The organism is Kutzneria viridogrisea DSM 43870 (assembly GCF_000525635.1).
GTDB lineage: Bacteria > Actinomycetota > Actinomycetes > Mycobacteriales > Pseudonocardiaceae > Kutzneria > Kutzneria viridogrisea.
Genome location: NZ_CP007155.1, coordinates 9,557,344 through 9,613,015, shown reverse-complemented (window position 1 = coordinate 9,613,015; position 55,672 = coordinate 9,557,344). Strand labels below are relative to the sequence as shown.

The 55,672-nt window shown below is 71.2% G+C and carries 60 protein-coding genes (2 of these 60 running past the window's edge); 36 read left to right on the top strand and 24 right to left on the bottom strand.

Going from position 1 to position 55,672, the window contains the following annotated elements; genetic code table 11:
- From KALB_RS42290 to KALB_RS42280, 3 genes are all read right to left on the bottom strand, one after another.
- Positions 1-69, bottom strand: partial view of a hypothetical protein gene (locus KALB_RS42290; RefSeq protein ID WP_025361738.1) — the start only. Its footprint begins 183 nt before the window's first position; 69 of the gene's 252 nt are visible here — the first part of the coding sequence; it begins with the start codon at positions 67-69; the stop codon falls past the left edge of the window.
- Complete coding sequence (locus tag KALB_RS42285; RefSeq protein WP_025361737.1) at positions 69-707, bottom strand: HNH endonuclease family protein; 639 nt, start codon at positions 705-707, stop codon at positions 69-71. Before KALB_RS42285 ends, KALB_RS42290 begins: the two co-directional genes overlap by 1 nt.
- A gap of 123 nt (positions 708-830) precedes the next feature.
- Positions 831-1,514: a hypothetical protein gene (locus KALB_RS42280; protein WP_025361736.1), complete on the bottom strand. Its 684-nt coding sequence runs from the start codon at positions 1,512-1,514 to the stop codon at positions 831-833.
- Positions 1,515-1,582: 68 nt separating this feature from the next.
- Here KALB_RS42280 and KALB_RS42275 point away from each other — a divergent pair, with 68 nt between their 5' ends.
- Positions 1,583-2,875 carry an adenylosuccinate synthase gene (locus KALB_RS42275; RefSeq protein WP_025361735.1) on the top strand — a complete coding sequence of 431 codons (1,293 nt, stop codon included), beginning with the start codon at positions 1,583-1,585 and terminating at the stop codon, positions 2,873-2,875.
- 24 nt (positions 2,876-2,899) lie between these two features.
- On the opposite strand, the gene KALB_RS49720 is transcribed toward KALB_RS42275, so the two are convergent.
- Entirely contained in the window at positions 2,900-3,226 is a 327-nt protein-coding gene (locus tag KALB_RS49720) for a Uma2 family endonuclease (RefSeq protein ID WP_025361734.1), read from the bottom strand.
- Between the two features lie 247 nt (positions 3,227-3,473).
- On the opposite strand from KALB_RS49720, the gene KALB_RS42265 reads away from it, so the two are divergent.
- The 5 genes from KALB_RS42265 (at position 3,474) to KALB_RS42245 (ending at position 8,141) form a co-directional block, all read left to right on the top strand.
- Positions 3,474-4,307 carry an ABC transporter permease gene (locus KALB_RS42265; RefSeq protein ID WP_025361733.1) on the top strand — a complete coding sequence of 278 codons (834 nt, stop codon included), beginning with the start codon at positions 3,474-3,476 and terminating at the stop codon, positions 4,305-4,307.
- Positions 4,289-4,990, top strand: coding sequence for an ABC transporter ATP-binding protein (locus KALB_RS42260; protein WP_025361732.1), 702 nt, complete (start codon positions 4,289-4,291; stop codon positions 4,988-4,990). The genes KALB_RS42265 and KALB_RS42260 overlap by 19 nt, the downstream gene beginning before the upstream one ends.
- On the top strand, positions 4,977-5,984 hold the full coding sequence (locus tag KALB_RS42255; protein ID WP_025361731.1) for an ABC transporter substrate-binding protein: 1,008 nt from the start codon (positions 4,977-4,979) through the stop codon (positions 5,982-5,984). Before KALB_RS42260 ends, KALB_RS42255 begins: the two co-directional genes overlap by 14 nt.
- A gap of 73 nt (positions 5,985-6,057) precedes the next feature.
- Positions 6,058-7,176, top strand: a complete 1,119-nt coding sequence (locus KALB_RS42250) for an LLM class flavin-dependent oxidoreductase (protein WP_025361730.1) — start codon at positions 6,058-6,060, stop codon at positions 7,174-7,176.
- A gap of 59 nt (positions 7,177-7,235) precedes the next feature.
- The gene (locus KALB_RS42245) at positions 7,236-8,141 is read left to right on the top strand and encodes a zinc-binding dehydrogenase (RefSeq protein WP_025361729.1); all 906 of its coding nucleotides are present in this window, start codon (positions 7,236-7,238) and stop codon (positions 8,139-8,141) included.
- A 14-nt stretch (positions 8,142-8,155) separates the two neighbouring features.
- On the opposite strand, the gene KALB_RS42240 is transcribed toward KALB_RS42245, so the two are convergent.
- Positions 8,156-9,715 (bottom strand): Na+/H+ antiporter, encoded by a 1,560-nt coding sequence (locus tag KALB_RS42240; protein ID WP_025361728.1) that lies wholly within the window; start codon positions 9,713-9,715, stop codon positions 8,156-8,158.
- Positions 9,716-9,742: 27 nt separating this feature from the next.
- Between KALB_RS42240 and KALB_RS42235 the strand changes: the two genes are divergently transcribed.
- The 10 genes from KALB_RS42235 (at position 9,743) to KALB_RS48380 (ending at position 17,736) form a co-directional block, all read left to right on the top strand.
- The gene (locus KALB_RS42235; RefSeq protein WP_025361727.1) at positions 9,743-10,006 is read left to right on the top strand and encodes a ubiquitin carboxyl-terminal hydrolase 14; all 264 of its coding nucleotides are present in this window, start codon (positions 9,743-9,745) and stop codon (positions 10,004-10,006) included.
- A 108-nt stretch (positions 10,007-10,114) separates the two neighbouring features.
- Positions 10,115-11,374, top strand: coding sequence for a phosphoribosylamine--glycine ligase (purD, locus tag KALB_RS42230; RefSeq protein WP_025361726.1), 1,260 nt, complete (start codon positions 10,115-10,117; stop codon positions 11,372-11,374).
- 107 nt (positions 11,375-11,481) lie between these two features.
- Complete coding sequence (locus tag KALB_RS48075; RefSeq protein ID WP_025361725.1) at positions 11,482-11,931, top strand: hypothetical protein; 450 nt, start codon at positions 11,482-11,484, stop codon at positions 11,929-11,931.
- Positions 11,928-12,518: a DUF3558 domain-containing protein gene (locus tag KALB_RS48070; protein WP_025361724.1), complete on the top strand. Its 591-nt coding sequence runs from the start codon at positions 11,928-11,930 to the stop codon at positions 12,516-12,518. The genes KALB_RS48075 and KALB_RS48070 overlap by 4 nt, the downstream gene beginning before the upstream one ends.
- Positions 12,519-12,534: 16 nt before the next feature.
- Entirely contained in the window at positions 12,535-13,788 is a 1,254-nt protein-coding gene (locus KALB_RS42215) for a hypothetical protein (RefSeq protein ID WP_025361723.1), read from the top strand.
- 5 nt (positions 13,789-13,793) lie between these two features.
- Positions 13,794-14,567 carry an ESX secretion-associated protein EspG gene (locus KALB_RS42210; RefSeq protein WP_025361722.1) on the top strand — a complete coding sequence of 258 codons (774 nt, stop codon included), beginning with the start codon at positions 13,794-13,796 and terminating at the stop codon, positions 14,565-14,567.
- Positions 14,568-14,652: 85 nt separating this feature from the next.
- Positions 14,653-14,961, top strand: coding sequence for a hypothetical protein (locus KALB_RS42205; protein WP_148309872.1), 309 nt, complete (start codon positions 14,653-14,655; stop codon positions 14,959-14,961).
- Between the two features lie 31 nt (positions 14,962-14,992).
- Positions 14,993-16,171, top strand: coding sequence for a transglycosylase SLT domain-containing protein (locus KALB_RS42200; RefSeq protein ID WP_025361720.1), 1,179 nt, complete (start codon positions 14,993-14,995; stop codon positions 16,169-16,171).
- 44 nt (positions 16,172-16,215) lie between these two features.
- Positions 16,216-17,370 carry a pyridoxal phosphate-dependent aminotransferase gene (locus KALB_RS42195; RefSeq protein ID WP_025361719.1) on the top strand — a complete coding sequence of 385 codons (1,155 nt, stop codon included), beginning with the start codon at positions 16,216-16,218 and terminating at the stop codon, positions 17,368-17,370.
- A 210-nt stretch (positions 17,371-17,580) separates the two neighbouring features.
- Positions 17,581-17,736, top strand: coding sequence for a hypothetical protein (locus tag KALB_RS48380; protein ID WP_025361718.1), 156 nt, complete (start codon positions 17,581-17,583; stop codon positions 17,734-17,736).
- On the opposite strand, the gene KALB_RS42185 is transcribed toward KALB_RS48380, so the two are convergent.
- Both KALB_RS42185 and KALB_RS42180 read right to left on the bottom strand, forming a co-directional pair.
- Positions 17,737-18,327 (bottom strand): HAD family hydrolase, encoded by a 591-nt coding sequence (locus KALB_RS42185; protein ID WP_025361717.1) that lies wholly within the window; start codon positions 18,325-18,327, stop codon positions 17,737-17,739.
- A gap of 91 nt (positions 18,328-18,418) precedes the next feature.
- Entirely contained in the window at positions 18,419-19,438 is a 1,020-nt protein-coding gene (locus tag KALB_RS42180; RefSeq protein WP_025361716.1) for a threonine aldolase family protein, read from the bottom strand.
- 153 nt (positions 19,439-19,591) lie between these two features.
- Here KALB_RS42180 and KALB_RS42175 point away from each other — a divergent pair, with 153 nt between their 5' ends.
- From KALB_RS42175 to KALB_RS42155, 5 genes are read left to right on the top strand one after another with little or no spacing between them, the layout of a single operon-like run.
- Positions 19,592-20,110, top strand: coding sequence for a SigE family RNA polymerase sigma factor (locus KALB_RS42175; RefSeq protein ID WP_025361715.1), 519 nt, complete (start codon positions 19,592-19,594; stop codon positions 20,108-20,110).
- 15 nt (positions 20,111-20,125) lie between these two features.
- Complete coding sequence (locus KALB_RS47355; RefSeq protein ID WP_025361714.1) at positions 20,126-20,863, top strand: hypothetical protein; 738 nt, start codon at positions 20,126-20,128, stop codon at positions 20,861-20,863.
- A gap of 22 nt (positions 20,864-20,885) precedes the next feature.
- A complete protein-coding gene (locus KALB_RS42165; RefSeq protein WP_025361713.1) occupies positions 20,886-21,467 on the top strand; it encodes a TetR/AcrR family transcriptional regulator in 582 nt (193 codons plus the stop codon).
- An 11-nt stretch (positions 21,468-21,478) separates the two neighbouring features.
- Complete coding sequence (gene purB, locus KALB_RS42160) at positions 21,479-22,912, top strand: adenylosuccinate lyase (protein ID WP_025361712.1); 1,434 nt, start codon at positions 21,479-21,481, stop codon at positions 22,910-22,912.
- Positions 22,913-22,933: 21 nt separating this feature from the next.
- Complete coding sequence (locus KALB_RS42155; RefSeq protein ID WP_025361711.1) at positions 22,934-23,767, top strand: MOSC domain-containing protein; 834 nt, start codon at positions 22,934-22,936, stop codon at positions 23,765-23,767.
- Here the strand turns inward: KALB_RS42155 and KALB_RS42150 are convergent.
- The 5 genes from KALB_RS42150 to KALB_RS50025 are packed head-to-tail and all read right to left on the bottom strand — an operon-like array spanning position 23,751 to position 26,062.
- Positions 23,751-24,248: a hypothetical protein gene (locus KALB_RS42150; protein ID WP_025361710.1), complete on the bottom strand. Its 498-nt coding sequence runs from the start codon at positions 24,246-24,248 to the stop codon at positions 23,751-23,753. The genes KALB_RS42155 and KALB_RS42150 overlap by 17 nt on opposite strands.
- A gap of 41 nt (positions 24,249-24,289) precedes the next feature.
- Positions 24,290-24,718: a hypothetical protein gene (locus tag KALB_RS42145; protein WP_148309871.1), complete on the bottom strand. Its 429-nt coding sequence runs from the start codon at positions 24,716-24,718 to the stop codon at positions 24,290-24,292.
- Positions 24,715-25,197 carry a hypothetical protein gene (locus KALB_RS48970; RefSeq protein WP_025361708.1) on the bottom strand — a complete coding sequence of 161 codons (483 nt, stop codon included), beginning with the start codon at positions 25,195-25,197 and terminating at the stop codon, positions 24,715-24,717. The genes KALB_RS42145 and KALB_RS48970 overlap by 4 nt, the downstream gene beginning before the upstream one ends.
- A 58-nt stretch (positions 25,198-25,255) precedes the next feature.
- Positions 25,256-25,933 (bottom strand): hypothetical protein, encoded by a 678-nt coding sequence (locus tag KALB_RS44720; RefSeq protein WP_025361707.1) that lies wholly within the window; start codon positions 25,931-25,933, stop codon positions 25,256-25,258.
- A 6-nt stretch (positions 25,934-25,939) separates the two neighbouring features.
- On the bottom strand, positions 25,940-26,062 hold the full coding sequence (locus KALB_RS50025) for a hypothetical protein (protein ID WP_268872233.1): 123 nt from the start codon (positions 26,060-26,062) through the stop codon (positions 25,940-25,942).
- Between the two features lie 94 nt (positions 26,063-26,156).
- Here KALB_RS50025 and KALB_RS42130 point away from each other — a divergent pair, with 94 nt between their 5' ends.
- A complete protein-coding gene (locus tag KALB_RS42130) occupies positions 26,157-27,032 on the top strand; it encodes a phosphoribosylaminoimidazolesuccinocarboxamide synthase (protein ID WP_025361706.1) in 876 nt (291 codons plus the stop codon).
- Between the two features lie 63 nt (positions 27,033-27,095).
- Entirely contained in the window at positions 27,096-27,809 is a 714-nt protein-coding gene (locus KALB_RS42125; RefSeq protein ID WP_025361705.1) for a DUF2334 domain-containing protein, read from the top strand.
- On the opposite strand, the gene KALB_RS42120 is transcribed toward KALB_RS42125, so the two are convergent.
- Positions 27,780-28,421 carry an MBL fold metallo-hydrolase gene (locus tag KALB_RS42120; protein ID WP_025361704.1) on the bottom strand — a complete coding sequence of 214 codons (642 nt, stop codon included), beginning with the start codon at positions 28,419-28,421 and terminating at the stop codon, positions 27,780-27,782. The two genes, KALB_RS42125 and KALB_RS42120, sit on opposite strands and share 30 nt — an antisense overlap.
- Before the next feature lie 31 nt (positions 28,422-28,452).
- On the bottom strand, positions 28,453-29,445 hold the full coding sequence (locus tag KALB_RS42115) for an NAD-dependent epimerase/dehydratase family protein (RefSeq protein ID WP_025361703.1): 993 nt from the start codon (positions 29,443-29,445) through the stop codon (positions 28,453-28,455).
- Between the two features lie 204 nt (positions 29,446-29,649).
- On the opposite strand from KALB_RS42115, the gene purS reads away from it, so the two are divergent.
- The 3 genes from purS to purL are packed head-to-tail and all read left to right on the top strand — an operon-like array spanning position 29,650 to position 32,845.
- The gene (gene purS / locus KALB_RS42110; RefSeq protein ID WP_025361702.1) at positions 29,650-29,889 is read left to right on the top strand and encodes a phosphoribosylformylglycinamidine synthase subunit PurS; all 240 of its coding nucleotides are present in this window, start codon (positions 29,650-29,652) and stop codon (positions 29,887-29,889) included.
- The gene (purQ, locus tag KALB_RS42105; protein ID WP_025361701.1) at positions 29,886-30,560 is read left to right on the top strand and encodes a phosphoribosylformylglycinamidine synthase subunit PurQ; all 675 of its coding nucleotides are present in this window, start codon (positions 29,886-29,888) and stop codon (positions 30,558-30,560) included. The genes purS and purQ overlap by 4 nt, the downstream gene beginning before the upstream one ends.
- Positions 30,557-32,845, top strand: a complete 2,289-nt coding sequence (gene purL / locus KALB_RS42100; protein WP_025361700.1) for a phosphoribosylformylglycinamidine synthase subunit PurL — start codon at positions 30,557-30,559, stop codon at positions 32,843-32,845. The genes purQ and purL overlap by 4 nt, the downstream gene beginning before the upstream one ends.
- Before the next feature lie 125 nt (positions 32,846-32,970).
- Here the strand turns inward: purL and KALB_RS42095 are convergent, their stop codons facing one another.
- The 3 genes from KALB_RS42095 to KALB_RS42085 form a co-directional block, all read right to left on the bottom strand.
- Positions 32,971-33,828 (bottom strand): lysozyme, encoded by an 858-nt coding sequence (locus KALB_RS42095; RefSeq protein WP_025361699.1) that lies wholly within the window; start codon positions 33,826-33,828, stop codon positions 32,971-32,973.
- Positions 33,829-34,031: 203 nt separating this feature from the next.
- Positions 34,032-34,853 (bottom strand): lysozyme, encoded by an 822-nt coding sequence (locus KALB_RS42090; RefSeq protein ID WP_411931045.1) that lies wholly within the window; start codon positions 34,851-34,853, stop codon positions 34,032-34,034.
- A 96-nt stretch (positions 34,854-34,949) separates the two neighbouring features.
- The gene (locus KALB_RS42085) at positions 34,950-35,810 is read right to left on the bottom strand and encodes an aldo/keto reductase (protein WP_025361697.1); all 861 of its coding nucleotides are present in this window, start codon (positions 35,808-35,810) and stop codon (positions 34,950-34,952) included.
- A gap of 113 nt (positions 35,811-35,923) precedes the next feature.
- Between KALB_RS42085 and KALB_RS42080 the strand changes: the two genes are divergently transcribed.
- A complete protein-coding gene (locus KALB_RS42080) occupies positions 35,924-36,847 on the top strand; it encodes a LysR family transcriptional regulator (RefSeq protein WP_025361696.1) in 924 nt (307 codons plus the stop codon).
- Here the strand turns inward: KALB_RS42080 and KALB_RS48065 are convergent.
- The gene (locus tag KALB_RS48065; RefSeq protein WP_158510906.1) at positions 36,777-37,697 is read right to left on the bottom strand and encodes a pentapeptide repeat-containing protein; all 921 of its coding nucleotides are present in this window, start codon (positions 37,695-37,697) and stop codon (positions 36,777-36,779) included. The two genes, KALB_RS42080 and KALB_RS48065, sit on opposite strands and share 71 nt — an antisense overlap.
- Positions 37,698-37,851: 154 nt before the next feature.
- Between KALB_RS48065 and KALB_RS42070 the strand changes: the two genes are divergently transcribed.
- The 3 genes from KALB_RS42070 to KALB_RS42060 all read left to right on the top strand — a co-directional run bounded on the left by KALB_RS42070 (position 37,852) and on the right by KALB_RS42060 (position 41,746).
- Complete coding sequence (locus KALB_RS42070; protein WP_025361694.1) at positions 37,852-38,673, top strand: SAM-dependent methyltransferase; 822 nt, start codon at positions 37,852-37,854, stop codon at positions 38,671-38,673.
- 77 nt (positions 38,674-38,750) lie between these two features.
- On the top strand, positions 38,751-39,593 hold the full coding sequence (locus tag KALB_RS42065; RefSeq protein WP_025361693.1) for an SAM-dependent methyltransferase: 843 nt from the start codon (positions 38,751-38,753) through the stop codon (positions 39,591-39,593).
- Between the two features lie 29 nt (positions 39,594-39,622).
- Positions 39,623-41,746: a putative bifunctional diguanylate cyclase/phosphodiesterase gene (locus KALB_RS42060; RefSeq protein WP_236650132.1), complete on the top strand. Its 2,124-nt coding sequence runs from the start codon at positions 39,623-39,625 to the stop codon at positions 41,744-41,746.
- A gap of 341 nt (positions 41,747-42,087) precedes the next feature.
- On the opposite strand, the gene KALB_RS42055 is transcribed toward KALB_RS42060, so the two are convergent.
- The 4 genes from KALB_RS42055 to KALB_RS42040 form a co-directional block, all read right to left on the bottom strand.
- Positions 42,088-43,131: a glucose 1-dehydrogenase gene (locus KALB_RS42055; RefSeq protein ID WP_025361691.1), complete on the bottom strand. Its 1,044-nt coding sequence runs from the start codon at positions 43,129-43,131 to the stop codon at positions 42,088-42,090.
- Positions 43,128-44,990 carry a glycoside hydrolase family 15 protein gene (locus KALB_RS42050; RefSeq protein ID WP_025361690.1) on the bottom strand — a complete coding sequence of 621 codons (1,863 nt, stop codon included), beginning with the start codon at positions 44,988-44,990 and terminating at the stop codon, positions 43,128-43,130. The genes KALB_RS42055 and KALB_RS42050 overlap by 4 nt, the downstream gene beginning before the upstream one ends.
- Before the next feature lie 177 nt (positions 44,991-45,167).
- Positions 45,168-45,746: a type VII secretion system-associated protein gene (locus tag KALB_RS42045; RefSeq protein ID WP_025361689.1), complete on the bottom strand. Its 579-nt coding sequence runs from the start codon at positions 45,744-45,746 to the stop codon at positions 45,168-45,170.
- 218 nt (positions 45,747-45,964) lie between these two features.
- Positions 45,965-48,625, bottom strand: a complete 2,661-nt coding sequence (locus KALB_RS42040; RefSeq protein ID WP_042221400.1) for a glycoside hydrolase family 2 protein — start codon at positions 48,623-48,625, stop codon at positions 45,965-45,967.
- Positions 48,626-48,747: 122 nt separating this feature from the next.
- Between KALB_RS42040 and KALB_RS42035 the strand changes: the two genes are divergently transcribed.
- From KALB_RS42035 to KALB_RS42010, 6 genes are all read left to right on the top strand, one after another.
- Positions 48,748-49,128 (top strand): sterol carrier family protein, encoded by a 381-nt coding sequence (locus KALB_RS42035; RefSeq protein WP_025361687.1) that lies wholly within the window; start codon positions 48,748-48,750, stop codon positions 49,126-49,128.
- A gap of 126 nt (positions 49,129-49,254) precedes the next feature.
- Positions 49,255-49,650, top strand: a complete 396-nt coding sequence (locus KALB_RS42030; protein ID WP_025361686.1) for a hypothetical protein — start codon at positions 49,255-49,257, stop codon at positions 49,648-49,650.
- A gap of 137 nt (positions 49,651-49,787) precedes the next feature.
- On the top strand, positions 49,788-51,323 hold the full coding sequence (purF, locus tag KALB_RS42025; RefSeq protein WP_025361685.1) for an amidophosphoribosyltransferase: 1,536 nt from the start codon (positions 49,788-49,790) through the stop codon (positions 51,321-51,323).
- A 41-nt stretch (positions 51,324-51,364) separates the two neighbouring features.
- On the top strand, positions 51,365-52,444 hold the full coding sequence (gene purM / locus KALB_RS42020) for a phosphoribosylformylglycinamidine cyclo-ligase (RefSeq protein WP_030109380.1): 1,080 nt from the start codon (positions 51,365-51,367) through the stop codon (positions 52,442-52,444).
- Positions 52,444-52,872 (top strand): alternative ribosome rescue aminoacyl-tRNA hydrolase ArfB, encoded by a 429-nt coding sequence (gene arfB, locus KALB_RS42015; RefSeq protein WP_025361684.1) that lies wholly within the window; start codon positions 52,444-52,446, stop codon positions 52,870-52,872. Before purM ends, arfB begins: the two co-directional genes overlap by 1 nt.
- A 224-nt stretch (positions 52,873-53,096) precedes the next feature.
- On the top strand, positions 53,097-53,492 hold the full coding sequence (locus tag KALB_RS42010) for an SH3 domain-containing protein (protein WP_025361683.1): 396 nt from the start codon (positions 53,097-53,099) through the stop codon (positions 53,490-53,492).
- Between the two features lie 52 nt (positions 53,493-53,544).
- On the opposite strand, the gene KALB_RS42005 is transcribed toward KALB_RS42010, so the two are convergent.
- Both KALB_RS42005 and KALB_RS42000 read right to left on the bottom strand, forming a co-directional pair.
- Entirely contained in the window at positions 53,545-55,038 is a 1,494-nt protein-coding gene (locus KALB_RS42005; RefSeq protein WP_025361682.1) for a CoA-acylating methylmalonate-semialdehyde dehydrogenase, read from the bottom strand.
- Between the two features lie 10 nt (positions 55,039-55,048).
- A protein-coding gene (locus KALB_RS42000; protein WP_025361681.1) for a LacI family DNA-binding transcriptional regulator crosses the window boundary here: on the bottom strand, positions 55,049-55,672 show its 3' portion. 375 nt of this gene lie beyond the right edge of the window; only the last 624 of its 999 coding nucleotides appear in the window; its start codon lies off the right edge, out of view — the gene reads right to left on this strand; the stop codon is at positions 55,049-55,051.

The window sequence follows — 55,672 nt, the reverse complement described above, 5'->3', positions numbered from 1 at the left end:
GATCACCCCGACGTCGTCGGTCATCACCCCGCCGGGGCCAGACGCGAACGGGGACGAGTATTCGGCCATCAGCACCTACCGAGCATGTCCTGCAGAGCGCTCTTCTCCGCGGAGTTGACAGTGAGCGAGTACTTGGACTTCACGTGCGTCCACATCTTCGCGTACGTGCACCAGTACGAGGTCAGCGGAGGCTTCCACAGATCGGGTGACTTGTCGCCCTTGGACTCGTTCACCGCGCCCTTGACGGCCACCAGCTGCGGGTAGCTCAGGTCGTTGGCGAAGTCCTGGCGCCGCTGCGCGGTCCAGCCGGAGGCGCCGGTGCGCCAGGCGTCGGCCAGCGGCACCATGTGGTCGATCTGGATGGCCGAGGCGCTGGTTTGCGTGGAGCCGTCGTACGGGCTGTACCAGGTGCCGGACTTGGCCGCGCAGGAGGAGTCGGTCTGCACGTTCGTGCCGTCGCGCTTGAGCACCATCTCGCGGGTGTTGCAGCTGCCCTCGATGGTGATCCAGTGCTTGAACTTGTCCCGCGAGTAGCCGGCGGAGGAGCCGTCGGGCTGGACCCGCAGCCCGTTGAGCTCGTTCACCGCGGTGGTCTTGTCCGGGATGTTCGGCGGGGTCGCGGAGGCCGGGGTGCTCACCCCGAGGACCGCGACCACCGACAGCGCTCCGGCGGCTAACAGCCCGCGTACGGCACGAAAACTATTCATCGTCACTCCACCCGAGTTGGTGACTAATTGACCAATCGACGATGGCGCACGATGTGATCTATGGCAACACCTTCCGGTGACACCTAGCGGGACTAAATGCTAACTCCTGGTGACCGATTTGGCTCAGATCAGGCCGCGCACCAGCCGCAGGTCCTCGGTGTGCCGGTACCAGGTCCACTTGGTGACCTGCCTCGGGTGCACCACCCCGTCGCTGACCGGTGCGCTGGGCACGCACCCCACCTGGACCGCCCGCCCCTGGGTCACCGTGGTCCGCCGCACCAGCAGCTGTCGCCGCACCACGCGCACCACCAGACCCGGACCGCGGTCCGGATCGGGTCCCACCGTGAGCTGGCCCGCCTGCCCGCGCAGCACCTGGGTCTCGTCGCAGTAGGCCACGCCGCGCACCGGCCGGAACACGCCCTCGCCGACGATCACCCCGCCCGAGTCGTCGCGGATCAGCGGCACCGGGTCCGGGTCGGCCCGCAGCGCCAGGTCCAGCGCGCGCCCGGGGTCGGTCGGCAGGTCCCAGATCCGCGCGACCACCGAGTCCTCGCTGGTGGGCAGGTAGCCCACGGGCACCTCGGCGAGCCGCTCCGTGCGCAGCAGCCGCAGCACGACCGCGGCCAGGTCCGCGTCCGTTCCACGCACCAGGAGCCGGCGCCCGTCCAGGCCCTTGACCAGCGGATCCACCTCGGTGCGACCGGGTTTGGCGGCCACCTCGTGCACCTCAAGATCGTCACGGTCGGCGAACATCGGTGACGCCCCGTGGCCCGCGTCCTTTCCGCAGGCCAGCACTAGTGCGCCCACGACCACCTCCTGGTCTACAGTCAATCACCGGCATTCGGCCTGCAGTCGTCTAGCACGGGGAGTTTCACATGCCTGCCATCGTCCTGATCGGCGCCCAGTGGGGCGATGAAGGCAAGGGCAAGGCCACCGACCTGCTCGGTGACCGGATCCAGTGGGTGGTCCGCTACCAGGGCGGCAACAACGCCGGGCACACCGTGGTGCTGCCCGACGGCCAGAGCTTCGCCCTGCACCTGATCCCCTCCGGCATCCTCTCGCCCGGGGTCACCAACGTGATCGGCAACGGGGTGGTCGTGGACCCCGGCGTGCTGCTCGAGGAGCTGGCCGGGCTGGAGGAGCGCGGGGTGGACACCGCCCGCCTGCTGATCTCCTCCGACGCGCACCTGATCATGCCCTACCACGTGGCCATCGATAAGGTCACCGAGCGCTACCTGGGCAAGTCCAAGATCGGCACCACCGGTCGCGGCATCGGCCCCGCCTACCAGGACAAGGTCTCCCGGGTGGGCGTGCGGGTGCAGGACCTGCTGGACGAGAAGATCCTGCGGCAGAAGGTCGAGGCCGCGCTGGAGTTCAAGAACCAGCTGCTGGTCAAGGTCTACAACCGCAAGGCCATGGACGCCGAGCAGGTCGTGGACGGGATGCTGGAGCACGCCAGCGCCTTCGCGCACCGCATCGCCGACACCCGGCTGCTGCTCAACCAGGCCCTGGACCGCGGCGAGAACGTGCTGCTGGAGGGCTCGCAGGGCACCCTGCTCGACGTGGACCACGGCACCTACCCGTTCGTGACCTCCTCGAACCCGACCTCCGGCGGGGCCTGCGCGGGGTCGGGCATCGGGCCCACCCGGATCACCACCGTGATCGGCATCCTCAAGGCGTACACGACCCGCGTCGGCTCCGGGCCGTTCCCCAGCGAGCTGCACGACGACATGGGCGAGCTGCTGCGCAAGACCGGCGGGGAGTTCGGCGTCACCACCGGGCGCTCACGGCGCACCGGCTGGTTCGACGCCGTGATCGCCCGCTACGCCGCTCGGGTCAACGGCATCACCGACTACTTCCTCACCAAGCTGGACGTGCTGTCCGGGCACGAGAAGGTGCCGGTCTGCGTGGCCTACGAGGTGGACGGCGAGCGCGTGGACGAGATGCCCATGACGCAGACCGACGTGCACCACGCCGTGCCGGTGTACGAGGAGCTGCCCGGCTGGTTCGAGGACATCAGCCACTGCCGCACCTTCGAGGAACTGCCCGCCAACGCCCGCGCCTACGTGGAGCACCTGGAGCAGATCTCCGGGGCCCGCATGTCCGCGATCGGCGTGGGGCCGGGCCGCGAGCAGACCATCGTGCGCCACGACATGACGGGCGCCTGACGCACTCCGTGCCGTGCGCCTCGGTCAGAGCAACTGGTCGAGGCGCACGGTCACCGGGAACGGGGTCGTGGCGGTGAACTCCCCGGTGATCTCCTGGCTGTCCTGGTAGCCGAACTCTTTGGTGAGCTGGCACGCGGTCAGCGACACCGGCTCCTCGATGTCCACGATCCAGTAGTGCGGGATGCCCGCCTCGGCGTACTCCTCACGCTTGGTCCGGTAGTCGGTGCGCTTCGAACCCGGCGAGACGATCTCGACCACCAGGAGTTCGGTGTACCCGGTGGCCGTCTCACCCAGCCTCGTGTAGTCGGAGATGGTCAGCAACTCGCCGAGCGGATTCGGTGGCGGGATCACGCGCCAGTCTCCCACAGCGCACCGACAATGCTCGGTCACCGAGCTTCTCCCAGAGTCCGGGCGCCGTTGACTTCGCGGGACCCCTCGCCAAGACTCGCTCGTATGGGTGAACTCCTGGTCGCACGTCTTCACGTGGACCTCCGCAGGCAGGCCAGTGCGGTCTGTCCGGTGCGCTGATCCTCCTTTCGCCCCAAGCCTTTTCTCACCACGATCCGTGGTTCCCGCGCGCCCCCACCTCGGAGGAATCGTGTCGATTCCCACCCTGGCCGTCGCCGACCCGCCGCACACCGCCGCGCCGCCGACCGCCCCCGCCCGAACACCCCGAAGACGCAGGTTGCCCAACCTCCTGCGCTGGATCAGCCCGGTGGGCCTGCTGCTGTTGTGGCAGTTGGCCTCCAGCACCGGAGTGCTCACCGAGGACAAGCTGGCCTCGCCGACGAAGGTCCTCTCCGCCGCGGTGGACCTCGCGGCCACCGGCGAACTCGGTGACGCGTTCGCCGTGTCCCTGCGCCGAGTCCTGCTCGGCGTGGCACTGGGCGCGGTGATCGCGCTGGTGCTGGGCATCACCGCGGGCCTGTCCCGCTGGGGTGCCGTGCTGGTCGACCCGCCGGTACAGATGCTGCGCACCCTGCCCTTCCTCGGGCTGGTGCCGCTGTTCATCATCTGGTTCGGCATCGGCGAGGAGCCCAAGGTCGCACTGGTCGCACTGGGCTTCTCCTTTCCCTTGTACCTCAACGTGTACGCGGGCATCCGCGACACGGATCCGCAGCTGCTCGAAGCCGCGGGCGTGCTGGGCTACACGCGGTGGGAGCGGCTGGTGCACGTGGTGCTGCCCGCCGCACTGCCGCAGACCCTGGTGGGGCTACGGCAGGGCCTGGGCGTCGCGTGGCTCTCGCTGATCGTCGGCGAGCAGGTCAACGCGCAGGCCGGGCTCGGCTACCTGATCAACAACGCCAGGGACTTCCTGCGCACCGACCAGGTCGTGGTCGGGCTGGTGGTCTACGCCGCGCTGGGCCTGGCAACGGACGCGGTGGTGCGCGCGGTGGAGAGGAGGACACTGCGGTGGCGCAACACGTTGTGAGGGTTCGGGAACTGGTCCGCCAGTTCGGCACGCGCAAGGTGCTCGACAACCTCGACCTGGACGTGCGGCGCGGGGAATTCGTCGCCCTGCTGGGACGAAGTGGTTCCGGCAAGTCCACGCTGCTGCGCGTGCTCGCCGGGCTGGACCGCGAGGTGAGCGGTGACGTGCGTGTCGATGGCACGGTGTCGGTGGCCTTCCAGCAGCCGCGACTGCTGCCGTGGCGCAGGGTCTGGCGCAACGTGTCGCTGGGCCTGCACGGGGTGGACGGTCGGGCGGTGGCGGACCGGGCGCTGGCCGAGGTGCGGCTGAGCGAGCACGCCGAGGCGTGGCCGATCACCTTGTCCGGTGGTGAGGCCCAACGCGTTTCCCTTGCCAGGGCCCTGGTTCGCGAGCCGGACCTGTTGCTGCTGGACGAGCCGTTCGGGGCGCTGGACGCGTTGACCCGGTTGGCGATGCACCGGCTGGTCGAGGACCTGTGGCAGGCGCACCGGCCCGGCGTGCTGCTGGTGACGCACGACATCGACGAGGCGCTGCAGCTGGCCGACCGCGTGCTGGTCCTGGACGAGGGGCGCATCCGCGCGGAGCACCTGCCGCCGCCACGCCCGCGCAGGCACGCCGACCTGACCGAACTGCGAGACCGTGTGCTCGTCGACCTCGGAGTGGAGAACCATGAGGCTGCGTAACGCCTTGCTGCCCGTGCTGGCCCTCGGAGCGTTGGCGTTGGCCGGGTGCGGCGGCACCTCCTCGGCGGGCACCACACCCGCACCGCAGGCGGTCAGCGCCGCGGACCTGGCCAAGGTCACCCTGAAGGTCGGCGACCAGAAGGGCGGCTCCCAGGCCCTGCTGGAGGCCGCCGGGCTGCTGAATACCCCGTACAAGATCGAGTGGTCCACCTTCACCTCCGGCCCGCCGCTGCTGGAAGCCGCCAGTGCGGGTGCGGTGGACCTCGGCGGGGTGGGTAACACGCCGCCGATCTTCTCCGCCGCGGCCAACGCGAAGATCGCCGTGGTGCAGGCGGCCCAGCACACCGGTCCCGGTGACGCCCTGCTGGTTCCCGAGGACTCGCCGATCCGCGATGCCAAGGAGCTCAAGGGAAAGACGATCGCGGTGGCCAAGGGCAGCTCGGCGCACGGGCAGCTGCTCGACGTGCTGATCCGGGCCGGGCTCAAGGTCAACGACGTGACGATCACCTTCCTGCAACCGGCCGACGCGTACACGGCCTTCACCCAGCACCGCGTCGACGCCTGGGCGATCTGGGACCCGTACACCTCACAGGCCTTGCTGGAGGCCAAGGCGCGGTCCCTCGTGGACGGCAGCTCCGGCACCGCCAACGGCTACTCGTTCCAGGTGGCGGGGCGCAGCGCGCTGGGCGACGCGGGCAAGAACACCGCGATCCAGGACTACCTGTCGCGGCTGGCCAAGGCGCAGAAGTGGTCGGACAGCCACAAGGACGAGTGGGCCCAGGCCTGGTCCAAGGTCACCGGGCTCAAGCCCGAGGTGGCCAGGACCTCCGTCGGGCACGGGGCCACACTGCCCATCCCGTTGGACGACAAGGTGATCGCCTCCGAGCAACAGCTCGCCGACGCGTTCAGCGATGCGAAGGTGTTGCCGGGCAAGGTGAAGTTCGCGGACTTCGTGGACACCCGTTACGAGGACAAGACCGGAGGTTCACGATGAGCGAGCTTGCGAGCGAATCATCGGCCACAGGGCCGGCGCGAAGCGCCGCACCGAGCGCCAATGAGGTGCGGCGATGAGCGTTGTGCTGCACTGGTTCCTGCCCACCTCCGGGGACGGGCGCCACATCGTGGACCGCTTCCACGGCTCGCAGGAGGCCGGGGCGCCCGCCCAGCGCGGCCCGGACATCGACTACCTGGGCCAGATCGCCCGTGCCGCCGAGCAGTTGGGCTTCGTCGGCGTGCTGACCCCGACCGGCACCTGGTGCGAGGACGCGTGGCTGACCACCGCCGCGCTGATCGGCCAGACCGAGCGGCTGAAGTTCCTGGTGGCCTTCCGGCCCGGGGTCATCTCGCCCACGCTGGCGGCGCAGATGTCCGCGACCTACCAACGGATCTCGCGGGGCAGGCTGCTGCTCAACGTGGTCACCGGTGGGGACGCGATCGAGCAGCAGCGCTTCGGCGACTGGCTGGACCACGACCAGCGCTACGCCCGCACCGACGAGTTCCTGAGCATCGTGCGCGGCCTGTGGAGCGGGGCGCCGGTGGACTTCACCGGCGAGCACCTCAAGATCGCGGGCGGCCTCGTGCCGGTGCCGCCGGACCCGCTGCCGCAGGTCTACTTCGGCGGTTCCTCGGACGCCGCGCTGCCGGTGGCGGCCCGCAACGCCGACGTCTACCTGACCTGGGGCGAGCCGCCCGAGCAGGTGGCGGAGAAGATCGCCAGGGTGCGGGCGCACGCCGAGGCGGCCGGGCGCACGCTGCGCTTCGGCATCCGGCTGCACACCATCAGCCGGGACAGCTCCGAGGCGGCCTGGGCCGAGGCGAACCGGCTCGTGGACGCCATCGACCCGGCCTCGCTCGCGCGGGCGCAGGAGCAGCTGCGTACCAGTCAATCCGTTGGCCAGCAACGGATGCTGGCCCTGCACGGCGGTCAGCGGGACAAGCTGGAGATCTACCCGAACCTGTGGGCGGGCATCGGCCTGGTGCGCGGCGGGGCGGGCACCGCGCTGGTGGGCAGCCACCGCGAGGTCGCCGACCGGATCGAGGAGTACCACGCGCTGGGCGTGGAGGAGTTCATCTTCTCCGGCTACCCGCACCTGGAGGAGGCGTACTGGTTCGGCGAGGGCGTGCGGCCCGAACTGGTCCGGCGCGGGCTGATCGCCGAGGGCGAGAATCCGGTCCTGGCTGCGTGAAATAAACGGAGGCTTCCTCTGGTTAGAGCTGGTGAACTCATCTCCAGGGGAGGCACACGATGCGTGGACTGCTGCTTGACCAGAAGGCGGACAACGGGATCCGGCTCGGCGAGACGACCGAGCCGGTCCCCGCCGCCAACGAGGTGCTCATCGAGGTCAGGGCGATCTCGCTGAACTGGGGCGAACTGCACGGCACGTACGGCAAGGAGGACGGCGACGTCAACGGCTGGGACGCCGCGGGCGTGGTCGTGAAGGCCGCCGCCGACGGCAGCGGTCCCGCCGTGGGCGCTCGCGTGGTCACGTTCAACAGCGGCGGGGCGTGGGCGCAACTGCGTGCCGTGCCGTCCAGCCAGCTCGCCGTCCTGCCCGACACCTTGGACTTCGGCGAGGCCAGTGCCCTGCCGGTGGCCGGGGTCACCGCCCTGCAGGCGCTGCGCAAGCTCGGGCCGGTCGTGGGCCGCCGCGTGCTGGTGACCAGCGCCTCCGGTGGCGTGGGCCGCTTCGCGGTGCAGCTCGCGGCCCGCGCCGGGGCGCACGTCATCGCCTCCGTGGGCAGTGCCGCGCGCGGTGCGGGACTGGCCGAGCTGGGGGCGGCCCAGGTCGTGGTCGGCCTGGAAGGGGTCGAGGCCCCGCTGCACGGGGTGCTGGACAACGTCGGCGGCCCGACCCTCGTGCAGGCCTTCGAGCTGCTCGCCCCGGGCGGCGTGATCCAGTCCATCGGCTACACCTCGGGTCAGCCCGCGGTGTTCGAGCCCTACGCCACCGTGCGGCCAGGGCACCGGCTGGAGGGCTTCATGATGGACTACGCCGCGGCCGAGGACCTCGCCTACCTGGTGAACCTGCTCGCGTCCGGTGAGCTGGACGCGCAGGTGGGCTGGCGCGGCAACTGGGAGTCCCACCAGGACGCCATCGCCGCGCTCAAGGGCCGCAAGGTCGCGGGCAAGGCCGTGCTGGACGTGTCCTGATCCGGTGGCGGCCCTCACTCGCGGTTGAGGGCCGCCTCCTCCAGGTCCAGCTCGCGCTGCACCCGGCGGAACACCTCGTCGTCGATCTCACGGGCGTTGCGCGCGGCAAGGAACACCTCGCGCTCGGCCGCCAGCATCGTGCGGCGCAGCCTGCGCCAGCGGCTCGCGGGGCTCTCCCCGATTTCCTCCTCGGACCGGCCCAGCCGCTCCCAGGCCGCGTTGCCCCGGTGCTCGGCGATGGTCCGCAACCGGGCGACCACCTGCTCCGGGGTGCCCGAGTCGGCGGCCTCCTCGTCCAGCCGGTCGATGGAGGCCCGCGCCGCGTGGTACTTCACCTGCGCCTCGGCCAGGGTGTCGGTGTGCTCCTCGTTCGACTCCACGCCGAGCTTGCGGATCACCCACGGCAGGGAGAGCCCCTGCAGCAGGAGCGTGCCGACCGTCACCACGAAGGTGAACAGCACGATGACATTGCGCTCGGGCATGGACTCCGGCAGGGCGGCCGCCGCCGCCAGGGACACCACCCCGCGCATGCCCGCCCAGGCCACCACCGAGACCGAGCGCCAGCCCGGGTCCTCCTCGTTCTCGCGGATGCGCTTGGACAGCAGCCTGGGCAGGTACGTGCCCGGGAACATCCACACCACCCGGATCAGCACCGCCACCGCCAGTACCCCCAGCGCCGCGAGCAGCAGCGGCCAGGTCACGCCGCTCTCCCGGTAGACCAGCCGCACCTGTAGGCCGATCAGCGCGAAGACCCAGGACTCCAGCAGCACGTCGAAGGCCCGCCACACGGCCGTCTCCTGCAGGCGGGTGGCGTACCCGGCGCGCGGCGCGTTGTGCCCCAGGTACAGGCCCGCCGCCACCACCGCGAGCACGCCCGAGGTGTGCGCCGACTCGGCGATCAGGTACGCGCCGAAGGGCACCAGCATGCCCAGCGCGCTCTCCAGTACCGAGTCCGACAGCCGCTGCCGGACCGCGTGCACCAGCACCCCCAGCAGGTAGCCGATCAGCCCGCCGCCCACCGAGGCCAGCAGGAAGGTGCCGATGCCCTCGCTCCAGGACAGGGCCAGCCCGGTCGCCGAGGCCACCGCCACCTTGTACGCGGTCAGCGCGGTGGCGTCGTTGACCAGGCTCTCCCCGATCAGCACCGTCATGATCCGGCGCGGCAGGCCCAGCTTGCGGCCGATCGCCACGGCGGCCACCGCGTCCGGCGGGGCCACGATCGCGCCGAGCACCAGCGCCGCGGCCAGCGGCATACCGGGCACCAGCCAGTACGTGGCCAGGCCGACGGCCAGCGTGGTCGCCAGCACCAGGCCCACCGCGAGCAGCCCGATCGGCCGCACGCTGCGCCGGATGTTGACGTACGAGCTGTCCAGCGCAGCCGAGTACAGCAGCGGTGGCAGCACCAGGGGCAGCACCAGCTCCGGGTCCAGCCGGAAGTCCGGCATACCCGGCACGAAGGACAGGCCCAGCCCGACCGCGACGAGCAGCAGCGGCGCAGGCCAGTCGAACCGGCGGGCGATCGCGGTCACCGCGAGCGAACCGGCGAGCAACAGCAACAGTTCCGACCCGTGCACGGGAAGAGGGTAGTGACAATGGTGGGTATGAGCTGCGAACACGTGATCGGCGTGCAGGACATCGAGGTCGTCCCGGGCAGCACCGTCGGCTGCGAGGAGTGCCTGGAACTTGGCGAGTCCGCCTGGGTGCACCTGCGCATGTGCCTGTCCTGCGGGCACGTGGGCTGCTGCGACTCCAGCGCGCACCGGCACGCCACCGCCCACTTCCAGGCCACCGGCCACCCGGTGATGCGCTCGTTCGAGCCCGGCGAGAGCTGGCGCTGGTGCTACGTGGACGAACGGCTCGTCTGAACCGATCACTGTCCGCAGCAGTCGAGTTGCTCCGTTCGAGTGATGAGCATCACTGGATGAGAGGGGTGTGACCATCCGACTGAGGACAGTTCTCTAGGCTCCTGGCTCGTGCGCGTCCTCGTGATCGGGTCCGGTGCCCGGGAACATGCCCTGCTGCTGGCCCTGTCGAAGGACCCTGCGGTCACCGCCCTGGCCTGTGCCCCCGGCAACGCCGGGACCGCAGGCCTCGCCGAGGTGTACGGCATCGACCTCGCCGACCCGGGCGCCGTCGCCGCACTCGCCAAGGAGTGGGGCGCCGAGCTGGTCGTCGTCGGCCCGGAGACCCCGCTCGTGCTGGGCGCCGCCGACCCCGTGCGCAGCGCGGGCATCCCGTGCTTCGGCCCGGCCAAGGAGGCCGCCCGCATTGAGGGCTCCAAGGCCTTCGCCAAGGACGTCATGCGGGCCGCGGGCGTGGCCACCGCCCGCAGCGAGACCGTGGACACCCCGGCCCGGCTGGACGCCGCGCTGCGCCGGTTCGGGCCCACCTGGGTGGTCAAGGACGACGGGCTGGCCGCGGGCAAGGGCGTGGTCGTCACCAAGGACTACGACGTGGCCCGCGCGCACGCCATGCACCTGCTCGACGGCGGCCACCCGGTGCTGCTCGAATCCTTCCTCGACGGCCCCGAGGCCTCCCTGTTCTGCGTGGTCGACGGCACCACCGTCGTACCGCTGCTGCCCGCGCAGGACTTCAAGCGGGTCGGGGACAACGACGCGGGCCCGAACACCGGCGGCATGGGTGCCTACAGCCCGCTGCCCTGGGCCCCCGACGACCTGGTCGACCAGGTCGTCGCCGAGATCGTGCAGCCCGTGGTCGACGAGCTCGCCCGCCGCGGCACCCCGTTCTCCGGGCTGCTCTACGCCGGGCTCGCCCTGACCTCCGAGGGCCCCCAGGTCATCGAGTTCAACTGCCGGTTCGGCGACCCCGAGACCCAGGCCGTGCTCGCGCTGCTGCGCACCCCGCTGGCCGGGCTGTTCCTCGCCGCCGCCGAGGGCCGCCTCGCCGAGCACCCCCCGCTGGAGTGGGAGCCCGGCGCCGCCGTCACCGTCGTGCTCGCCGCCGAGGGCTACCCCGGCCGCCCGCGCACCGGCGACGTCATCGCCGGTTCCGAGGCCGAGGGCGTGCTGCACGCCGGTACCCGCCGCCGCGAGGACGGTGCCGTCGTCTCCACCGGCGGGCGCGTGCTCTCCGTTGTCGGCACCGGCCCCGACCTCGAGGCCGCCCGCGCCGACGCCTACCGGCGGATCGGCGCCGTGCACCTCACCGGCTCCCACCACCGCACCGACATCGCCCTGCGCGCCGCCCGCGGCGAGGTGCACGTCCCCAACTAGCGGGAACCCCCAGCCGCTCGCGTTCGTCGAACTCAGGCACGGCACACACCATCGTTGGTAGCCTGCGAACCGGGTCCGAGCAGTCACGAAGCGTGCGGGGGCGAGCTATGGCAGCGACGAACGAACCGGGCGGCGCGATGTCCTCCCAGGTGAGATCCGATCTGGCCAGCATCGACTCCGTGGTCGGCTCCGCCTTCGACCCCTTCGGCGGGGCCGCCAACGCCTTCGCCGGGGTCAGCGGCGGCAAGCTGACCGTCAACCACGACACGGTGCTGCAAGCCGGCAAGGTCATCCAGGACCAGGTCGACCAGCTGAAAATGCTCGTCGTTCCGAAAGCCAAATCGCTGAAGATGACGAAGTTCGCCGAGGACTTCATCAGCCTGGACGTCGCCGACGAGTGGAACAAGCTGCTGGACCAGAACCCGGACTCCTACAAGAACCGGATCATGCAGTACGTGGACAGCCTGGAGAAGCTCGCAGGGCAACTGAAGACTGCGGCGAAGCAGTACGGCTACACAGAAGACCAGATCAAAGCCGCGTTTGGAGCCTCCGAGTGACCACTCGCGTCCGAGCGAGCGTCATCGTCCTGTTGTCGGTCCTGGCTGTCGCCGGGTGCACGCAGGTCGACCAGGGACAGCCGAGCCCAGCGCCCTCGCCTACCAAGACGAGCACCTCGATCCCAAACAGGCCGAAGGACATCGACCTCGCGAGCGTGGATCCGTGCAAGCTGCTCACGGACGCTCAGAAACAGGTGCTCAAGGTCTACAAGTCGGGCCCGGGCCCGGATGAGACGCAGACTCCTGCGCCGAGCTGCTCCTTCCTGGTCAAGGACCCGGCGAATTTCGTGCTGTCGCTCTCGCCCGAGTCGAAGCGGGGCATCGACGAGTGGCTGAACAACACCGGGAACGTCAAGAAGCGGCTGATCTCGGTAGATGGGTTTCCTGCTGTCCAGCTCATCAACATGGGCAATGACTGGAATGACCCCAGCGGGTCCTTCTGCACCACCAACGTGAGCACGGCCCAGGGACAGGAGTTGTCCATGGATCTGGAACCGGTTGAGAAGAAGTTGTCCCAGGCCCAGATGTGCGACATCACGCTCCAGGCCGTCAAGGCCGCGCTGGCGACACTGCAGACGATCAAGTGATTCGGGAGGGGTAGCGATGGGGATGTTCGAGGAGAGCGTCGCGGGCACCGCCGAAGCCGCTCCGCAGCGGGACAAGCTGGGCAACTACCGGTTCGAGGGGTACAGCAACTACGACCTGGCCGACCAGGTGGACAAGCTCAGCAAGGGCAGCGGCTCGACGGTGCTGCACGGGGTGGTGGACGCGCTCAAGGACATCGCCAAGGACCTGACGAACACCAACACCGTGCTGCGCACCGAGCTGGCCAAGATCGGCATCGACTGGCAGAGCGTGGCGGGGCAGGGCGCGACCGAGCAGCTGAGCTCGCACGCCGCCTACAGCGACGGGGCCGAGTACAACATCACCGACTCCTCGGGCGCGCTGATCACGCAGAGCGACTCGCACGCGGTGGCGGCGAGTGCGCCGAAGCCCTCCACGGACACGCAGAAGTCGTTCGTGGACAAGGCGGCTGGCGTCTTCGGCTACGAGACGGACCACGCGCGGCAGGTGGAGCAGGCCCAGCACGACCGGGACGAGGCGATCCGCCAGCTCAACGACTACCAGGCGAACAGCAAGACGGCGCTGGAGGGCCACCAGCCGCTGGGGCAGCCGCCGGGGATCGACCTGCAGGCGCAGGCGGTGCAGAACACGGCGGGGGCCACCTCGCTGGCGGGTTACGTGAGCGGCTCGGGTGTGGCCTACGCCGGTCCCGGCGGCGGCGCTGGCGCGCCTTTCGCCGCTTCCGGCTCGGCCGGGCCGGGTGCACCGGGCTTCGCCGCCCCTGGCGGCTTGCCCGGTGGCGGTGGCGTGCCGGGGCCGATGGCGCCTGGTGCGGTGACCGGTGCTGGCGGTCTGCCTGGCAGCCTGCCGACCACGGGTATGCCTGCGGCTGCTTCGGCGGCGGGCAGTGCGCTGGCCGGTGAGATCGGGCTGGGTGCCGCGGTCGCCGGTGGCGCGGGTGCGGTCGCGGCTGGTGCGAACAGCGGGTCGCCGCGGGGCATGGTGCGCGGTGGGTCCGCTGGTGGCGGGGCCGGGGGCGAGCGTGCCGGGGTGAGCCGGGCCAACTCGGGTCTGGGTGCCCTGAACGAGGAGCAGGCCGCGCAGGCCCGTGCCGCGGAGCGGATTTCCCCGCAGGCCAAGCAGGGTTCCTCGATGATGCAGCCCGCCACGGACAAGAAGAAGAAGGAGGAGGACGCCGAGCACGTGCGCAAGTACGGGGTGGAGGCGGACGACCTCTTCGGGGATCAGCGCATGGTCGCACCGCCGGTGCTCGGCGAGGAACCGAGCGCGTAGCACCGATGGCGGCCAACGACACGATCGTCCTGTCCGTGTTGGAGTTCGACGTGCTGTGGGAGGCGGAGCGATTCCCGCGCAGGCACGTGGCGCTGGACGTGCCCAGTCCGGGCGTGACGCACAGCGAGCGGGCCGAACTTGTTGCTGGGGCGTGGAAGTCGCTGGAGCAGCGCGGGTTGGCCAGTGCGCGGCGGGCGGAGCCGGAGCTGTCCGACGACCTGGCGCTGCTGGCCTACCCGCGCAGCTCGGTGTACGGCTTCGTGTGGGCGGACGGCCGCAAGATCAGTCTGCTCGCCGCGTCCAACGGGGGCGCCGGGCTGATGGGCGTGGTGGACAACGGCGAGGTGTGGCTGATCCGCACCAGCGGCGGAGCGCTGGCCGAGGCGGCGGTGTCGGTGGCCGGGGACGTGCCGGCGGGGCCGGGCCGTTCGGTGAGCCTGCCCAACGAGGTGCTGCGGGCCGCGGACGCCAGCTCGCAGGGTGATCCGCAGCGGCTGGTGCTGGAGCTGGAGCGCAACGGGGTGCCGTTGAGCCAGGCTCACGAACTGGTCGGCATGAGCGCGGACATGGGCACTCGCGGGCAGTTCGGCGTGGAGGCGGCCCAGGGGGCGCAGCGCCCGCGCCGGGCGAACAGGGTCGTGGCCTTCCACGACACGGCGCACGGCCGCTACCTGCACCTGGTCAAGCCCAGCGCGGACGGCACGCTGTGGAGCACCGTCACGCCCGCGGACAACCCCAGGCTGGCCGCTGCGGTGTGGGAGCTGGCCGAGGAGCTCTGATCACCCGTCCGGCTGACAATGGAACCGATGTCGGCCAGGTGCCGTCAGAGTGGGCGCCGGAGTCGGATTCGAGGGGGCGGCGGACGTGACGGCGACGAAGTTCAACTTCGATGCGATCGAGAGCTGCCGGACGGCCATGAACGGCCAGGCCGGGCAGTTCGGCGGGCTCAGCGACGGCTTCCAGGCCGGGGGCTCCACCAGCGCCGACGTGTTCGGCAAGCTCGACGCTTCGGCGGGCATCGCAGGGGCGGTGGACGGGCTCAACGGCACGGTGCACGGTGAGCTCAACGCCGCCGAGGAGCTGCTGCGCAAGGTGGAACGCGCACTCGACTCGATCGAGACGAACATCCACCAGACCGAAGAGGCCAACGCGAAGGGGCTCACCCCAGCATGAGCGAGCCTGCGAGCGTGGAAATGGGCACAGTATGAGCGCTGTCGACGAGGTGGCCGGGCTGCCCGGCGGCGGTGCGGTCGCCGAGATCGCGCGCAAGGTGGAGAACGCGCAACCGCAGGCGGTGCGCGACATCGCACAGCACTACCGGCAGGCCGCGGGCAAGTGCGAGGAGGGCGGCAAGGCCGTCACCAGCTCGGTGAACGCGCTGGACGGCGCTTGGGAGGGTGGCTCGGCTTCCGCGTTCACCACGTACATGGGCAACTTCACCAAGGCGGGCAGTTCCGTCTCGGAGGCGCTGAACAACGCCGCCGGTGGGCTGGAGGCCGCCGCGGGCACGCTGGAGACGGCGAAGTCCACTGTGGACCGTCGCTGCGAGGGCCTGCTCACCGAGGTCCGCAACTGGGACGCCGCCCACCCGCAGCCCAAGGACGGGGAGCGCGACGCGGCGATCAAGCCGTTGTGCGAGGCCGCCAAGGGCGACGTGCAGCGGGCGGTGGACACCGCCAACCACGAGCTGAGCTCCGCGCTGAACACGATCAAGGGCGCGATGAACATCGGGTCCAAGTTCTCCGCGCTGCCCGCCCCCGGCGACCAGCCGTTCAGCCCCGCACCGGGCCGCACCATCGAGTGGAAGGCCAAGCCGGAGCCGGTGACCTCCACCGGCTCGCAGTCCGCGGACACGCACAGCGGCCAGGGCCAGGGCACTGGCGCGGGTTCGGGTTCCGGCGGCGGTGGGGGCGGTGGCGGAGGAGGCGGCGACTACTCCGGTGGCGGCGGGGACGGCGGTGGCGGTGGTGGCGGCCTCGGTCCCAGCGGCGGCCCGCCCGGTGGTGGCGGTGGCCCCGCCCCGCAGGGCCAGGTCAAGGAGTGGATCGAGGAGGCGATGAAGATCCTCCAGGAGAACGGCGTGGACACGTCCAAGATGAGCGAGAACGACATCTGGGCGATCATCCAGCACGAGTCGGGCGGCAACCCGCACGCGATCAACCTGTGGGACTCCAACGCCAAGGCCGGGCACCCGTCCAAGGGCCTGATGCAGTGCATCGACTCCACGTTCCAGTCGCACAAGCTGCCCGGCCACGACGACATCTACAACCCGGTGGACAACATCATCGCGGGCGTCCGGTACTCGATCTCGCGCTACGGCTCGGTGTCCAATGTGCCCGGCATCCGGGCCATGTCCCACGGCGGTGCCTACCAGGGTTACTAGCTCGGTGTGGGTCGGGCCGAGTGGGCCCGCACTAACCTGACGGCATGCTCCCCGCTGCCACCCGTGCCGCCGTCCCGCCGTTCCACGTCATGGAGGTGGTGTCGGCCGCCGCCGAGCGCCAGCGCCTGCACGGGGACCTCGTGTCGTTGGCGGCCGGTCAGCCGTCCACGCCCGCGCCCGCCCCGGTGCGGGAGGCCGCGGCGCGGGCCATCGCGGAGCACGCGCTGGGCTACACCGAGCAGCTGGGCATTCCCGAGCTGCGCGCGGCCATCGCCGGGCACTACGCGTCCCGGTACGGGCTGGCGGTCGGGCCGGAGCAGGTCGTCGCGACCACCGGCTCCTCGGGTGCGTTCCTGCTGGCGTTCCTGGCCGCGTTCGAGGCGGGCGACCGGGTCGCGCTGCCCAGGCCGGGCTATCCCGCGTACCGGAACATCCTGAGCGCGCTGGGCTGCCAGGTGGTGGACCTGCCGTGCGGGCCGGAGACCGGGTTCCAGCCCACGGTCGAGATGCTGGAGGCACTGGACGAGCCGATCCGCGGCCTGGTGGTGGCCAGCCCGGCGAACCCGACGGGCACGGTGCTGGGTGCCAAGGAACTGGCCCGCATCGCGAGCTGGTGTGAGGCCCACGAGGTGCAGCTGGTCAGCGACGAGATCTACCACGGGATCAGCTACGGGGAGCAGCTCGACTGCGCCTGGCAGACCTCGCGCGAGTCGATCGTGGTGAACAGCTTCTCCAAGTACTTCTCGATGACCGGCTGGCGGCTGGGCTGGATGCTGCTGCCGCACCGGCTGCTGCGCGCGGTGGACTGCCTCACCGGCAACTTCACCCTGTGCCCGCCCGCCATGGCGCAGCACGCGGCGGTGGCGGCCTTCTCGCCCGAGTCCTACGCCGAGGTCGAGTCGCACGTGGCCCGTTACCGGGCGAACCGGGACCTGCTCGTCGGCGGGCTGCGTGCCCTGGGCATCGACAGGCTCGCACCGGCCGACGGGGCGTTCTACCTGTACGCCGACGTCTCGCACCTGACCCAGGACAGCATGGCGTTCTGCCGGGAGCTGCTGGCCGACACCGGGTTGGCGATCGTGCCGGGCATCGACTTCGACCCGGTCGACGGGCACCGCAGCGTGCGGATGAGCTTCGCGGGGTCCACCGCCGACATGGAGCAGGCCCTGGCCCGCCTCGGCAGCTGGCTGCACCGCTGACCGGGATTCGCCCGCGGGTAGGCGGGACTCGCGCCCGGCAGAGCGGGACTCGCCGGGTGGGCGGCCCAGGTCGTGCGCGTGTCCCGGCCTGGGGCGCGCGAGTCCCGCTCAGGGTGACCCTGGTTGGACCCTGAACTCCCCGCAGAACGGGCTGGATCGTCGGTACCGCGTGGCAGGCTGGAGCCAGACAACGCCGCGTAGGAGGCCGCCATGCTCGCCGTCATCGGAATTCTGCTGGTCATCTGGCTGGGGATCACGATCCTCGGGGCGGTGCTCAAGGGCCTGTTCTGGCTCGCGGTCGTCGGCGGCGTGCTGTTCATCGGCACGGCCGCCTACGGCGCGATCAAGAACAAGTCGCGCACCTGATCACACGCCGAACTCCGCCAGCAGTGGCCGGACAGCCTCGGCACCCGGCCACAGCTGGGCCCGCAGCCCGGCCCGCCGCGCCCCGTCGATGTTGACCTGCCGGTCGTCCAGGAACAGGCACTCGCCCGGGGTGGTGCCCAACCGCCGCACCAGCGCGGCCCAGATCTCGGCGTCCGGCTTGGCCACCGCCAGGTCCCCGGAGAACACCAGGTGCTGGAAGTGCTCGGTCCACGGCTGGTGCTCGGCGACCCTGGCGAAGGACACCGGCGCGTTGGACAGCAGGGCCAGCTGCGCGCCCGCGGCCGACAGGTCGGCGAGCAGCCGCAGGGTGCCCTCGTCGGTGGGCAGCCAGCCCTCGATGTCGATCTTGGTGAGCTCGTCCGAGAGGGCCTGGTCCACCTGGATGCCCAGCGGGGCGCCCACCGCGTTCCAGTAGTCCAGGTCGGAGCCGCCGCGGTCGTACTGGTCGCGGGCGGGCCAGTACGCGGGCTCGAACTCCTCCACCGGGGCGCCCATGCGCTCGGCGAGCAGCGGCACGGCCTGCGTGCGCCTGCTGATGACCTCGCCGTAGTCGAACACCAACCAGCTCAATCGCCGCACCTCGCTGGCGCTCGGCGCAGCGCTTCGCGCTGGCCCTGTGCTTTCTGGCTCGCTCGCAAGCTCGCTCACGCAGAATCCTCCTCTAGCTCGCGCTGGAGATGCGGTGCAGCGCCTCTTTCACGTCCCCGGCACCGGCGTCGCGGTGCGTCACGAACCGCACCTGCCCCGCTATCGGCGTGGTCAGGATGCCGAGCCTGGCCAGTCCCTTGATCGTATTGCGCACGTCCGGCACCGCCGCAAGGACGATGTTGGTGTCCGGTTCGCGAACACTCCACCCCAGCTCGGTCAGCCCCGCAGCCAGGGTCCTGGCGTTGACGTGGTCCTCGCCGATCGTGTCGATCCGGTCCAGGGCCACCAGCCCGGCCGCGGCGAGCACCCCGCCCTGGCGGACCCCACCGCCGAGCATCTTGCGTACCCGCCTGGCCTCGGCCACGAACTCGGCGCTGCCCGCGACCACCGAGCCCACCGGGGCGCCCAGGCCCTTGCTCAGGCACACCTGCACGGTGTCCACGCCCACGGTCAGCTCCGTGGGGGCCACGCCGAGGGCCGCGGCGGCGTTCCACAGCCGCGCCCCGTCCAGGTGCACCTTGAGGCGGCACTCCCGCGCGGCGGCCACGAGCTGCACGTGCGCGTCCAGCGGCAGCACGGCCCCACCCGCGGCGTTGTGCGTGTTCTCGATGCACAGCAGGGTGGTGCGCAGCCCGTCGTACGGGGCCTCGTTGGCGGCCACCTCGTGGATCGCGGCGGCCGACATCCGGCCGGGGCCCGCGTCCCAGTCCATCGGGTGCGGCATGCCGCCCGCGATCCAGGCCGCGGTGCCCAGCTCGGCTTCCAGCACGTGCGCGCCCAGCGGGGCCAGGAACCGGTCACCCTTGCGCAGGTGCAGGAACAGCGCGATCAGGTTGCCCATGCTGCCGCTGGGTACCCACAGCGCCGACTCGGTGCCCAGCAGCCCGGCGACCCGCTCCTCCAGCGCGCGCATGGTGGGGTCGTGGTCGAGCACGTCATCGCCGACCTCGGCGTTGGCCATCGCCGTGCGCATCTGCTCGTCGGGCTTGGTCACGGTGTCGGAGCGGAAGTCCAGCGGCGGCAGGTTGGTCACGTTCGGATCACACCACACCGGGTGGTGGCGCCGGTCACCCACCCGGTGGGTGCGCCGCCGGGGGTGGTGTGGAGCACATCGGCGGGACGTGCAACCGTAGACGCGGACGTTTCCGTCCTACAGGTGCCAGCACGACGAGCAAAGTGAGCCCGCGTGGACCAGCGCGACGAACAGGAGTTCGCGGAGTACTTCGTGGCGCGGCGCGATGCCGTGCGCCGAACCGCGTACCTGCTGTGTGGCGACTGGCACCGCGCGGACGACCTCGCGCAGACCGCGTTCGTCGCCGTGCACCGGAGGTGGCACAAGATCCGGGACAGGGATGCCCTGGACGCCTACGTCCGCAGGACGGTGGTGCGCGCGTCGATCGACGAGTCACGCAGGCCGTGGCGTCGGGAGCGGTTCACCGACCAGCTCCCGGAGGGCACGACCGGTGAGGGCGACCTCGGTGAGCGGGTCGCGGTCCGCGAGGCACTGCTCGGCGCGCTGCGCAAGGTACCGCCGAGGCAGCGGGCGGTGCTGGTGCTGAGGTTCCTGGAGGGCCTGGACGTGGCCGCGACCGCCAAGGCCCTGCGGTGCACCGAGGGCACCGTGAAGAGCCAGACGGCGCGGGGCCTGGAGGCGCTGCGCGGGCAGCTGGGTGACATGCTGGACGACCTGCGGTCGGCGTCGTGACCGCTGAGGAGGTGGATGCAGGTGGATGAGAAGGCACTCGCGGAGGCGTTCCGCGAAGCCGTGGGTGACATGCCACCGGCGTCCTTCAACGAACGTGACGTGACGGCGGCCTCGCTGGTGGCCACCGCGCGGGCCCGGCGCCGGGCGATGGTCGGCGCGGGTGCGGCCTGCGGGGTGCTGCTGCTGGTCGGCGTGGGCGCGGTGGTCACGACCCTGCCGAAGGCCACGAGCGGGCAGACCGTGAGCGCACCGGCACCCGGTGCCGGGGAGCAGCGCGGACCGTCCACCACGATGTCCATGGACGGCGGCGTGCCGGCGGGCCCGAACAGCTCGGGCAACGCGGGCACGCTGGGGCCGAAGGTGGAGAGCGGGCACAGCGACTGCGGGCCGGTGGACCAGGGGGTGGCCGCCGCACTGGTGGCCGAGCTGCCCGCGGCCACGGGGGTCGAGGCCGCTGCCGCCGACGCCCAGTGCCCCGCGAACTCGCGCGGTGCGGGCTTCCACGTCACCGACGGCACCAACTCGGGCTTCGTGGAGGCGGTGGTGGTGCCCGCGACGGTGCCCGCCGACCCCGCGACCGGCAAGCCCCCGCAGGTCAAGCCGCTGCCCACGGAGGGCACCAGGCAGGTGCCGGCGGCCACCCGCTCCGGTGGGGTGCTGACGCTGATCAGCAGGCCCATGAACGGGTCCGCCGGTGCACCTTTCGGGCCGCAGTTGAACGACATCGCGGCCCGCGTCGCGACGAAGTTCTGAGCACCTGGCACCATCGCTTGGCATGACCGCCGCCAGTACGCCCAAGGGAGAGCGACGCCGTCAGGCGCTGGTCGAGGCGGCGGCCGAGCTGCTCGTCGAGGGCGGTTTCGAGGCCGTGCGGCACCGGGCCGTCGCCGAGCGGGCCGGGCTGCCGCTGGCCTCGACCACGTACTACTTCAGCTCGCTGGACGAGCTGGTCGAGGCGGCGATGGAGCTGCACTCGCGCACCGAGCTGGCGCAGGGGCGGGCCCGGCTGGCGGCGGCGGGCGAGGACCTGGCCACCGCCGAGTTCCTGCTGGACATGCTGCTGGGGTCCAGCACCGAGTGCGACTTCGACGCCGTGCTGCTGCGCTACGAGCGGCTGGTGGCCACCGGGCGCCGGGCCTACCTGCGGCCGTTGATGCGCACGACGAGCGCCGAGCTGCGCCAACTGCTCAAGGACGTGCTGGCCGCGGGCGGGGTGCACGCCGACGACGAGCGGGTCGACCTGGTGGTGGCGGTGGTGGACGGTGCCGTGGTGAACGCCCTGATCGAGGTGCACCCCGATCCGCGCGAGGCCGCCCGGCGCATGCTGCTGTCGGTGCTGCCCGAACTGGCCAAGTAAGCTGCGGAAACGTGACGTCGAAGCCGCTCATCCCCAACGTGCTCGCCGCCCGCTACGCCTCGGGCCACCTCGTGCGGCTGTGGTCGCCGGAGCACAAGGTCGTGCTGGAGCGCCAGCTCTGGGTCGCCGTGCTGCGGGCACAGGCCGAGCTGGGCATCGACGTCCCGGAGCAGGCCGTCGCCGACTACGAGCGGGTGCTGGAGCAGGTCGACCTGGGTTCGATCGCCGAGCGCGAGCGGGTCACCCGGCACGACGTGAAGGCCCGGATCGAGGAGTTCAACGCGCTGGCCGGGCACGAGCACGTGCACAAGGGCATGACCTCGCGCGACCTCACCGAGAACGTCGAGCAGTTGCAGATCCGCCAGTCGCTGGAGCACGTGCGCGGGCGGGTCGCCGCCGTGCTGGCCCGGCTGGCGCGGCTCGCGCTGGAGCACAGCGAGCTGGTGATGGCCGGGCGCTCGCACAACGTGGCCGCGCAGGCGACGACCCTGGGCAAGCGGTTCGCCACCGCCGCCGACGAGCTCATGGTGGGCTTCTCGCGGCTGGAGGAGCTGATCGCGCGCTACCCGTTGCGCGGGGTGAAGGGGCCGGTCGGCACCGCCCAGGACATGCTCGACCTGCTCGGCGGGGACTCCGCCAAGCTGGCGGAGCTGGAGCGGAAGGTGGCCGGGTTCCTGGGCTTCGAGCGGGTGCTCACCAGCGTGGGCCAGGTCTACCCGCGCTCGCTGGACTTCGACGTGCTCTCCGCGCTGGTGCAGCTGGCCGCGGCCCCGTCCAGCCTGGCCAAGACGATCCGGCTGATGGCCGGGCACGAACTGGTGACCGAGGGCTTCAAGCCGGGCCAGGTCGGCTCCAGTGCCATGCCGCACAAGATGAACACGCGCTCCTGCGAGCGGGTCAACGGGCTGGCGGTGATCCTGCGCGGCTACCTGTCGATGACCGGGGAGCTGGCCGGTGACCAGTGGAACGAGGGGGACGTGTCCTGCTCGGTGGTGCGCAGGGTCGCGCTGCCCGACGCGTTCTTCGCGCTGGACGGCCTGCTGGAGACCCTGCTGACGGTGCTCGACGAGTTCGGCGCCTACCCGGCCGTCGTGGCCCGCGAACTGGACCGTTACCTGCCGTTCCTGGCCACCACGAAGGTGCTGATGGGCGCGGTGCGCGCGGGCGTTGGCCGGGAGACCGCGCACGAGGCGATCAAGGAGAACGCGGTGGCCGTGGCGCTGGCCATGCGCGAGCAGGGCGCCGAGCGCAACGACCTGCTGGACCGGCTGGCCGCCGACGAGCGCCTGCCGCTGGACCGCGCGCGGCTGGACGAGCTGCTGGCCGACCGGCTGTCCTTCACCGGGGTGGCCGGGGCCCAGGTGGACGCCGTTGTGGCCGAGGTCACCAAGCTGCTGGACCGCTTTCCGCAGGCAGCGGGGTACGTTCCCGAGCCGATCCTCTGATCCGAGGGGTAGCTTCGGGCCATGGTGCACGTCTCGGCTTTGGTCAGCTACCCGGTGAAGGGCTGTGCGGGAACCCCGCTGGACACGGCGGCGGTCTGGGACATCGGTCTGCAACACGACCGGACGTTCATGGTGGTGGACGCGGAGGGCAGGTTCCGCAGCCAGCGCAACGACCCGAACATGGCTCGCATCAGGCCGACCGTGCTGGACGGTGGGGCCCGGCTCGAGCTGTCCGCAGCTGGGGTCGAGGATCTGGTGGTGGAGGTCCGGCCGCTGGCGCCCCGTCGCCGGGTGCTGGTGCAGCGGACCGAGGTGACCGCCGCCGACCAGGGTGACGAGGCGGCCGAGTGGTTCAGCGCGGTGCTGGGCAACCCGAGCCGCCTGGTCACGGTCGCGCCCGAGCACGAGCGGGTCAGCGCCGGCGAGTACGAGGGCACGGCCGCCTTCGCCGACGCGCACGCCCTGCTGATCGCCTCCGAGGCCTCGCTGGACGAGCTGAACTCGCGCATCCTGGCGCGCGGTGCCGCCCCGGTGCCGATGGACCGGTTCCGGCCCAACATCGTGCTCACCGGCTGGCCGGAGCCGCACACCGAGGACCGGGCCCGTCGGCTGTCCATCGGTACCGCCGAGTTCGGCTACGCAAAGCTGTGCGTGCGCTGCACCGTGCCGATGGTCGACCAGGACACCGGGCGCAGGGCGGGGCCCGAGCCCATCCGCACGCTCGCCGACTACCGGCGCGATCCCGGTGGCGGCGTCACCTTCGGCATGAAGGCCGCCGTGCTGCGCACCGGTTCGCTCTCCGTTGGCGACGAGGTCTGCGTGGACCGGTGGGCGGAACTCAGCCCGGCGAGCTGATCCGCCGCGCCTCCTCGCGGATCCGGTCCACGTAGAACTGCCTCGGCACGCTCCACACCGGACACCACGAGTCGTACTCGCCGAGCCAGCTCGCCAACCCGGTGAGCTCGTCGGGACGCCCCAGCTTGTGCCAGCACTCGGCCAGCCTGCGCGCCCCGGTCACCGCGTCCAGTTCGTCCTCGGCGACCAGCCGCGCGAGCCAGCGCACCAGGGTCCACCGGTCGCTGGTCGGGTCGTGGCCGAGGCCGGGCGCGAGCGCCAGTTCGGCGACCACCCCGTCGAACACCCCCGCCGCCTCGGACCGCTCCTGCTCGCCCAGCCCGGCGAGCACGCCCAGCGAGGGCGAGTCGACACCCGCGAGCACCGCGTCCAGCCCGGCCCTGATCAGCAGATCGGCGTCGACCTCGTCGCCTGCCATCCGCTCGATCGCCAGCATCCGCAGGCGTTCCAGCGCCGCGGCCTGCCCGTCGAGGGCCGTCACCGGCACAGGATGCGCCCGGCACCCCGGTTGGCGCCAGACCCTCAGCTGCGCAACTCCACCCGCCACACGGGTTGCTCCGCCGCGAGCACCTGCTCCAGACCGCCGACCAGCCACAGGTGCAGCTGTCCGTCCTCGGCGAAGTGCAGCGCCTCCACCTGCCCCACCGGCCCCGCGGAGCCGTACAGCCGGACCCACTCGCCGGGCCGCAGCTCGCCCGCCGGGTCGAGCCGGGTGTTCACCGCCTTGGAGGCCGGGCGGACCAGCACGGTCCACGACTTCCACGCGCCGAACACGAAAGCCGCCGACACCAGTGGCAGCCAGGTCAGCGCGGGACGGCCGCCCGCGAAGGGGATCGTCAGGAACAGACCGCCCAGCAGCGCCCACAGCCCGGAGCTGATCGGGGTCGTGCCCGCCTGCAACCAGCCGGTGGTCCGCACCGTCCCGTCCGGACACAGTCCTCGCGGGGTCATGCGGCCCGCCACCTCAGCTGCCCAGGACCCTTGCACACCATGGGTTTGCCAGCCTTCGTCACACCGAGCGCGCCTTCCAGCGAGCAGAACGCGCCCGACGTCACCCCGAGCTGCCCGGACGGCGGCTCGGTGGTCGGTTGCTGGGGCGGCTGGTAGGTCGGCGGGTCGTTGCTGGGTGGTGGCGGCGCCTGGGTCGTGGTTGTCGTCGTGGTGGTGACAACCTTTGTGGTGACAGAGGTTGTGGTGACAGTGGTTGTGGTCGGTGCGGGCGTTGTCGTGGTGGTGAGCACCGGGGCCACGAGCTCCTGTGGTGTGGTGACCGGTGGCGCCGGCGGGCCCACCGGAGCGCCGAACGCGATGGTGAGCGCCACCAGCAGCCCGGAACCCCCGCCCAACGAGGTGAGCAGGCGGGACCAGCCCGGGGTTCGCCACCACCAGCGGGCCAGCGCGAACCGCTCGGTACCAGCGGAATCTGTCACTCGCTGTGCATCCGAGCCCGGCCGTCGGCCGTTACCGCGGGGCGCGCGGTTCACCTGTTCAGCTGCGCAGTTCGGCCTGCCACACCCGGCGCTGCGGGGCCACGCCGAACTCCTGGCCGCCGACCAGCCGCACCAGCACCGTGCCGGTGGCGTTCGCGGCGACGGCGGCCACCTGTCCCACCGGCCCCGCCGAGCCGTAGACGCGGACCAGCTCACCACCGGCCAGCTCGCTCGCGGGCACCAGGCCCAGGTTGACCGCCCGCGAGGAGGGGCGCAGCAGCAGGGTCCACATGCGCCACAGGGCGTAGCCGAGCACGGCACCGATCAACGGTGCCAACGAGATCCCGTTCAGGCCGATGGGCAGCGTGAGCCAGAACCCGGCGAGCAGTGCCCACAGCCCCGAGCTCACCGGCAGCCGCCACAGCTGGACCCAGCCGGTGGTGCGCACCGTGCCGTCGGGCAGCAGGCCGATCGGTGTGCGCCCGTCGAACAGTCGCACCGACGTGCCCTGAACCGGTTGCAGCGCAAGGGATTCGGTCACTGCCTTGCCGACGAGTGCGAAGTCGACCGGCACCTGGTGTCCGCAGTCGGCACACACCAGGGACAGACCGGTCTCGAACCGGCCGTCGGGCCGCACCTTGAGCGCACCGTGCCCGCGCGGGCAGTGGTAGGCGTGCGGACCGTGTTGCAGCGACTGCAGCGCGCTGGCGTCACCGACCGAGAACGGGGTCGTCATCCGCCCTCACCAGCCGTACGCCAGGGCGAACGCGGTCGTCGCCGCGAGCCAGCCGCCGAGGGCCACCAGCAGCCGGGACCAGACCGAAAGCCGCCACCACCAGCGGGCCAGCGCCGAGGAGTCGCTCATGCCCCGCCGATCGGTGTGATGTCACTCACCGTTACTGCTGCGCCGTGCGTATCACCTGGTTGGCCGCAGCTCGTGGCTCTGTAGGGTCACTGACGTGGCTGAACTCGCCGACTACCAGCTGATCGCCGCGGGCAAGGTCCGCGAGCTCTACGCCGTGGACTCCGAGCACCTGCTGCTCGTCGCCTCCAACCGGGTGTCCGCCTACGACTGGGTGCTGCCCACGGAGATCCCGGACAAGGGCGCGATCCTCACCGCGATGAGCGTGTTCTGGTTCGAGCAGCTCGCCGACCTGGTGCCCAACCACCTGGTCGCCGCGCAGGACGAGCGCATCCCGGCCGAGGTCGCCGACCGCGCGCTGCTCGTGCGCAGGCTCACCATGCTGCCGGTGGAGTGCGTGGCCCGCGGCTACCTGACCGGCTCCGGCCTGATCGACTACCGGAACACCGGCGCGGTCTGCGGGGTCGAGCTGCCCGCCGGGCTGGTGGAGTCCTCGAAGCTGCCGGAGACGATCTTCACCCCGGCCAGCAAGGCGGAGATCGGCGAGCACGACGAGAACATCAGCTTCCAGGCGGTCGTCGAGCAGCAGGGCGCCGAACTGGCCGGGCGGCTGCGCGAGCTGACCGTGGCCGTGTACGAGGCGGGCAGCCGGATCGCCGAGAAGGCGGGCGTCATCCTGGCCGACACCAAGCTGGAGTTCGGCGTGGACGCCGAGGGCGAGCTGGTGCTCGGCGACGAGGTGCTGACCCCCGACTCCTCGCGCTACTGGCCCGCCGAGGGCTACCAGGCGGGCCGGGTGCAGCCCTCCTACGACAAGCAGTACGTGCGGGACTGGCTCACCTCGCCGGAGTCCGGCTGGGACCGGGCCTCGGACACCCCGCCCCCGCCGCTGCCCGAGCACGTGGTCGCCGCGACCCGGTCGCGCTACGTGGAGGCCTACGAGCGGGTCACCGGCCGCCGATTCGGACGGTAAGGATTCGTCCCGGTTCCACCTCGGGTTCAGGCCCCTGTCACGCCGATCGGGCGCACTGGGAGCGTGAGCCCCCGGCTGGTTGTCTCGCTGTCCGGCATCAACTCCCGAACCCTGACCGAGTGCGCTGAGCTGGCTGCGGAGCTCGGCACGAGGGGCGTGCGGCTCTCGCTGCTCGTCGCCCCGCGCGTGGAGCGGCAGTCGGCCGACTCGCCCGCGCTGAAGTGGGTCCGCACCAGAGCCGCCAGCGGCGACGCCGTGGTACTGCACGGCCTGGACCACGACGTGGACCCCTGCCGCAGGCCCAGGGGGATCCGCAGGCAGGCCGAGTTCGCCGCGCTGCCCGCACACGAGGCGAGCCTGCGGCTGGTCGCGGCCCGCGCCCTGCTGGAGCGCCTCGACCTGCACACCGAGGCCTTCGCCCCGCCGCGCTGGCTCGCCTCGCACGGCACGCTGACCGCCCTGCGGCGGCACGGCTTCACGGTGTGCGCCGACATCACGGCGGTGCACAACCTGCGCACCGGCCAGGCCGTACCGGGCCGGGTGCACGCGATGAGCCGGGTCGAGCGCGGTGAGCAGTGGCTGTGCTGGGCGCTGGTGCTCGGCGCGGCCAGGGCGGCCCGCCGCGGCGGCCTGGTCCGGGTCGCCTTCGACGCCGCCGACCTGTACCGGCCTGGCCCCAGGCAGGCCCTGCTCGACGCCGTGGACATCGCGCTGCACCACGGCGCCGAGCCGGTCACCTACGGCTCGCTACACCTTGGTCAGCTCGCCGCGAGCTAGCAGGTTCACCGAGGACTGCTCCTGCTTGAGGTTGGTGAACATGGTCACGGCCAGGTTCAGCCCGACCTCGGTGAACAGCGCCTCGTGGATCGGCACGGCCACCCTCGGCGCCACCTCGCGCAGGTAGTCGATGGCCTCGGCGAGCTTGAGCCACGGGCCGGAGGTGGGCAGGCCGAGCACGTCCACCTCCTGCTCGGGGCGCACCAGCGAGTCGCCGGGGTGCAGGAAGGCGCCCTCGTCGACCAGGTACCCCACGTTGGTGCAGCCGGGCATGTCCCCGTAGACGTTCGCGTGCCTGCCGCCGATCACGTTCACCCGCGCGCCGCCGAGCCGCAGTTCGTCGCCGGGGGTGGCCACGGTGAACTCCAGGCCCAGCGGCTCGACCGTGGGCACGGTGTCCTGGTCCACGACCAGCTTCGCGCCCGGGTTGGCCGCCAGCAGCGCGGGCAGCCGCTGCACGTCGATGTGGTCGAAGTGCTGGTGCGTGATCAGGACCGCGTCCAGGCCCTCGGTCGACTCGAAGCCGGTGGAGAACGTGCCGGGATCGATCAGCAGCCGGGCCGAACCGGTGTCCAGAAGCACGCAGGCATGTCCAAAGTGGACGATTTGCATCTATTGCTCCTTCACGATGTCCACCACCAGCCTATGCCCGCGCGGCGGCGAGCACCTCGGCTTCGGCCGCCCGGCTCAGCCCCGCCCTGCGCTCCCGGTCCAGGCCAAGTTCCCGTTCCCGCCCCAGTGCCCCGGACACCACCTCGTCCAGCGGGCGCGGCCGCAACCCGGCCGCCAGCGAGGCGGACACCTCGCGCGCGGCGATCCCGTGGTACTCGGCGGGCAGCCACAGCGGCAGCGAGCGCGGACCACCCCAGGGCTGGACCCCGTTGGCCGTCAACACCTCCGGCGACACCGGCACCAGCTCGGTACCCGCTGGTGCCGCCAGTTCCGCGATGCCCGCCAGCAGGTCACCCAGCCGCTGCGCCGGGCACACCGCGTCGAAGTCCCCGACCAGCCGCTGCTCGGCCGCGTCCACGATCCACGCCGCCAGGTCGCGCACGTCCACGTACTGCACCAGCTGCTCCGCCGCGTCCGGCACCAGCACCTGCCCGCCCCGGGCCATGCGCCCCGGCCAGTAGCCGAACCGGTCCGAGTCGTCCTTCGGCCCCGTGATCAGTCCCGGGCGCACCACGAAGGCCCGGTCGCCCACCGCATCGCGCACCGCCTCCTCGCTCGCGACCTTGATCGCCCCGTAGTTCTCCGGGGTCTGTTCCCCGCCCTCGGCCGTCAGCGGCTCGCGTAGGGCGGCCCGCGCGTCCAGGCCCTTCGTCGCCTCGTCCGCGTACACGTTGATCGTGGACACGAAGGTCCAGTGCCCCGCCCCCGCGCCCAGCGCCGCCAGCGCGTCGCGCACCCACGGGTAGGACATCTTCGCCACGTCGACGACGGCGTCGAACCGCTCCCCGGCCAGCGGCGCCAGGCCCGCCGGGTCGTCCCGGTCCACCCGCACCAGCCGCGCCCCGGCGGGCACCTGCCCGCTCGTGCCCCTGGCCGCGCACACCACCTCGTGGCCCCTGCGCAGCGCCTCCTCGGCGACCGCCCAGCTGACGAACACCGTTCCGCCCAGCACCAGAACTCGCATGGCCCCCAGCCAAGCCCCGCACCGTGGCCGGCGCCACAGGTCTCGCGCAGGGCGAACGTGCCCGGCGGGGCGCCATGAAAGTGCCGTTCCTGGCGTTCAACGCCAGGAACGGCACTTTCATGGCACGTGAGGGTCGGGGCCTTCACCCAGGTCAGGTAGGCTCTGGCGGTACCGCCGACCCTCTCGAACCGGGAGCATCCAGCAGTGGCCCGAGTCGTCGTCGACGTCATGCCCAAGCCCGAGATCCTCGACCCCCAGGGGCAGGCCGTGGCCAACGCGCTGCCGCGCCTTGGCTTCTCCGGGATTGGCAGCGTCCGCCAAGGCAAGCACTTCGAGCTGGAGGTCGACGACTCGGTCGACGACGCCACGCTCGCCAAGATCGCCGAGACCTTCCTGGCGAACCCGGTCGTGGAGGACTGGGTCGTCCGCCGGGTCGAGTCATGAGCAAGATCGGCGTCATCACGTTCCCGGGCACGCTCGACGACGTGGACGCGGCCCGCGCGGTGACCTACGCGGGCGCCGAGGCGGTGTCGCTGTGGCACGCCGACGCGGACCTGCGCGGGGTGGAGGCCGTGGTCGTGCCGGGTGGCTTCTCCTACGGGGACTACCTGCGCTGTGGGGCCATCGCCCGGTTCGCCCCGGTGATGACCGAGGTGGTCGCCGCGGCCGCCAAGGGCATGCCGGTGCTGGGCATCTGCAACGGCTTCCAGATCCTGTGCGAGGCGGGCCTGCTGCCCGGCGTGCTGATCCGCAACCAGGGCCTGCACTTCGTGTGCCGGGACCAGTGGCTGCGGGTGGAGAACGCGAGCTCGGCGTGGACCTCGCGCTACGAGCAGGGCGCGGAGATCCTGGTGCCGCTCAAGTCCGGTGAGGGCTGCTACGTGGCCGAGAAGTCCACTGTGGACGAACTGGAGGGCGAGGGGCGGGTGGTGTTCCGCTACGTCGGCGGCAACCCCAACGGCTCCACGAACGACATCGCGGGCGTCAGCAGCGCGAACGGCCGGGTGGTCGGGCTGATGCCGCACCCGGAGCACGCGATCGACGCGCTCACCGGCCCGTCCGACGACGGCCTGGGCCTGATCCTGTCCGTTCTCGACTCCCTGGTGGCGGCGTGACCACGACTGAACTCATCGACACGGTCGGCCACGCGGAGAGCACGCCGGAGCAGGCGCAGCCCTACCGCGAGCTGGGCCTGAAGGACGACGAGTACCAGCGCATCCGCGACATCCTCGGCCGCAGGCCCACTGCGGCCGAGCTGGCGATGTACTCGGTGATGTGGAGCGAGCACTGCTCGTACAAGTCCTCGAAGGTGCACCTGCGCTACTTCGGTGAGAGCACCACCGAGGAGATGCGCGCCAAGATGCTGGCGGGCATCGGCGAGAACGCCGGCGTGGTGGACATCGGTGACGGCTGGGCGGTCACCTTCAAGGTGGAGAGCCACAACCACCCCTCCTACATCGAGCCCTACCAGGGCGCGGCCACCGGCGTCGGCGGCATCGTGCGCGACATCATGGCCATGGGCGCGCGCCCGGTCGCGGTGCTGGACCCGCTGCGCTTCGGCCCGGCCGACGCCCCCGACACCCGGCGCGTGCTGCACGGGGTGGTCGCGGGGGTCGGCGGCTACGGCAACTGCCTCGGCCTGCCCAACATCGGCGGCGAGCTGGTGTTCGACCCCTCCTACGCGGGCAACCCGCTGCTCAACGCGGCCTGCATCGGCGCGATGCGCGTGGAGGACCTGCACCTGGCGCACGCCTCGGGCACCGGCAACAAGGTCATCCTGTTCGGCGCGCGCACCGGCCTGGACGGCATCGGCGGCGTGTCGGTGCTGGCCAGCGACACCTTCTCCGGGGACGAGTCCGGCAGCGGGCGCAAGAAGCTGCCCAGCGTGCAGGTCGGCGACCCGTTCACCGAGAAGGTCCTCATCGAGTGCTGCCTGGAGCTGTACCGCGAGGGCATCGTGGTCGGCATCCAGGACCTGGGCGGGGCCGGACTGTCCTGCGCGACCAGCGAGCTGGCCAGCGCGGGTGACGGCGGCATGCACGTGTGGCTGGACCGGGTCCCGCTGCGCGCCACCGGCATGAGCCCCGCGGAGGTCCTGTCCAGCGAGTCGCAGGAACGCATGATGGCCGTGGTGACCCCGGCCAACGTGGACGCGTTCATGCGGATCTGCGCCAAGTGGGACGTCATCGCCACGGAGATCGGCGAGGTCACCGACGGGGACCGGCTGGTCATCACCTGGCACGACCAGGTCGTGGTGGACGTGCCGCCGCGCACCGTGGCGCACGAGGGCCCGGTCTACCACCGGCCGATCGAGCGCCCGGCCGACCAGGACGCCTTGCGCGCCAACGGTCCCGAGTCGCTGGCGCGTCCGTCCACTCCGGACGAACTGCGCGAGCTGGTGCTGCGCATGGTGTCCTCGCCGAACCTGGCCTCCAAGCGCTGGGTCACCGAGCAGTACGACCGCTACGTGCGCGGCAACTCGGTGCTGGCCCAGCCCGCCGACTCCGGCATGATCCGGATCGACGAGCGGACCGGCCGCGGTGTCGCGATGTCCACCGACTGCAACGGCCGGTTCTGCCGCCTGGACCCGTACACCGGGGCGCAGCTGGCACTGGCCGAGGCGTACCGCAACGTGGCCACCACGGGCGCGACCCCGCTGGCCGTGACCAACTGCATGAACTTCGGTTCGCCGGAGGACCCCGCGGTGATGTGGCAGTTCGAGCAGGCCGTGAAGGGCCTGGCCGACGGCTGCCGCGAGCTGGGCATCCCGGTCACCGGCGGCAACGTCAGCTTCTACAACCAGACCGGTTCCACGGCGATCCTGCCCACCCCGGTGGTCGGCGTGCTCGGCGTGATCGACGACGTGACCCGCCGCATCCCCACCGGGATCGGTGCCGAGGCGGGCGACACCCTGCTGCTGCTCGGCGACACGCACGAGGAGTTCGGCGGCTCGGAGTGGGCGCACGTGGTGCACGGGCACCTGGGCGGCCTGCCGCCCAAGGTGGACCTGGACCGCGAGCGGCTGCTGGCCGAGGTACTGGTGGCGGGCTCCCGCGACGGCATGATCTCCGCGGCGCACGACCTGTCCGACGGTGGGCTGGCCCAGGCCGTGGTGGAGTCCTGCCTGATCGGCGAGACCGGCGCGCGGGTCTTCCTGCCCGAGGGCAGCGACCCGTTCGTGCAGCTGTTCTCGGAGTCGGCGGGCCGCGTGCTGGTGGCGGTGCCGCGCTCGGAGGAACTGCGGTTCACCGAGATGTGCACCGCCCGCGGCCTGCCGTGGGCGCGCATCGGCGTGGTGGACCCGGAGGCGGGCTCGCTGGAGATCCAGGACGTGGCCACTTTCGGCCTGGACGAGCTGCGCGAGGCCTGGGAGGGCACGCTGCCCGCGCTGTTCGACTGAGCGGAGCGGAATCGACCGGCAGGGCAGGGACCACCAGGACCTGCCCTGCCGGTCTGTTTGGGGGCGGATTAGGTGCGCCGACGGCCCGTCCTGCGTGGATGGACCGCCGGCGCGGCGGGGGTGGTTCAGCCCTTGGCCAGCGCGACGAGCCGGTCGTAGGAACCGTTGAACAGGTTCTGGTCACCGGGGAACGTGCCGGAGTTCGAGTACTGCCAGAAGGTGTAGAAGGTCCAGGCGTAGGGCAGCGCGCCCACCGAGGAGGCGTACCTGGCCACCCACAACGGGTTCGTCGAGGTGAAGTCGCCCTGGTTGCCGGTGCACTGCGACCACCAGGTGGTGGCCGTGTAGATCACGGGGAAGACCCCGGTGCGGGCCTTGTAGGTGTCGCTGAAGTCCAGGATCCACCGCACCATCGCACCCGGCGAGAGCCCGTAACACGTGTCCCCGTAGGGATTCCACTCGATGTCCAGCGCCCCGGGCAGGGTCTTGCCGTCGGAGGACCAGCCGCCGCCGTGGTCCACGAAGTAGTTGGCCTGGGTGCCGCCGCTGGTCGTGTTCGGCGTGGCGAAGTGGTACGTGCCGCGGATCATGCCAACGTTGTAGGAACCGTTGTACTGCTGGGTGAAGTTCGCGTTGGTGTAGTACGTGCCCTCAGTCGCCTTGATGTAGGCGAAGCGCCCGCCGTTGTTCCACGCGGTCTGCCAGTCCACGTCTCCCTGGTAGGAACTGACATCCATGCCGTAGACGACGTCCTCGGCGCGCATCGGCAGCGGTCTGCTCGCGCCGCGCGCGCCCTCGTGCTTGCGGATCTGCGATCCCAGCACGTGGTTGTGCTGCGCGTCCTGAACGGACAGTGGCGGATTGTTGCCATCGGGGGTGGGCGGTGCGGCGTTCGCGGGTACCATCCCGCCCATCAGCAGAGCTCCGGTCGCTACCGCGATGGCGGCGAGTCTGGTCCGGGCCGCCAGTGCTGTTCCGGCCATAGTGGAACCTCTCGATCTGCCCGCAGGGGAAGCGGATCACGTGGGGCGACCACGTTGGTTCTCAGTGTGAGCGACGATCCACGTGATGGCTAGATTGACAGTGAATTTCTCACGTGTACGGAGTAATCCGACGTGGGACGTGTGCAGTGTGATCCACGAACCGTGGGCAGGTCACGGTTGTCGGTGAATCGGTCACACGAAGTTCACCCGGTGGCGAAGGAGCGCAGCCCGTCCTGGTTGCCCGCGTAGCGGTTCTGGTCCCCGGGCAAGGTCCCCTTGTCGGCGAACTGCCAGATCGTCTGCCGCGCCCAGCCGTTGGGCAGCGTGCCCACTTCCGGCCCGTAGCGCGGGATCCACAGCGGATTGGCGCCGAAGCCGCCGTTGTTGCCGGTGCACTTGGACCACCACGAGGTGCTCGTGTAGATGGTCGGCAACCGGCCGGTGCGCTCGCGGACCCGGTCGCTGAAGGCCCGGGTCCAGGCGACCATGTCGGCGGGCGACTTCTTGTAACAGGTGTCCCCGTACGGGTTGTACTCCAGGTCCAGCGCGGGCGGCAGGGTCCTGCCGTCCTTCGACCAGCCACCACCGTGATCGATGAAGTAGTTGGCCTGGGTCCTGCCGTCGGAGACGTCGGGCAGCGCGAAGTGGTAGGCGCCGCGGATCATGCCCACGTCGTAGGAACCGTTGTACTGCTGGGTGAAGTTCGGGTTGGTGTAGGTGACGCCCTCGGTCGCCTTGATGTAGACGAACTTCGCGCCGTCCCGGCTGGCCTTGGGCCAGTCCACGTTGCCCTGGTGGCTGCTGACGTCCATGCCCAGGGTGTCCTCCGCGACGGACAACTCCACGACGCGGCCCGGGTCGGTGCCCTCGTGCTTGCGGATCTGAGCCCCGGCGAAGTCGTCCTCGGGATGTGCGGGCGCCAGCGGGGAAGCGGTGGCCGAGGCGGGGCAGACGACCGCCAGCAGCGCGCTGGCCGCAGCCGTCGCGAGCAGTGCTCGCAATGTTGTTCGAGCCGTGGACTCCAAGGCGTCGTCCTTCCCCTCGGGGGCGCTGAACGGACCACAAGGCTAGTCCGTTCAGCGCAATCCGCATCAGGAAAGGAACGATCGTGGGCGTGTCCGCTATGCGGCGTCGAGCGCGGTGATGTCCTCGGCGGACAGCTCCAGGTGCACGGCGGCGGCCGAGTCGCGGATCGTCTCCGGCCTGCTGGAGCCCGGGATCGGGATCACCACCGGGGACTTGGCCAGCATCCAGGCCAGGGTCACCTGCTGCGGGCTGACCCCGTGCCGCGCGGCCACCTCGTTGAAGGCGGCGAAGCGCGAGCCCAGCTCGGCGGCCTTGGTGATGCCGCCCAGCGGGCTCCACGGCAGGAAGGCCACGCCCATCTCCTCGCACAGCCGCAGTTCCGGCTCGCTGGAGCGGAACTCCGGCGAGAACTGGTTCTGCACCGAGACCAGGCGCCCGCCGAGGATCTCGTCGGCCAGCCGGATCTGCTCCGGGTTGGCGTTGGAGATGCCCGCGAACCGGATCTTGCCCTGGTCCAGCAGGTCGCGCAGCGCGCCGATGGACTCGGCGTAGTCGGTGTCGGGGTCGGGCCGGTGGAACTGGTAGAGCCCGATCGCCTCGACGCCCAGCCGCTTGAGCGAGTCCTCGCAGGCCTGCTTCAGGTGCGCGGCCGTGCCGTCCAGCGTCCAGGTGCCGTCCCCGGGCCGCAGGTGGCCGCCCTTGGTGGCGATCAGCACCTCGGAGGTGTCCCCGCCGAAGGAGGCCACCGCCCTGGCGATCAGCGCCTCGTTGTGGCCGGTGTCCGGCCCGCCCAGCGAGTAGGCGTCGGCGGTGTCGATCAGCGTGACGCCCGCCTCCAGCGCGGCGTGGATGGTGGCGACGGCGCGCGCCTCGTCCGGGCGGCCCTCGATGGACAGCGGCATGCCGCCCAGTCCGATCGCGCTCACCTGCGCGTCGCCGATGCGACGAGTCTGCATCTCGTGGATCCCCTTACTGCATCGTCTCGGTCAACGGTTCCAGCCTCCACCCGGACGCATTAAGCTGTCCAACAGAAGAAACTGATCCCCTCGATCGCGTGAGGTGCTCAATCGTGGAGTTGCGACAGCTCGAGTACTTCGTGGCGGTCGCCGAGGAGTGCCACTTCACCAGGGCCGCGCAGCGTCTGCACGTGGCCCAGTCCGGCCTGTCCGCCTCGATCCGCACCCTGGAGCGCGAGCTCGGCGCGACCCTGTTCCTGCGCAGCACCCGGCAGGTCGAGCTGACCGAGGCGGGCCGCGCGCTGCTGGTGGAGGCGCGGCGGGCGCTCACCAACGTGGCCGCCGCCAGGGACGCCGTCGCCGCCGTGCAGGGCCTGCTGCGCGGGCGGCTGGCCGTGGGCACGATCCAGTGCCTGTGCACGGTGGACCTGCCCCGCGTGCTGGCCCAGTTCAGCGCGGCGCACCCCGGGGTGCAGATGCAGCTGCGGCACAGCGAGAGCGCCGACCTGATCGAACAGGTCCGCACCGGCCGGCTGGACGTGGCCTTCGTGTCCCGCCCCGCGCGCTGCCCGGACGACGTGATGATGACCCCGCTCGCGGCCGTGCCGATGGCGCTGACCTGCGGGCCGGAACACCCGTTCGCGCTGCGCTCCGAGGTGGCGCTGGAGGAGCTGTCCGGGCTGTCGTTCGTGGACTACAACCCGGGCTGGGGGACCCGCGACACCGTGGACCGCGTGCTCGCGGCGGCGGCCGTGGACCGGCACGTGGCGCTGGAGGTCAACGACGTGCACTCCCTGCTGGACCTGGTGGCCTGCGGGTTGGGTGTGGCGCTGGTGCCCGAGCACTTCGCGCACAAGCGGACCGAGGCCCGCTTCGTGCCGCTGGCCGGGGCCGTGCCCTGCTGGGAGACGGTGATCGTGACGCCCGCCTCGCACAGCGCGGCGGCCAGCGTGCTGCTGCGGATGGTCAGCCGGGAATCGGCCCGGGAGACGGCTGCGCTGCCGAGCGCATCGTGTCCTGGAACCGCGCGCGGCTGAACTTCGTCTCGCCGAGGAAGCGCGCCCCGGAGAAGTCGGCCGGACCCACCGCCACGAACCCGCTGAACCACGCCTTGTCGTGGAAGGTCGTGCGGTGGGCCACGAACCGGTAGTGCGCCGTGGCCGCGGTGAACCAGGCCGGGCCGCGGATCTCGGCCTCGTACAGCGCGGTGGCCTGGTGCAGGTTGGCCCGGCGCATGGTCAGCTCGCCGATCCGGCGCCCGGACAGGTCCAGGTACTCCAGGGTCGCCCCGGTCAGGTCCAGGTCGTAGTCCGGGCCGTCCGAGCCCGCCGCGGGCAGCAGCGCGCCGACCAGCCGCTGGGCGGTCAGCCGCACCTGCTTCTCCAGGTCGTCCTCACCGAGCGCGAACGGCCGCCGCAGGTACGCGCAGAGCACGTCGAGCACGGTCTGGGTGTACTCGCGGCGGCTGCGCGCCAGGTTGGCCAGCGCGTGCATGGCGCCCAGCCGGACCTGGTCGCCCGCGTGCCCGAGCAGCTCCACCGACTTGGCGAAGCGCTCGTCGGCCACCCGCTCCCGGTCGTGCGCGATGCGCAGGTCCTCCTGCTCCTGACGGCGCTCCTCCACCCGGCGGCGCCGATCGTTGAGCCACAGCCCGTAGAGCGCCACCACCGAGGCCGCGGCCAGGCCGCCGGTCTTGAGCGCCTCCACGTGGCTGGTCCCCGGCTCGACCAGGCGCAGCCAGCCGGTGACGGCCGCCAGCACCGCGAAGGCCAGGATGCAGGTCGGCAGCCACACCATCCGGGCCCACCTCCGGCCGATGACCGGCACCACGACGAGCAGCACGAGCACCGCTGCGCCACTTGTCCACAGCCAGACTTGATCGCCCACACCGGTATTCTCGCTGTGTCCTTCGCCTCATGGTGACGCGGGCACCCCGGTGCGGGTGTTCCACTGGTCCGTTCCGGTCGGCGACCGTGTGTGATCGACTGTGCGTGCAGCGCAGTGAGGCGCGGCCGTGGTGTGGGTCAGGGAGGGCAGTGAGGTGGATCGGCCGTCGTGGGCGCCAGTGGACGTGGACGTCAGCAGGCCCAGCTCGGCCCGTGTCTACGACTACTACCTCGGCGGGGCACACAACTTCGCCGTTGACCGGGCCGTCGCCGAGCAGACGCTGCGCCTGATGCCGGGGCTGGACCAGGTGATGCGCCTGAACCGGGCCTTCCTGCGCCGTTCGGTGCGGATGCTGGTGCGTTCGGGCGTAACCCAGTTCCTCGACCTGGGCGCGGGCATCCCCACCGCGGGCAACGTGCACGAGGTCGCGCAGGCGGAGAACCCGACGGCCCGCGTGCTCTACGTGGACGTGGACCCGGTTGCCGTGGCGCACAGCAACACCATGCTGGCGGGCAACGAGCGGGCCGCCGCGTTGCAGGCCGACATCCGGGACCCCAAACGGATCTTCGACGAGGCACAGCGCGGCGGGGTGCTGGAGCTGGACCGCCCGGTGGCCGTGCTGATGAACTTCGTGCTGCACTTCGTGCCGGACTCCGACGACCCCGAGGGCGTTGTCGCGGTCTACCGCCAGTTGATGTCCGAGGGCAGCTACCTGGTGCTCTCCCACGCGGGTTTTGACAGTGAATCCGACCCGCCGTCCGGCTGGGCCTCGGCCGTGGACCTCTACGACCGAGAGGTCTCGGTGCTGCACTTCCGCCGTTCGGACCGCGTCGCTCGCCTGTTTTCCGGCTTCGACCTGCTGGAGCCCGGGGTGGTGCGCCTCCCGCTGTGGCGCCCGGACCCCGACGAGGAGGTGCCCGGGGACGCCCACCGCTACCTCGGCTTCGCCGGGGTGGGGAGGAAACCGTGTCGTTAGACGCCCGGCCTACCCGCCCGTATGCTCGCGACCGGTCCTATTCGGGTGAACAGACGCCAGGGACGAGAGGTGACCGCGTGGAGCACCCGAACCAGGCCAGGAAGTCCAATGGTGCGGGGGAGGTCGACCTGCGCCGGGTCAGCGTGGCCCGGATCGACGACTACCTGCTCGGTGGGGCGCACAACTTCGCCGTGGACCGGGAGCTGGCCGAGCAGGCGGTGCGCCTGATGCCGCAGTTGCCCCGTCTGGTGCAGACCAATCGAGCCTTCCTCGGCCGTGCCGTGCGCTACCTCGTCGAGTGCGGTGTGAGCCAGTTCATCGACCTCGGGTCCGGACTGCCCACCGCGGGCAACGCCTATGACGTGGCCAAGCGCGCCACCTCCGCGGCCCGCGTGGTGCACGTGGACGCCGACCCCATGGTGGTGGCGCACAGCCGCTGCATGGTGGAGGGCCCCAACTCGGCGATCATCCAGGCCGACCTGCGCGAGCCCGACTCGGTGCTGGACGACCCCACGACCCGCAAGCTGATCGACCTGAACCGGCCGGTGGGCCTGCTCATGTTGTTCGTGCTCGACTTCGTGCCCTACGCCGAGGACCTGGTGGCCCTGATCGCACGCTACCGCGAGCGCATGGCCCCGGGCAGCCACCTGGTGGTGTCGCACTCCACGGTGGACGGTGGCGACGACACCTTCGCCAGGGCACAGGAGCTGTACCGCAGCTACGCCATCGAGATCTACCCCAGGACCCGCGGGGAGGTGTCCAGCTTGTTAGCCGGCTTCGAACTGGCGGAACCTGGAGTGGTGCAGGTTCCGCACTGGCGAGCAGTGGGATCCGAGTCCAGCGAGAGTGGCCCGGCGGAGGACATCGATGAGCAGCCCGAGCACGCCGGCGCCTACGCGGTGGTGGGGCGACGGCCATGACCGGGTGGACCAAGCAGCGCGTTCCGGGGATGCGATCGGCCGTGGGTGACGAGGTCGTGGCGGGCGTCGAGGCGTTCGCGGAGTCCTGGGCGACGGCGATCATCGGCACCAGCTACGTGCCGATGACCAAGGCCGAGGTGGTCGACCACCTGCGCGGCCTGACCGACCTGCTGGTCGGCGCCCTGCTGACCGAGCCGTTCCGCACGGCAGCGGCGCACGAGGTGGGCATCCGGCTGGTGGAGGCGCACTTCACCGGCACCGAGACCCTGGACCGCACCATCCAGTTGATGGGCGACGAACTGCTCGGTGAACTGCGCCGCGACGGGGACCCCGTGCTGTACTCGCGGATCGCCGCGCTCCAGGGCGCGCTGGCCGCGGGCTACGCGCAGAGCCTGCGCGAGCGGACCCTGGACGAGCAGGAGGCCATCCGCGAGGCGGTGCTGGACGCGCGCGACCACGCCGAGGCCGCGCTGCGCGCCAGCGAGGCCCGGTTCCGCGCGGTGTTCGCGGAGGCCGCCATCGGCATGGGCATCTCCGACACCGACGGCAACGTCCTGGAGGTCAACCAGTCGCTCCAGGACATGCTGGGCTACCCGGCCTCCGAGCTGCGCCAGCGCAACCTGCGCTCGCTCATGCACGAGGACGACGTGGCCAGCGTGTGGGAGTTCTACGAGGAACTGGTCCGCGGCGAGCGCGACCACTTCCGCGTGGAGAAGCGGTTCAAGCGGCGCGACAACCAGTCGGTGTGGACGCACCTGACGATCTCGCTGGTGCGCGACGACGACGGGCGCCCCGCGTACCAGGTGGCGATGGTCGAGGACGTCACCGACCGGCACCTGTTGCAGAACCGGTTGCGCTACCAGGCACTGCACGACCCGCTGACCGGGCTGCCCAACCGCGCGCTGTTCCTGGAACGGCTGGGCAAGGCCTTCGACACCAGCGTGGTCAGCGCGCGGGTCGGCCTGTGCTACCTGGACCTGGACGGGTTCAAGGTCATCAACGACAGCCTCGGCCACGACATCGGCGACCAGCTGCTGGTGGCCGTGGCGCGGCGGCTGGACGAGTCGGTGTCCGGGGACGGCATGCTGGTCGCCCGCATGGGCGGCGACGAGTTCGTCATCCTCATGGAGGGCTCCACCGGCACGCAGAGCATCGTGGACGTGGCCGACCGGGTGCTGACCTCGCTGACCGGACCGGTGCGCATCGACGGGCACGAGCTGTCGGTGTCGGCCAGCATCGGCATCGTGGAGCGGGCCATCGAGGGCACCACCTCCGCGGACGTCATGCGCGACGCCGACATCACCCTGTACTGGGCCAAGGCCGACGGCAAGAGCCGCTGGGCCCTGTACGACCCGGAGCGCAACGCCCGTGAGGTGGCGCGGTTCACGCTGTCGGCCACCATGCCCGCGGCGCTGGAGCGCGACGAGTTCTACGTGGACTACCAGCCGCTGGTTCGCCTGGAGGACAGCAAGATCCTCGGTGTGGAGGCACTGGTTCGCTGGCAGCACCCGGAGTTCGGCAGGCTCGCCCCGGACCGGTTCATCGAACTGGCCGAGGAGACCGGGCTGATCGTGCCGCTGGGGCGCTGGGTGCTGCGCAAGGCGTGCCAGCAGGCGCGGCGCTGGCTGGACGCCTTCGGTGACGCCACGCCGTTCGTCAGCGTCAACCTGGCCGTGCGGCAGTCGCGGGATCCCGCGCTGGTGGCCGACGTGCGCCAGATCCTGGCCGAGGCCGCGCTGCCCCCGCACCTGCTCCAGCTTGAGCTGACCGAGAGCGCGATCATGGGTACCGCCGACGAGCCGCTGGAGGCGTTGCGCGCGCTGAGCGACATGGGCGTGCGCATCGCCATCGACGACTTCGGTACCGGCTACTCGAACCTGGCCTACCTGCGGCACCTGCCCGTGCACGAGCTGAAGATCGCCGGCTCGTTCATGGAGGGCCTGCGCGCCGCGGACGGGGCCGACCCGGTGGACGCCCAGATCGTGAGCACGCTCGTGTCGCTGGCGCACGCGCTGGGGCTGACCGTGACGGCCGAGGGTGTGGAGACGCCCGCGCAGGCCGAACGCCTGCGCCGCATCGGCTGCGACGCGGGTCAGGGCTGGCTGTTCGCCCGGCCAGGGCCCCCCGACCACATCGAACCGCTCTTCTCCTAACCCCCGCGAGTCCCGCTCTGGTGCACGCGAGTCCCGTCCAGTCGGGCGCGAGTCCCGCTCTGAGGCGCGTGAGTCCCGTTCCGGGGAGCGCGAATCCCGTTCCGGGCGCGCGAGCCTCGCGGGGCAGCGGGACTCGCGTGCCTGTAAGCGGGACTCGTGCTCCTGTGGGCGGGACTCGCGCCCCGGAGAGCGGGACTCGCGTGCCGGGGCGCGGGACTCGCCGTACCGGAAGTGCGAACACGCCGTACCGGAAGCGCCGACACGCGGGGCTGGGGTGCCCCAACCCCGCGTGTCGGCGCTTCGCGTAGCGCGTGTCGGACGTTGCCGTGCGGTGTGTTCGCTCAGGCCTGCAGGTCGATCGTGACCTTGATGTCGTCCGCCGACCTGGTGAGCGCGTCGGTCCAGCGGCTCAGCGGGACACGTCGGGTCAGCAACTGGGCGAGCCACTGCGGGTCGGCAAGGCGCAGCGCCTCGGCGGCCTGCACGAAGTGGTGCGGTCCCGCGTTGACGCTGCCCACCACCGAGGTGTTGCCGAACACCAGCTGGTCGTTGAAGGCGCCCGTGTGCAACGGGGCAGGTCCGTCCGAAGTGGACAGTCCGAGCAGTACGACCACGGCGTTGCGGGCGGTCCGGCGCACGGCCTCGAACACCAGCGGGCCCACGCCGGTGCACTCGATCACCACGTCTGGCGCCACGCGCAGCGAGTCCAGGTCGTGGTGGTAGGTCGCACCGAGCTGCCGCACCAGGTCGGGCTTGCGCCCGTCGGTGACCCGGTCCAGCACGTGCACGTCCAGACCCCGTTGCACACCAAGCATCGCCGCGAGCAGCCCGACCGGGCCCGCTCCGGTGATCAGCGCGGTCCGCTGCGAGGCGAAGACCCGCCCGCCGACGGTCTCGGCCTGGTCCCAGGCCTTGGCCACCACGGAGGTCGGTTCGGTCAGCACGGCCGCCTCGCCCACGGAGGCCGCCAGCTTGACGGCGTACCGCGGCTCGACGGTCCACAGCTGCGAGCCGTAGCCGTCCAGTTCCTTCACGCCGCGCTCGGTGTAGTCCTCGCGCAGGCAGAAGTCCCAGCGGTGGTTGGCGCACGGCCCGCACGGCGTGGGATCGGGGCGGCGCACCATGCCGGCCACGTGGTCGCCCGGGACGAACCCGCTGCCCTCGGGCGCCGACACCACGCGCCCGAACGCCTCGTGGAACAGCACCATGCGGTCACGTCCCGGCGGCAGGGTGCCGAACCGCCCGCTGATGACCTCCAGATCGGTGTGGCACAGCCCGGCGAGCACGCCAGCGACGAGCAGTTCGTCCTTGCCCGGCAACGGATCCGGCAGATCCTCCAGCAGCAGGTCGTCCGGCCTGCCCGGGACGACCGTCGCCGCCCTCACGCCTCGACCCCGTTGCGGCGGTCCCGCTCGTGCCGGCGGTGCCGCCCGCCGTAGAGCACGGCGGCGCTGTTGACCAGCGCGAGGTGGCTGAACGCCTGCGGGAAGTTGCCGGTGAAGCGCTGGTTGTCCACGTCGAACTCCTCGGCGAGCAGGCCGACGTCGTTGGTCAGCCCGAGCAGCCGCTCGAACATGGCCTCCGCCTCCTCCCGCCTGCCGGACAGGGCGAGCGCGTCCACGAACCAGAACGAGCAGGCCAGGAACGAGCCCTCATGCCCGCGCAGACCGTCCACTTCGGACTCGCCGCGCCCCGTGCTGTACCGGTCCACGAGGTCCCCGTGCTTGAGCTCCTTCTCGATGGCGCTGATCGTGGAGCGCACCCGCTCGTCGGTGCCGGGCAGGAAGCCCACCGCGGGAATGAGCAGGGTGGCCGCGTCCAGCTCGGTCCCGCCGTAGTACTGGGTGAAGGCGCCGACCTCCTCGTTCCAGCCCTTGGCCAGCACCTCCTCGTGCACGGCGTCGCGCAGCTCGCGCCAGCGCCGCACCGGGCCGGGCAGGCCGTCCTCCTCCACCGCGCGCACCGCGCGGTCGAAGGCCACCCAGATCATCACGCGGGAGTGCGTGAAGAACCGGTCCGGTCCGCGCACCTCCCACAGGCCCTTGTCCGGCATCGCCCAGATCGACTCCAGGTGGCGCAGCAGACCCCGTTGCAGAGCCCAGGACTCGGCGCTCTCGGCGACCCCGCGCTCACGGGCCAGGTGCAGCGCGTCCATCACCTCGCCGTAGACGTCCAGTTGCAGCTGGCGGTACGCGGCGTTGCCCACGCGCACGGGCTTGGCGCCCTGGTAGCCGGGCAGCCAGTCGACCTCCCACTCCAGCAGGTGCCGCTGCCCGTCGATGGCGTACATGATCTGCACGTCCGCCGGGTCGCCCGCCACCGCGCGCAGCAGCCAGCCGCGCCAGGCCAGCGCTTCCTGGCTGCACCCGAAGTTGTCGAAGGCCAGCAGGGTCAGCGTGGCGTCACGCAGCCAGCAGTACCGGTAGTCCCAGTTCCGCTCGCCGCCCAGCGCCTCGGGCAGCGAGGTGGTCGGTGCGGCGACGATGCCGCCGGTGGGCGCGTAGGTGAGCCCCTTGAGCGTGGCCAGCGAGCGGTGCACCAGCTCGGCGTGCGGGCCCTCGTAGCCGATGTCCCCGGACCACTTGCGCCAGAAGCGTTCGCTGCGCGCGACCTCCGCCTCCGGGTCCACCGCGGGGGACGGGTCGTCCGGGGTGGAGGTGAACTCCATGACCCAGGACAGCCGCTGCCCCTCCGCGACGGTGAACACCGCCTCGTGCGCGCGCTCGTGGTGCACCCGGTAGGGCAGCCGGTCGCCACGCAACACCACCGCGTGCGGCCCGGCCACGGCGAGGATGTGCTCGTCACCGTCCCGCTTGACCCGGCGCACCCAGGGGGTCGAGTCCCCGTAGGCGAAGCGCACCACCCAGCGCAGCCGCACCTCGACCTCGCCGGAGACCCCCTCGATGATCCGCACCAGGCGCGTCTCGTCGGTGCCGTCCGGCTCGTGCGGCGGCATGGTGTCGATCAACCGCACCACGCCGTCCACGGTCTGGAACTCGGTCTCCAGCACCAGGGTCGTGTCCCGGTACTGCCTGCGCACCGAGCTGATCTCACCGGTCGGCGCGATCAGCCAGCGCCCGGACTGGTCGTCGCCGAGCAGTCTGCTGAAGCAGGACGGCGAGTCGAACCGGGGCAGGCAGAGCCAGTCCACCGAACCGTCGGTGCCGACCAGCGCCGCCGACCTGAGGTCGGACAGCAGTGCGTAGTCCTCGATCCGACCGGGACCTGAGTCGAGTTCAGCCACACCGCGAGGTTAGCCGCCACTGGGGGTCCGGGGGTGTCCCCCGGCGGGCACGAGCGCCCGATCCGGCGAGCGTGTTCCGCGAGCGCGGTCGGCCCATCGGGCGGCGGTCCGGGGGTGTCCCCCCGGCGGGCGCGAGCGCTCGATCCGGCGAGCGCCCTCCGCGAGCGGGATCGCCCCTCAGCGGGCCAGGCTGGCGGCCTCCACCAGGTGCTCGGCGGAGATCACCGCGCCGGGCTTCTGACCGGGGTTGAGCAGCAGCGGGCAGCCCGCGAGCTGGGTCACCAGGTCCCGCCCGGCGATGGCCCTGCTGTGCGGCCAGGCCTCCGGCACGTACCGGTGCGAGCTGGCGGCGGCGACCAGGATCTGGCCGGTCACCTGGTCCTGGAAACCGGCCAGCTCGCGGTCCTGCGGGGACTTGGCGTACACCAGCAGCGTCGCGTTCAGCACCGCGCGGATCAGCGCCTCCCCCGGCTCGTAGCCGGTGCGGGCCCGTTGCAGGATGCGCTCCAGCTCGGTCTCCGGCTCCGGCATGGCCGCCGCCTTCGGGGAGGGCCGCCACTGCGGGTTGGGCTCGAACCGCTCGTCGATGTCGCCGTTGGCGTCCACCCGGAACGAACCGATCACCCCGTGCGGCGGCACCTCCTCGCCCGGCCGGAAGGCCGGGTCCAGGATGTGCAGCCAGGTGTTCGGGTTCGCCTTGGCGTTGTCCCGCATCTCCTGCGTGATCGTCAGCAGGTGCGTGTGTTCAGGTTGCAAGGTCTTCGCGCCCCTCTACGTCGTCCGGCGCGACAGGGCAAGGGTGAGGTGGGAACGAGTGATCGCGCGCCGTTCGGGCGGGCTCACCTTCTCATAACACGTGAGGTCTGACCAAACACGCTTTGTAACCAACATGGGTGAGTCTTGACCGTCAAAATTGGCGGCGCCCCCGGTGACGGGGTTCGTCACCGGGGGCGCCTGCCGGGCACCGCGGCGTGCTAGCGCGGTGCGGCGGAAACCGATCGTGCGGCCACGTTCACGCCCGCCACCTGCACCGACGGGGTCGCGCCCCCGAGGTCCGCGGTGCGGTAGTCGGCGGTCAGCGTGACCGTCTCACCAGGCCAGATGGTCACATAGTTGTCACTCCAAGTAACTGGCGTGACCTCGGCGCCGCCCGCGCCCTTGCGCACGGTCGCACGCAGGAAGAACGCCACCTTGTCCCCGGAGTTGGTCAGCGTCAGCGCGGTGCTGGTGTGGTCCCCGCTGGTGCTGCTCTGCGCCTTGGCGGTGACCTTGCCGGTGCCCAGCCCCTGCAACCCGGTCAGGTCCGCGTAGCCGGTCTGCGGGGTGTCGTACCAGGTGGACTTGCCGTAGTCGAGCACGTCGGCCTTGGTGGACAGCCAGTACACGTTGCGGTCCACGACGGTGCCGTTGGCGTCGCGCAGCAGCAGCCGCACGAAGTACGTCGAGGACAGCCCGCTGGGCGTGGGCACCTTGGCCAGCGTGGTGGAGCCGTTGCCCTTGGCGGTCACCGAGTTCTGCGTGCTGTCGGACTTCACCGTGCCGTCGGCGTTGAACACCGTGGTCTGCACGGACAACTTCGACGCCTCACCGAGCCCGGTGTTGACCAGCGCCACGGACCGGTCGTCGTAGGAGTACTGCACGTGCAGCGGGCGCAGCGCGGCCTTGGCGCCGAAGTACGAGCCGGAGGGCGCCATGGAGTTGTCGAACAGGTGCCAGTACAGCGTGGGCCACGGGTTGTTCAGCATCCAGTAGACGACACCGGTCGCCGGGTTGTGCGCCTTGGACTGGTTGCGGCCGAAGGCCTCGAACTGCGCGCGGTTGACCTCGTAGTTGGCCAGCTGCGACTTGCGCGTGAAGTCCTCCAGGCTGGTCGGCGCCCCGTAGCGCTTGCCGAGCGCGGTGGCGAAGGACCCCAGCTTGTTGAACTCGGCGCTGGGCGAGAGGTGGTACTGGGCCTTGCCCGGGTTCTTCCACAGGTCGGTCAACTCGGTGGGGGACAGGTACTTCCGCAGCGCGTCGCTGTCCGGGATGGTCGGCCCGGGGCCCACCTCGGAGGCGAAGCCGAACGCGCCGCCCTTCTTGTCGCCGTACCAGTAGTTCGGCGGCACCCACCAGTACGGGCCGTCCATCTTGTTGCCGGACCTGCCCAGCTGCGGGCTGCTCCGGTCGGCCGCGGCGTTGATCACCGGTGCCTGCCAGTCGGAGACCTTCAGCCCGTCCAGGAACTCCTTCTCCGTGGTGGCCGTCGGCGCCTCGTCACTGCCGATGTAGAAGCCCAGGATGCTCGGGTGGTTGCGCAGCCGCAGGCCCTCGGTGGTCGCGGAGGCCTTGGCCACGGCGTGGTCGGCGGCGGTCCACTTGTCCGGGGACTGCCAGTAGGAGCAGCACTCCCAGCCGGGCAGCAGCATGATGCCCATCTTGTCGGCGAGCTGGTACAGCTCGTCGTTCTCCTCCTTGCCCTCCAGGCGAACCGTGTTCAGCCCGAGGTCGCGCACGTAGCCGAACTGGTCGGCCAGCTTCTGCGCGTCGTAGCGCAGCAACAGGTCCGAGGACCAGCCGCCGCCGCGCACCAGGAAGGGCTTGCCGTTGACCGTGAACTGCATGGCACCGCTGGAGTTCAGCGCCGAGCGCACGTCGCGGATGCCGAAGTCCGTGCTGGCCCGGTCGGAGACCTGGCCGTTCACCGAGGCGGTCAGCGCCAGGTGGTACAGCGGCTGGCCGCCCATCTCGTAGGGCCACCACACGCGCGGGTTGTCCACGTGCTGGCCGATGCTGACGGTCTTGGTCTCACCGGCCTTCAGGCTCACCTGCTGGCTGAACGGGGTGGACTCCACGGTGCCCGCGACCGTCGTGGTCACGGCGCTCGCGGAGTTGTTGGTGACCTCGGCCTTGATCGTCAGGTCGGCGCTGCTCAGCGAGGGCACCGCCAGCGAGGTGACCACCCGCGTGTTGCGCACCGACACCGCACCGGACTCGGTCAGCTGCACGTCCCGCCAGATGCCCATGTTGTTGTCCGGGGCCGCGGGCGACCAGTCCACCCAGGAGATCGACAGCTGCTTCTTCGGGTCGGCGGGCGAGGCCTTGATCGCCAGCGCGTTGCCGCCCTTGCGCAGCAGGCCGGTCACGTCGAACTCGTGCGCCGGGTACGCCCCGTTGTCGGTGGTGCCGACCTTGCTGCCGTTGAGCCAGATCTCGCTGCCGCCGATGATGCCGTTGGTCAGCCGCAGGAAGGTGTGCGCCCCGTCGGCGGGGTTGGCGGTGAAGGTCTGCCGGTACCACCACGGCACGGTGAAGTCGGCCTTGTCGACCTTGTCCCTGAGGTTCGTGGAGTAGTCCAGGTCCGGGTACTTGCCCGCGCTGACCAGCCCACCGAGCACGGTCGAGCGCGCGGGCACCGCGGTCCACGAGCCGTCGTCGTAGCCGGGGGTGGACAGCGCGGCCCCGCCCTGACCCGCCTTGGCGCTGGACTGGAGCCGCCAGCCGGGCACGGTCACCACCTGGCCGGGCGCGGAGGGGCCGGTGACGTCCCGGTACGCGGGCGCCGCGCTGGACACGCCCGCGGGCACGACCAGTGACAGGCCCAGTGCCGCGACCAGCCATGGCGCCCTGCGGTGGGTGGGGGAACTTCGGGGCATGACCGCCTCCTCCAAGTCGGGGGCTCCCAGTGGCGGCGAGGAATAGTAAAGAACCTTTCCTTATTGTGTGGCCGCCGACAATGGGCCGAACGGTGCAATGCGCCGGGGGATACCGTGGACAGGTGCCGTCCACCGTCGATCCCCACGAGACCCGCGCCGCCGTGCTGGCCGTCGCGGACTGGCTGACCGGCGCCGCCGAGAAGCCCGAGCGCCCGGTGCTGGCCGCCGCGGTCCGGCTCAGCCTGCGCACCCTGGCCCAGGTGGCGCCGGGGCGCAGCGTGGAGGTGCGGGTGCCCCCGTTCGCGGCCGTGCAGTGCGTCGAGGGCGTGCGGCACACCCGTGGCACCCCGCCCAACGTGGTGGAGACCGACGCGCTGACCTGGCTGCGGCTCGCGGTCGGGCTGGAAGACTGGTCCGCGGCGGTCGAGGACGGCCGGATCAGCGCCTCGGGCAGCCGAGCCGACCTCAGCGGTTGGTTGCCGCTGCTACGGGTCACGCCGTGATCTGACCCCAGTCCTTTACCATCCCCTTGACGAGAAGTAACATTCACGTGTGTCCGTTTTCGCACGTACGAACGATCTCGGGCTGTTTGTCCAGGTCGAGACGTCGAGTGGTGGTGGCTGATCACCATGCGCAAGGTGCTCCTGCTCGCCTGCGGCGCGATCTCGTGCGTGGCGCTGGTGCTCGGGGTTGCCACCTTCGTGTGGGGCATCACACCCCATGAGTGGGACGGCGACCTCGACTTCACGGTGACCCAGTTCTGCCACACCACCGGTGACGCCCCGCCCTCCTGCGCCGTGCTCGAACCCGACCAGGACCAGCGCGGCAGCGCCAGCCCGATCGTGGACGTGCGCAACGTCAGCACCGAGTCCTGGAACCTGCCGGCGCACACCAAGGTCGGCGACGCGGTGGTCTGCCACGTGCACCAGCGGGACGTGGCCATCGACTCCGCGGGCGGGCTGACCAAGGTGGACCAGTGCCGCCCGATGTCCGCCACGGCCAGCGCGATCGCGCCCAAGTCCTGAGATCGGGTAGCGGCACACCCACTCTGCGTGTGCCCGCTGTGGGCTGCACCACTCGCGCCGGTCACGGACACCGTTGCTGAGCAGGTTTTCCACCTACACTGGTGTCCGGTCCGACTGACGTCGCGAGGGAGTTCCCGGTGGTCACCGACCGGTCAGCCGCTTGTCCGTCCAACAGTTCCGACGAACCCGAGCGCGAGCCGCGCGAGGAGTGCGGCGTCTTCGGCGTCTGGGCGCCGGGTGAGGACGTGGCCAAGCTCAGCTACTACGGCCTGTACGCGTTGCAGCACCGGGGCCAGGAGGCCGCGGGCATCTCGGTCTCCGACGGCAGGCAGATCGTCGTCTTCAAGGACCTGGGCCTGGTCAGCCAGGTGTTCGACGAGCAGGTGCTGTCCTCGCTGCACGGGCACATCGCCGTCGGGCACTGCCGCTACTCCACGACCGGCTCCACCACCTGGGAGAACGCCCAGCCGGTGTTCCGCACCACGGCCACCGGCAGCGGCCTGGCCCTGGGCCACAACGGCAACCTGGTGAACACCGCCGAGCTGCTGGCCCGCTCCCGCGAGGCGGGGCTGGACATGCGCAACGGCGCCACCACCGACTCCGACCTGATGTCGGGCCTGCTCGCGGCGGCCGCCGCGGACAAGGGCCTGGAGCAGGCCGCGATGGAGCTGCTGCCCACCCTGCGCGGCGCGTTCTGCCTGGTGTTCTCCGACGAGTCCACGCTCTACGCCGCCCGCGACCCGCAGGGCGTGCGCCCGCTGGTGCTTGGCAGGCTGGAGCGCGGCTGGGTGGTCGCCAGCGAGACGGCCGCACTGGACATCGTCGGCGCCTCCTTCGTGCGCGAGGTCGAGCCCGGTGAGCTGCTGGCCATCGACGCCGAGGGGCTGCGCTCCTCCCGGTTCGCCACGCCCGAGCCCAAGGGCTGCGTGTTCGAGTACGTGTACCTGGCCCGGCCGGACACCACGATCGCGGGCCGCTCGGTGCACGCCACCCGCGTGGAGATCGGCCGCAGGCTGGCCGCCGAGCACCCGGTGCAGGCCGACCTGGTCATCCCGGTGCCCGAGTCCGGCACCCCGGCCGCCATCGGCTACGCCCAGGCCTCCGGCATCCCCTACGGCTCCGGCCTGGTGAAGAACGCCTACGTGGGCCGCACCTTCATCCAGCCCTCGCAGACGATCCGCCAGCTGGGCATCCGGCTCAAGCTCAACCCGCTGCGCGACGTGATCCGGGGCAAGCGACTGGTCGTGGTGGACGACTCCATCGTGCGCGGCAACACCCAGCGCGCGCTGGTCCGCATGCTGCGCGAGTCCGGCGCGCTCGAGGTGCACGTCCGCATCGCCTCCCCGCCCGTGCGCTGGCCCTGCTTCTACGGCATCGACTTCGCCTCGCGGGCCGAGCTGGTGGCCAACGGGCTGGACTTCGACGGCATCCGCCGCTCGATCGGCGCCGACTCCCTGGGCTACGTGTCGCTGGAGGCGCTGGTCGCCGCGAGCGAGCAGCCCCGCTCCCGGCTGTGCGCCGCCTGCTTCGACGGGGACTACCCGATCCCGCTGCCGGAGGACGCGATGATCGGCAAGCACCTGCTGGAGGACATCGAGAAGGGCGTGGCGGGCTCCGCCGCCCCGGTGCTCACCAACGGGTACGGTGCCGAGGACGCCCTGCGCCGCCCCTGATCTGGGCCGCCCCCGATCACCTGATGATGGAGCTTTGAGAAGTGACCACGGATACCAACAGCCCGAAGGCCACCTACGCCGCGGCAGGCGTCAGCATCGCCGCAGGTGACGAGGCGGTCGAGAAGCTCAAGCCGTGGGCGCAGAAGGCGAACCGCCCCGAGGTGCTCGGCGGCATCGGCGGCTTCGCCGGGCTGTTCAAGCTCAAGCTGGACCGCTGGAAGGACCCGGTGCTCGCCGCGTCCACCGACGGGGTCGGCACCAAGATCGCCGTGGCGCAGGCGATGGACGTGCACGACACCATCGGCGTGGACCTGGTCGCCATGGTGGTCGACGACCTGGTGGTGTGCGGGGCCGAGCCGCTGCTGTTGCAGGACTACATCGCGGTGGGCAAGGTCGTGCCGGACCGGATCGCCGCCGTGGTCAAGGGCATCGCCGAGGGCTGCGTGCAGGCGGGTTGCGCGCTGCTGGGCGGGGAGACCGCCGAGCACCCCGGCCTGATGGCCGACGGGGTCTACGACGTGTCGGCCACCGGGGTCGGCGTGGTCGAGGCGTCCAAGCTGCTGGGCCCGGACCGGGTGCAGGGCGGGGACGTGGTGATCGGCATGGGCTCCACCGGCCTGCACTCCAACGGCTACTCGCTGGCCAGGCACGTGCTGCTGGAGATCGCCAGGATGCCGCTCGAGGGCCACGTCGAGGAGTTCGGCCGCACCCTGGGCGAGGAGCTGCTGGAGCCGACCAAGATCTACGCCAAGGACTGCCTCGCGCTGGCCGCCGAGGCCGACGCGCGCACCTTCGCGCACATCACCGGCGGCGGCCTGGTCGCCAACCTCGCCCGGGTCATCCCAGAGGGCCTGACCGCCACCCTGGACCGCGGCACCTGGACCCCCGCCCCCGTGTTCGCCCTGATCGCCCAGCGCGGCCGGGTGGAGCGCGAGGAGATGGAGAAGACCTTCAACATGGGCGTCGGCATGGTCGCCGTGGTCTCCGCCGAGGACGCGGACCGCGCGCTGGCCGTGCTCACCGCGCGGCACGTGCCCGCCTGGGTGCTCGGTGAGGTCTCCGAGTCGGAGTCCGAGGACGCGGCCCGCGTGGTGCTGCGCGGGGAACACCCCAGGTTCTGATGCCCGAGGAGTTGCGGGTGACGCCCTCGCTGGTGATCGCCGGAGCCGAGTTGCACGAGCGGTTCTCGCGCAGCTCGGGTCCGGGCGGCCAGGGCGTCAACACCGCGGACAGCCGGGTGGAGCTCAGCTTCGACGTGGCCAGGTCGGTGTCCGTGCCGGAACACCTGCGGCCGAGGATGCTCGCCCGGCTGGCCAACCGGCTCACCGCGGGCGTGCTCACCATCGCCGCGAGCGAGTACCGCTCACAACTGGCCAACCGGCAGGCCGCGCGCGAGCGGCTGGTGGCCCTGCTGCGCGCGGCCGCCGCGCCGCCGCCCGCGGCGCGCCGGGCCACCAAGCCCAGCCGTGGCGCCAAGGAGCGCAGGCTCGCCGAGAAGCGCAGGCGCTCGGACACCAAGCGCGGCCGTCGCGGCGGTTACGACGACTAGGCGGGTCCGCAATTCGGTCGACATTACGCCAAACGGTCCCGTATCGCTTTTCTTGTTGACGACCTTTTTGTGGCCTGCTACCTTTCGAGGTGCTGCGTGATTTCGTGATGCGGCGAAGCCGTATCCTTCCCTGTCGAATCCAGCTGGGCACACTCGGCTGTCGTGTGCATTTTTGATGCCTCGTGTACCGATTCACTGTGATGATGGGGAAATTGGAGATAGCGATGAAATTCTCGTACAGGGCTGTCACGGCGGGGTTCGCCGTGCTCCTCTCGGCAGGTGCGCTGGTCGCCGGGTCGGCGACCGCGTCGGCGCAGGAACCCGGGACTGGAGCCTCACCGGAGGCTGGGACCTCGCTGGCCTGTCCGGACCACAGGTGGAGCAACCATGACGGCCGGACCGGCAGGTTCTTCAAGAGCAACTCCGTCAACATCCGCACCGGCCCGTCGACCGGGTGCACCTCGCTGGGGCACGGGCAGAAGTCGCACAGGGTGCGGCTGAACTGCTGGAAGCACGGTGTGGGCGGAACCTGGTCGCACGTGCAGGACCTCACCACCGGCGTGCGGGGCTGGGTCAAGAACAGTCTGCTCGTCGGCGGCGGGGCGAACAAGCGCTGTTGAGCAAAGGGCGGCTTTGCGGGCGAGGCCGCCTCGCCCGCAAAGCCGCTGTTGCTCAACCGTGCGTCGGGAATCCCAGGTCAATTCCGGATTGGCGCGGCCACCGCGCGGTGACTGCCTTTGCGCGCGTGTAGAAACGCACACCATCGGCGCCGTGCACGTGCGTGTCGCCGAACAGGGAATCCTTCCAACCGCCGAACGAGTAATAGGCCATCGGCACCGGGATGGGCACGTTGATGCCGACCATTCCCACGGTGACCCGGCGCTGGTACTCGCGCGCGGCCAGACCGTCACCGGTGTAGACGGCGGTGCCGTTGCCGTACGGGTTGGCGTTGACCAGGCGCACGGCGTCCTCGAAGGTGGCCACCCGCACCACCGACAGCACCGGGCCGAAGATCTCCTCGGTGTAGATCGACATCTCGGTGCCCACGTGGTCGAACAGGGTCGGTGCCACCCAGAACCCGTTCTCGTTGCCCGCGGGGGCGTGCCCGCGCCCGTCCACCACCAGCGTGGCACCCTGGGCCACCCCGGCGTCCACATAGGACCGCACGCGGTCGCGGTGCGCGCCGGTCACCAGCGGACCCATCTGCGAGCCCGGCTGGTCCCCGGGCCCGGTCCTCAGCTCCCTGGTCCGCTCGGCGATCTTCGCCACCAGCTCGTCGGCGATGTCGCCCACCGCCACCACCACGGAGATCGCCATGCAGCGCTCACCCGCGCTGCCGTAGCCCGCCGACACCGCCGCGTCCGCCGCCACGTCCAGGTCGGCGTCGGGCAGCACCACCATGTGGTTCTTCGCCCCGCCCAGGGCCTGCACCCGCTTGCCGTTGGCCGTGCCGCGCGCGTACACGTGCCTGGCGATCGGTGTGGAGCCCACGAAGGACACGCCGGACACCTCGGGGTGGTCCAGCAACGCGTTGACCGCGAACGCGTCGCCCTGCACCACGTTGAGCACCCCGTCGGGCAGACCGGCCTCGCTGAACAGCTCGGCCAGGCGGACCGAGGCGGAGGGGTCGCGCTCGGAGGGCTTGAGCACGAAGGCGTTGCCGCAGGCGATGGCCACCGGGAACATCCACATCGGCACCATCACGGGGAAGTTGAACGGGGTGATGCCCGCGACCACACCCAGCGGCTCGCGCACCGAGTAGGCGTCCACCCCGCGGGAGACCTGCTCGGAGTGCTCGCCCTTGAGCAGGTGCGGGATGCCGCAGGCGAACTCCACGACCTCCAGCCCGCGCTGCACCTCGCCCGCCGCGTCGGAGAGCACCTTGCCGTGCTCCGCGCTGATGATCGCGGCCAGCTCGTCCCGGTGCTGGTCGAGCAGTTGCCGGTAGGCGAACAGGATCCGGCTGCGGGTCGACAGCGAGGAGTCGGCCCAGGCCACAGCCGCCTTGGCCGCCGAGCCGACGGCCAAGTCCACATCGGACTGTTCGGCCAGCAGCACCTCCCGGGCCACCTCGCCGGTGGCCGGCTGGAAGACCGGTGCGGTCCTGGTCGACGAGCCGGTGGTGCGCGCCCCGTCGATCCAGTGCGCTACAGGGGCAGAACTCACGTTGGTACTCCTAACGACTTGGCGGTGATGTGGTCGCGCGGACCACCAGCGAGGGGTGCAGCCAGCGGTGCATCGCCTCCGAGCGCTGGCCGCGCACCCGCTCCAGCAGCGCCTCGGCGGCCAGCCTGCCCATCTCGTTGCGCGGTTGGTCCACAGTGGTCAGTGAGACGTGTCGCAGTGCGGCCAGCGAGGTGTTGTCGTAGCCCACGACGGACACGTCATCGGGCACGCGCAGCCCCGCGTCCTCCAGTGCGGAGATCGCGCCCACCGCGTTGAAGTCGTTGGCGGCGACGATCGCCGTCGGCAACGGCTCGCCCCGCTCCAGCAGGGCGCGAATCGCCTTGGCGCCAGCAGTATCGGTGTACTCGCTCGCGATGACAAGGGGTTGCAGGCCGTTGCGCTGCATCGCCGCCACATATCCCTTGCGCCGCAAGGAGGACTGCGAGCCGTTACCGCCGTCCAGGTGTGCGATGGCGCGGTGGCCCAGCTGCACCAGGTGGTCCACCGCCAGGCCCGAACCCGCCTCGCCGTCGTCGTTCACCGTGTCCACAGTGGACAAGCGTGAGGCGCGGGACACCAGCACGGTGGGCGCCTGGGCGGCCGCGCTGGCGATGGTCGAGGCGGGCACGACGGG

Bases quoted from the DNA above. Each gene is read 5' to 3' on its own strand.
- purQ (WP_025361701.1), top strand. From the start codon at position 29,886: ATGAGCAAGATCGGCGTCATCACGTTCCCGGGCACGCTCGACGACGTG.
- KALB_RS42285 (WP_025361737.1), bottom strand. From the start codon at position 707: ATGAATAGTTTTCGTGCCGTACGCGGGCTGTTAGCCGCCGGAGCGCTG.
- KALB_RS42145 (WP_148309871.1), bottom strand. From the start codon at position 24,718: ATGACCCCGCGAGGACTGTGTCCGGACGGGACGGTGCGGACCACCGGC.
- arfB (WP_025361684.1), top strand. From the start codon at position 52,444: ATGCCCGAGGAGTTGCGGGTGACGCCCTCGCTGGTGATCGCCGGAGCC.
- KALB_RS42085 (WP_025361697.1), bottom strand. From the start codon at position 35,810: ATGCAGACTCGTCGCATCGGCGACGCGCAGGTGAGCGCGATCGGACTG.
- KALB_RS42120 (WP_025361704.1), bottom strand. From the start codon at position 28,421: ATGCAAATCGTCCACTTTGGACATGCCTGCGTGCTTCTGGACACCGGT.
- KALB_RS42030 (WP_025361686.1), top strand. From the start codon at position 49,255: ATGCGCAAGGTGCTCCTGCTCGCCTGCGGCGCGATCTCGTGCGTGGCG.
- KALB_RS42195 (WP_025361719.1), top strand. From the start codon at position 16,216: ATGCTCCCCGCTGCCACCCGTGCCGCCGTCCCGCCGTTCCACGTCATG.
- KALB_RS42165 (WP_025361713.1), top strand. From the start codon at position 20,886: ATGACCGCCGCCAGTACGCCCAAGGGAGAGCGACGCCGTCAGGCGCTG.
- KALB_RS42245 (WP_025361729.1), top strand. From the start codon at position 7,236: ATGCGTGGACTGCTGCTTGACCAGAAGGCGGACAACGGGATCCGGCTC.
- KALB_RS42275 (WP_025361735.1), top strand. From the start codon at position 1,583: ATGCCTGCCATCGTCCTGATCGGCGCCCAGTGGGGCGATGAAGGCAAG.
- KALB_RS42095 (WP_025361699.1), bottom strand. From the start codon at position 33,828: ATGGCCGGAACAGCACTGGCGGCCCGGACCAGACTCGCCGCCATCGCG.
- KALB_RS44720 (WP_025361707.1), bottom strand. From the start codon at position 25,933: ATGACGACCCCGTTCTCGGTCGGTGACGCCAGCGCGCTGCAGTCGCTG.
- KALB_RS42060 (WP_236650132.1), top strand. From the start codon at position 39,623: ATGCGATCGGCCGTGGGTGACGAGGTCGTGGCGGGCGTCGAGGCGTTC.
- KALB_RS42210 (WP_025361722.1), top strand. From the start codon at position 13,794: ATGGCGGCCAACGACACGATCGTCCTGTCCGTGTTGGAGTTCGACGTG.
- KALB_RS42235 (WP_025361727.1), top strand. From the start codon at position 9,743: ATGAGCTGCGAACACGTGATCGGCGTGCAGGACATCGAGGTCGTCCCG.
- KALB_RS42200 (WP_025361720.1), top strand. From the start codon at position 14,993: ATGAGCGCTGTCGACGAGGTGGCCGGGCTGCCCGGCGGCGGTGCGGTC.
- KALB_RS47355 (WP_025361714.1), top strand. From the start codon at position 20,126: ATGCAGGTGGATGAGAAGGCACTCGCGGAGGCGTTCCGCGAAGCCGTG.
- KALB_RS42250 (WP_025361730.1), top strand. From the start codon at position 6,058: ATGAGCGTTGTGCTGCACTGGTTCCTGCCCACCTCCGGGGACGGGCGC.
- KALB_RS50025 (WP_268872233.1), bottom strand. From the start codon at position 26,062: ATGAGCGACTCCTCGGCGCTGGCCCGCTGGTGGTGGCGGCTTTCGGTC.
- KALB_RS42010 (WP_025361683.1), top strand. From the start codon at position 53,097: ATGAAATTCTCGTACAGGGCTGTCACGGCGGGGTTCGCCGTGCTCCTC.
- KALB_RS48075 (WP_025361725.1), top strand. From the start codon at position 11,482: ATGGCAGCGACGAACGAACCGGGCGGCGCGATGTCCTCCCAGGTGAGA.
- KALB_RS42215 (WP_025361723.1), top strand. From the start codon at position 12,535: ATGGGGATGTTCGAGGAGAGCGTCGCGGGCACCGCCGAAGCCGCTCCG.
- KALB_RS42040 (WP_042221400.1), bottom strand. From the start codon at position 48,625: ATGCCCCGAAGTTCCCCCACCCACCGCAGGGCGCCATGGCTGGTCGCG.
- KALB_RS42255 (WP_025361731.1), top strand. From the start codon at position 4,977: ATGAGGCTGCGTAACGCCTTGCTGCCCGTGCTGGCCCTCGGAGCGTTG.
- KALB_RS42115 (WP_025361703.1), bottom strand. From the start codon at position 29,445: ATGCGAGTTCTGGTGCTGGGCGGAACGGTGTTCGTCAGCTGGGCGGTC.
- KALB_RS48380 (WP_025361718.1), top strand. From the start codon at position 17,581: ATGCTCGCCGTCATCGGAATTCTGCTGGTCATCTGGCTGGGGATCACG.
- KALB_RS42155 (WP_025361711.1), top strand. From the start codon at position 22,934: ATGGTGCACGTCTCGGCTTTGGTCAGCTACCCGGTGAAGGGCTGTGCG.